Consider the following 55,474-nt stretch of genomic DNA (forward strand, 5'->3'; position numbering starts at 1 on the left):
CAGAAGATCATCCGAAGCCCATGCACGGGGATAAAACAATTTCGGCATTGACTTTCGGCACGCTGTTGAGTTCTCAAGAATCGGACGCACACCGCATCCGTGACCTTTCGGCCAGGATCCCGGGGCAACCTGCAGTACTGTACAGGATCAGTGAGACCGGGTCAAGACCCGATTTTTCTGACCTTCCACCCGCATCCAAGCCACCGCCCCGGATCAGACAATCCGGTTCGACTCAGCTAGCCTTGGGGGGTTCGGAGCGACCGGCCGCTTTCGCGTCCCGCGCCTCGCTCCAACAAGAAGAACATTACGTGGCTTCCAGGTAGCCGGTCAAATCGGTTCCCGGTGGGCTGAATCACACGGCTGTAATTTGCCCCGGGCAACCCTTCTGTGGGAGTGGAGCCGACGCACCCGCCGGCCCCGCACCACAACCGTCAGCCCTGCGCCGGAGCCGCCAGAACCCCTGCAAATGAACGCTTCCCGCGCCGCAACACCAGAACTCCCCCAGGCAGCAGGTCATCCGTGCCGGGCACGTACTCGGGGTCCTTCACCTTCTCGTTGTTGAGGTACCCACCGCCCTCGGCCACCGTGCGCCGAGCGGCCGACTTGCTCGCGACCAACCCAGACTTCACCAGGAGGTCGCCGTACGACGGCATCGGTTCGCCAGCGCCCAGCTCGACATGAGGCGCTTCGCGTAGTGCGGCAACCAGAGTGGAGCCGTCCAGTGATGCGAGCTCCCCCTGGCCGAAGAGCGCCTTCGAAGCCTCCTGCACTCGCGCGGTCTCGTCGGCACCGTGCACCAGCGTTGTCACGTCCTCCGCAAGCACACGCTGGGCCTCCCGTGCCTGTGGACGCTCAGCGGTCGCCTGCTCGAGCGCGGCGATCTCCTCCGCCGTGCGGAACGTGTAGAACCGCACCAGCTGCATCACGTCCCGGTCGTCGCTGTTGAACCAGAACTGGTAGAACGCGTACGGCGAAGTCAGCTCCCGATCCAGCCACACCGATCCGGACTCCGTCTTACCGAACTTGGTCCCGTCAGCCTTGGTCACCAGCGGCGTGGCCAGTGCGTGCGCCTTGCCCGAGTCGGCCCGACGAATCAGCTCGACACCTGCGGTCAGGTTGCCCCACTGGTCGCTGCCACCGGTCTGCAGTGTGCAGTCGTACCGCCGGTAGAGCTCCAGGTAGTCCAGCGACTGCAGCAGCACGTAGCTGAACTCGGTGTAGCTGATCCCCTGCTCCAACCGGGCCTTCACGACCTCACGTCCGAGCATCCGGTTCACCGGGAAGTGTTTGCCGATGTCTCGCAGGAAGTCGAGGGTGTTGAGGTCCTTGGTCCAGTCGTAATTGTTGACCATGCGGGCCGGGTTAGGCAGGGACTGGTCGAAGTCGATGAACCTCTCGACCTGGCCGCGGACCTTCTCGACCCACTGCTGCACGAGGTCCTTCGGGTTCAGCACCCGCTCGGAACTCTCCTTCGGGTCACCGATCAGGCCAGTGGCTCCACCGACCAGACCGATCGGGTTGTGGCCGGCCACTTGCAGCCGTCGCAGCGTCAGCAGCTGCAGCAGGTTGCCCATGTGCAGGCTGGGTGCGGTGGGGTCGAAGCCGACATAGGACGTGATCGGCCCAGCCGCCATAGAAGCCCGCAGGGCATCCGGGTCGGTGGAGTGGGCGATCAGGCCACGGCTCTCCAGGTCGTCCAGCACCTGGGTGCGGCTTGCGGTCCCGCTGTCGGTCACTTGTCTCTCCTCCGCGTACGTCGGTCAGCTACAAGTGTCCTGTATTCACACCCAACAGCCTCACGTGGGCTCGGGGCGGGTCAGGACCGCCCGGAGCTGCGGCCGCAGCGCATGGCCATCGGGACCCTGGACCGTGGCGGCCGTCGGACGCTGCGGGTCATGGGCACCCGGGTCCTGGTTGGGGACCGGGAGACCGTGTGACAACACCTGCTCGGCCGGAGTGAGCTGGCGGATACCGATAGCGCGGACGTGATCCGGGTGGGTCTGCGCGAAATCGCCGTACAACTGTGGGTCGTGCTGACCGTCGTCACCGACCAGCACCCAGCGGACGTTCGGGAACTCGCGTGCGAGCCGGCGCAAGGCGGTCCGCTTGTGCTCCTGGCCACTGCGGAACCAGCCGGTGTTGGTCGGTCCCCAGTCCGTCATCAGGAGCGGGCCGGCTGGGTACCCGTGCCGGGCCAGGAAGCGGGTCAGGGTTGGAGCCGTGTTCCACGCGCCGGTCGACAGGTAGAAGATCGGTGCACCCGGGTGGTCGGCCAGGAGCTCGTCGTACAGCTCGGCCATCCCTGGTACGACGCGACGCGCCTGCTCGTCGCGGACGAACGTGTTCCAGGCCGCGATCAGTGGACGCGGCAGCATCGTCAGGATGACGGTGTCGTCGATGTCGCTGACCAGTCCGAAGGTGGCGTCCGGGTCGGGGACGTAGATGCGCGCCCTGGCCTGCCGCTCGCCGTGCACGCCCAGGCTGATCTCGTGCCAGCCCGGTGGCAGCACCACCGGCACGGTGAGGTCGATGAACCCGCCTCGATCGGTCACCGCGTTGAACGTCTGCCCGTTGACGGTCACCGTCACCAGCACCTTGGTCGCCGGCGCTGTCACGAAGACACGCCAGCCCCGCACGACGTGGTCCTCGTCGTACCGCGGCTGGTTGCGCGGATCCCGGCCCAGTACGACGCGCGCCAGCACGCGCACGAACTCCGTGGTGCCGTAGCCCACCTGCGGGATGATCCGCTCCTGCCAGCCACGCCGCCGGAGGATCGCCGCAACCCCGATGTTGAACCAGTCCTCGAGACGGGACGCGTAGTGCGGACGGGCCATACCGGAAACCTACCCGGAGCGAGGTCCCCTACGCCTGCTCCCCCGCTGCGTCGGAAACACCTTTACCCAGTCCTGGCGCAACTGTCGGTAGCTGCTCATAGGGTCGCCACATGACAGCCCTCGGCATGTGCTTCCCGCGTACCTTCCCCGCTGCCCTCGTCACCGACGTGGCCCGTCGGCTCGACCGGGGTGGTGCGGACGAACTGTGGATCATCGAAGACTGCTTCTTCACGGCCGGTCCGTCGCTGGTTGCGGCCGCTCTGACCTCTACCGAGCGGCTGAAGGTCGGCCTCGGCATCGTGCCCGCGGTGGCGCGGACGGCGGCGGTGACCGCGATGGAGTTCGCCACTCTGGACGCGCTCGGCCCGGGGCGGTTCATCCCCGGCATCGGGCACGGTGTGCAGGAGTGGATGGGGCAGATGGGCGTCAAGCCGAAGTCACCCCTGACCACGCTCGACGAGGTCACCACGACCGTCACCCGGCTGCTCGCCGGCGAGAGCGTGAGCTTCGAGGGCAAGGCGGTCTACCTCAAGGACGTGAAGCTGGACGCGCCGCCGGCGCAGCCGCCGAAGATCCTCCTCGGCGTGATGGGGCCGAAGTCGATGGCCTTGGCCGGTCGGGTCGCGGGTGGCGTCGTACTCGCGGAGCCCGCCACACCGCCCTACGTGCGTCAGTCGGTCGAGCTCGCCGGATCACCCGAGGGGTTCGACGTCGCGGTGTTCGCGGCGATGTGCGTACGCCCGGACCGGAAGACTGCGTACGAGTGGACTGCGCCGTGGCTGGGATGGCGGATCGACGCCAACCACCCAGGGGTGACCGCACTGCCGTTCTTCGACGACATGAAGAAGCTGTTCGAGGAGTCCGGTGCTGAAGGCCTCGTCGGCATGCCGGTCGACTGGTGGACGCAGATCGGTGCGATCGGGACGCTCGACGACGCCGCTGTGCACCTCGATGCGCTGGAGGCAGCCGGGGTTCACCACATCGGCCTGTTCCCGGACCCGGAGGTCGAGCACGGTCTGCCCCAGCTGGACTACGTGTTGGAGCTGGCTAAGCGCGGCGCTTAGGGACGTGGGGTCGGTACGGCGAGACAGTCGGATCACCGGGGATCCAGAAGCGCCAGGGCCAGTCCGCCGCCTCACGAAGACCAACTCGCGGTCCAGTGAGCGGCGTGCCGTCGAAGCCTGGACCCGGGAGCAGCTGGATCGGTGAGCCTTTGGCCAGAAGGTCGATGCCGTTGCCGTCCCGTCCGATGCCAAGGGCAACACACATGCGTGCCGGCCCACGCGCCAGATCGCGGTCCCCAGTGCCTCGGCGGACGCGTGCCAACTCGATCCCCTCGATGACCTCGCCGGCGCGGAGCAGTACGGCCGACGGGCGGTTCGCCGGACCGACGACGACGTTCATGCAGTAGTGCATGCCGTAGGTGAAGTACACGTACAGGAAGCCGGCCGGTCCGAACATCACCGCGTTGCGCGGGGTCTGGCCGCGGTACGAGTGCGAGCCGGGATCGTTCGGACCGTCGTACGCCTCGACCTCGGTGATCCGCGCGGCCACGGTGCCCTCGTCGGTGGTGCTGCGCACGACCATGCCGAGAAGCGTCGGAGCCACGTCCAGGACGGGACCATCGAGCTGCGAACGGCGTACGGGCATGCGCAGCACCCTAAGCGACCGGGGTCAGGCGAAGTGCGCCGCCCGGGACCGCAGTTCGGCCAGCTGCTCGGTCACGCGATCGACCGCCGTACCACCCCGGGTGTTGCGCGACGCCAGCGAACCCTCGACGGTCAGCACCGAGCGGACCTCCGGCGTGAGGTACGGCGAAATTGCCGCCAGGTCGGCGTCCGTGAGATCCCACAGCTCGATCCCGCGCTTCTCACACTCCTGGACGCACGCCCCGGCCAGCTCGTGCGCCACCCGGAACGGGACCTTCTGCCGAACCAGCCACTCCGCGATGTCCGTCGCCAGCGAGAACCCCTGCGGCGCCAGCTCCTCCAACCGCTCGGTGTTGAAGCGCAGCGTCGCGACCATCCCGGTGAACGCGGGCAGCAGCACCTCGAGCGTGTCGATCGAGTCGAAGACCGGCTCCTTGTCCTCCTGCAGATCCCGGTTGTACGCCAGCGGCTGCGCCTTCAGCGTCGCGAGCAGGCCGCTCAGGTTGCCGATCAGGCGACCCGACTTCCCCCGGGCGAGCTCGGCGATATCCGGGTTCTTCTTCTGCGGCATGATGCTCGAACCGGTCGAGTACGCGTCGTCGAGCTCGACGAAACCGAACTCCTTCGTCGCCCAGATGATGACCTCCTCGGCCTGCCGGGACAGGTCGACGCCGATCTGCGCGGTGACGAAGGCGAACTCGGCGACGAAGTCCCGGGACGCGGTCCCGTCGATCGAATTGGCCGACGAGTTGGTGTACCCGAGCTCGGTGGCAACGAACTGCGGGTCCAGGCCCAGCGAGCTACCGGCCAGCGCACCCGATCCGTACGGCGAGTCCACGGCCACGCGAGCGTCCCAGTCGGACAGCCGGTCGAGGTCGCGGACGAGCGGCCAGGCATGTGCGAGCAGGTGATGCGAGAGCAGGACGGGCTGCGCATGCTGCAGGTGCGTCCGCCCTGGCATCGCGACACCGAGGTGCTTCTCGGCCTGGTCCGCGAGGGTGTTCACCTGCTCCAGCAGCAGCCGACTGATGATCCGGCCGTGCTCACGCAGGTAGCTCTTGAACAGCGTCGCGACCTGGTCGTTCCGCGAGCGCCCGGCCCGAAGCCGCCCGCCCAGCTCAGGGCCGAGCAGTTCGAGCAGCCCGTGCTCCAGCGCGGTGTGCACGTCCTCGTCCTGGGGTGCCGGCAGGAAACGTCCGGCCAGGACGTCGTCCAGGAGCTGATCCAGCCCGGCGAGCATCTTGGTCAGATCCTCGTCCGTCAGCAGCCCGGCGCGGTGCAGCACCTTCGCGTGCGCCTTCGACCCGGCGATGTCGTACGGCGCCAACCGCCAGTCGAAGTCGGTCGACTTGCTCAGCGCCGCCAGCGCATCGGCCGGCCCGCCCTTGAACCGGCTACCCCACAGGGAGGCGCTTTCTTCCGTGCTCATTTCTCAGGTCCTCTATTTGGGTTCGGAGCGGGCGGCCAGCGACAGGAAGCGCGCGGCCAGGGCCTCGCCACCGGTGGGATTGCGGGACACGACCATGACGGTGTCGTCGCCGGCGATGGTGCCGAGTACGTCGTCCAGTCCCACGTGGTCGATCGCCGACGCGAAGTACTGGGCCGCACCCGGCGGGGTTCGCAGGATCACCAGATTGGCACTGCCCTCGGCGCTCACCAGCAGCTCGGAGGCGACCCGGCCGAGCCGCGCCTCGAACGCGGCAGCCTCACCGGCCCGCGGTGTGCGGTCGCCGCCTTCCCCGGGCACGGCGTACACCAGCTGGCCGGTCGAATCACGGACCTTCACCGCACCGATCTCGACCAGATCGCGCGACAGCGTGGCCTGTCCGACCACGAGGCCGGAGGCAGCCAGGAGATCGGCGAGCTCGGTCTGCGACCGCACCGGCTGCCGCCCGAGCAGGTCGACGATCCGCTGCTGCCGCGCGGTCTTCGTCGTCGGTACGGCGATGCTCATGCCTGGAAACTCCGTGCCAACAGCCACGACAGGAGCGCCTTCTGTGCGTGCAACCGGTTCTCGGCCTCGTCCCAGACGACGGACTGCGGGCCGTCGATCACGGCCGCCTCGATCTCCTTGCCGCGATACGCGGGCAGGCAGTGCAGCACGATCGCGTCGGAGTTTGCCTTGGTCAACAGTTGCTCGGTCACCGCATACGGGACGAACGGCGCCTCCCGCAACGCGGACTCGGCCTCCTGCCCCATCGACACCCAGGTGTCGGTGGCAACGACATCCGCACCGTCCACCGCCTCCAGCGGATCGGCCGTCCACTGCACCGAACCACCCGTCGACGCTGCGATCTCCACAGCGCGAGCCAGGACGGCAGGATCCGGCTGGTAATCCGACGGCGACGCCACCACCACATGCATCCCGGCCGTGACACCACCGAGCAAGTACGAGTGCGCCATGTTGTTGGCGCCATCGCCCAGGTAGACCAGCTTCAGCCCGGCGGTCGACCCCTTGTGCTGTCGCACGGTGAGCAGGTCGGCGAGGATCTGGCACGGGTGGAATTCGTCGGTCAAGGCGTTCACGACCGGAACCCGCGAGGCTCCCGCCATCTCGTCGATCCGGGTCTGCCCGGCCGTCCGCCACACGATCGCCGCGACCTGCCGGTCCAGCACGCGGGCGGTGTCGGCGATCGGCTCGCCCCGGCCGAGCTGCGAGGTCTGCGCGTCGATGATCAGCGGCGACCCACCCAGCTCGGCGATCCCGACCGCGAACGAGATCCGCGTCCGGGTCGAGGACTTGTCGAAGATCACCGCGACCGTCTTCGGCCCGGCCAGCGGCTTGTGCCCGTACCGGTCGTCGGTCAACTGCTGCGCAAGCGTCAGGACCTCGTCCTGCTCGACCGGACTCAGGTCGTCGTCACGCAGAAAGTGTCTGACGCTCATCGAGCCTCCACCTGGTCCAGCAGCCCGGGAAGGGCCGCGACGAAGCTGTCGGCATCAGCCTTGCTCAGGATGTACGGCGGCGCCAGCCGCAACGCGTCCGGAATCGGATTGTTGATCACGAACCCCGCCTCCAACGCCAGCGCCGTCACCTGATCCGACACCGGCTTCGTCAGCTCGATCCCCAGCAGCAGCCCGCGGCCGCGCACTCCGGCGATCAGTGGATGGTCGAGCGCGATCACCGAGGACGCGAGGTGGTTGCCGACGGCATTCACCTGGGCGAGCAGCCCGTCCCGCTCGATCACGGTCAGCACCGCGAGACCCGCGATCGCCGCGACCGGGTTGCCGCCGAACGTCGTACCGTGGTTCCCCGGCTGCAGCAGCTCCGCGGCGGCGCCGAGTCCGATGCACGCGCCGATCGGAATCCCCGCGCCGAGCCCCTTGGCCACCGTCACCACGTCCGGAGTGATCCCGTCGGTCTCAAACGCGAACCACGTGCCGGTCCGCCCGATCCCGGTCTGGATCTCGTCGATCCACAGCAGCGCGCCGTGCTCCGACGTGATGCTCCGGGCCGACCGCAGATATCCCGGTGGCGGTACGACCACGCCGTTCTCGCCCTGGATCGGCTCGAGGATGACGGCCGCCGTCTGGTCGTCGACGGCTGCGGCCAGCGCCTCGGCATCGCCGTACGGGACGAACTCCACGTCGCCCGGCAGCGGCTCGAACAGCTCCCGGTACGCCGGCTTCCAGGTCACCGCGAGCGCGCCCATCGACCGCCCGTGAAAGGCACCGACGGTGGAGACGATCTTGGTCCGGCCGGTCCGCCGGGTGATCTTGAAGGCGGCCTCGTTCGCCTCGGTGCCGGAGTTCGTGAAGAACACCTTGCCGGGGGCATCGAAAAGGCCGAGCAGCTTCTCGGCCAGTGCGATCTGTGGTGCGGAGGCGAAGAAGTTCGAAACGTGGCCGAGCGTGGCGAGTTGCGAGGTGACCGCAGACACCACGAACGGGTGCGCGTGCCCGAGACAGTTCACCGCGAGCCCGCCGAGCAGGTCGAGGTACTTGTTGCCGTCGGCATCCCAGAGGTAAGCACCCTCACCGCGGACCAGCACTCGCTTGGGTGCACCGAAGGTGTTCATCAGCGCACCGGTGTAGCGCTCGGTCAGCGCCGCCTGCGTGCCATCGACTGTGAGCAGTTCAGTCATGCGGGATCACCTGGGTTCCACTTCCGGCGTCGGTGAAGATTTCCAGCAACAGCGAGTGCGGTACGCGTCCGTCGATCACGGTCGCGCGGGAGACACCCGACTGGACCGCCCGCAGGCAGGCCTCCATCTTCGGCACCATGCCGGCGGCAAGCGACGGCAGCAGCTCGGCCAGCTCGGCCGTGTCGATCTGGGTGATGATCTCGTCGCTGTCCGGCCAGTTCCGGTACAAGCCAGCCACGTCGGTCAGAACGATCAGCTTCTCGGCCCCCAGCGCGACCGCGAGCGCGGCGGCCGCAGTGTCCGCGTTGACGTTGTGCGCCTGCCCGTCCTCGTCCGGCGCGATCGTCGACACCACCGGGATCCGGCCGGCGTCGATCAGGTCGACCACGGCCTCAGGGCGTACGTCGACCACGTCGCCGACCAGCCCGATGTCGACGGCCTCGCCGTCCACCAGCGCCGTACGACGTTCCGCGGTGAAGAGACCGGCGTCCTCACCGGACATACCGACCGCGAACGGCCCGTGGGAGTTGAGCAGACCGACCAGCTCCCGACCGACCTTGCCGACCAGGACCATGCCGACGACATCCATCGCCTCCGGCGTCGTGACCCGCAGCCCGCCGCGGAACTCGCTGTCGATCCCGAGCCGCCCGAGCATCTCGCTGATCTGCGGTCCACCACCGTGCACGACCACGACCCGGACCCCGGCGTAGCGGAGGAAGACGATGTCCTCGGCGAAAGCACGCTTGAGCTTCTCGTCGATCATCGCGTTGCCGCCGTACTTGATCACGACCGTCTTGCCGTGGAACTGCTTCAGCCACGGCAACGCCTCGGTCAGGACCGCGGCCTTCTCGACCGCGGCCGCATGCGTCGTCGTCACGAGGAGTACGCCGAGTTCTCTTCGACGTACGCGTGGGACAGGTCGGTGGTGAGCACCGTTGCCGACCCGGACCCGGCGTGCAGGTCGATCAGTACGTCGATCTCGAGGCCGCTCAGATCCGCCTCCGAGCGGTCGACACCCTTGCCGCCGGCAACACAGATCGGCGCCCCGTTCAACGTGATGTCGAGCAACGACGGGTCGAACGCCGTGGGTGCGTTGCCGACCGCCATCGCGATCCGGCCCCAGTTCGGGTCGGAGGCGAAGAACGCGGTCTTGCACAGGTTGTCCTCGGCAACGAGCTTCGCCGCGGCCAGCGCCTCGGCCTCCGTGGCGGCGCCCTGCACAGTGATGCTGACGTGCTTGGTCACACCCTCTGCGTCCGCCTGCAACTGCTTCACCAGGTCAGCAGCCAAGGCGGTCAGCGCGGCCTCGAAGGCCTCGGCTGCGACCGTCACTCCGGATGCTCCGGACGACAGCAGGAGCACCGTGTCATTGGTCGACGTACCCCCGTCGACGTCGAGCCGGTTGAAGGTCTTGCCGACCGCGTTCCGGAGCGCGTGGTCGAGGTGCGGCTGGTCCAGGACCGCGTCGGTCGTGATGACGCTGAGCATCGTCGCCATGTTCGGCGCACACATCCCGGCGCCCTTGGCGAACCCGCCGATGCTCCAGCCGTCCGGATGCCTCAACACAGCCTGCTTCGGCACGTTGTCGGTCGTCATGACCGCGGTGGCCGCGGCCAGGCCGTGCTCGGGCGAACCGCCGAGTGCATCCACCGCAGCATCGATGCCGGGGATGAGCGCGGACATCGGAAGGCGTTCGCCGATGAGGCCGGTCGAACAGACGCCGATCTCGGCCGCTCCGACGCCGAGGACCTCGGCCAACTTCTCGGCCGTCTGGTGTGTGTCCTGAAAACCCTCCGGGCCGGTGCAGGCGTTCGCGCCGCCGGAGTTCAGCACGACGGCCTTCAACACGCCCGCGGACAGGACCTGCTGGGACCACAGCACCGGCGCGGCCTTCACCTTGTTGGTGGTGAAGACACCCGCGGCGACGTCCGAAGGACCGTCGTTCACGACAACGGTCAGGTCTGGTGTGCCGGCTGGTTTGATCCCCGCGATCACCCCGGCCGCGCGGAAGCCGGCCGGCGCGGTGACCCCGGCGCTCCGATCGACCCAGGATTCCAGCGAGCCATCTGGGGTCACAGCGAGGGTCCCCACATCAGTCACGGTGCCACTCCTACGAGGGGAAGGGCCAGGGTCTCGTCCAGACCGAGGGCCAGGTTCATGCACTGCACGGCGCCGCCGGCGGTGCCCTTGGTGAGGTTGTCCATCGCGGCCACGACGACGGCGCGGCCGGTCCGCTGGTCGAGGGCGACCTGCAATTGCACAGTGTTCGCGCCGAGGGTCGACTGCGTCTGCGGCCACTGCCCCTCGGGCAGCACGTGCACGAACGGTTCGTTGCGGTAGGCATCTTCATAGGCCTGCCGCAGCGTCGCGAGGTCGGTGCCGTCGGCAACCGGTGCACTGCAGGTCGCGAGGATGCCACGGGCCATCGGCACCAGCACCGGTGTGAACGAGACGCTGACCGGCTGATCGACGTACGGCGCGAGGTTCTGCTCGATCTCCGGTGTGTGCCGATGGACGCCGCCGACGCCGTACGCCGACGCCGAGCCCATCACCTCGGATCCGAGCAGGTGTGCCTTGGGCGCCCTGCCTGCGCCCGACGTACCGCTGACCGCGACCACCACCAGTTGGCCGGGATCAACGAGACCTTGCTGTACGGCGGGCAGGAGGGCGAGCGTGGAGACGGTCGGATAACACCCCGGTACGGCGACCCGGTGCGAACCGCGGAGCTTGTCCCGCTGCCCCGGAAGCTCCGGCAGTCCGTACGGCCAGGAGCCGGCGTACATTCCGCCGTAGAACTCGACCCATGCCTCGGCCTCGACCAGCCGGAAGTCCGCGCCGCAGTCGATCACGGTGACGTCCTCGCCGAGCTTCTCGGCGATTCCGGCGGACTGTCCATGCGGCAGAGCCAGGAACACCACCTCGTGACCGGCGAGATTCTCCGCCGTGGTCTCGAGCAGGGTCCGGCCGGCCAGCGGCACGAGGTGCGGATGATGCGCGCCGAGCTGGGTACCGGCGTTCCCGCCGGCGGTCAGCGCACCGATCTCGACCCCGGGGTGGCTACTCAGGAGCCGAAGCAGCTCGCCCCCCGCATACCCACTGGCACCAGCGACCGCCACCGTCACACTCATATGAATGAGTATGTCACAACCCGAATGAATATCCAAGATCCGCGATCGAGTAGAACCACTCAGGCGCCCCGCCGCGCGCGGCGGCAGGCTGAGCGACGTGGACAACCAAGGCATCGAGGATCGGCGGCGGGCGGGCAGCTATCTGGTGTTCGTCGGCTGGCTGGCCGCGCTGATCGCGGCCTTTGGCGTGATCGTCCTGCTGACACCCGGGCGGACGCCGCTCAACTGCCAGAGCACGGGGTTCGGCAGCTGCTGGAGCGACCGGGATCGGCTCGTGCTCCTGGGCTGGATCCTCGGAATTCCCGGCGCCGGGATCGAGTTCGTGGTCGGACTGCTGGTGACGGCTGCCTACAACCGTGCGGGCTGGGCATCGTTCTGGACCGGCACCGCGGCGTTCTTCGCGTCGCTTCCGCTCGCAGCCGTCGCGATGGTCGTCATGGTCGTGGTCTTGTACCGGTGATGTGGGTCACGTCATGTCACGAGCGACCGTACGGCAGGTGCCATCGCGGCGAGGTCTCGAGTCGTAAGCTATCTGCAACTCAGTCGCAGCTGGAGGTGTAGTGAAGTATCTGGTGGTGGAACCGGAAGAAGCTCTGGATCCGGTCGTGCGGGCGGACCTGCTGGACACCTGGGTCGCGGCGACCGATGCCGGCGGTGCGGTCGGGTTCACGCCACCGGCGCCGGTCGAGCTCGTGGCCGAGACGCTGGACGAGGCGCTCGGCCGAGTCGCGGCCGGCGTCGACCTGCTCGGCGTGCTGCACACCGGCGAGCGGTACGCCGGGATGGGCATGCTGGTGAGTCGCGGCAGCGCGCTGCAAGCGCACTGGCGCACGGTGCTCCGGGTGATGGTCCACCCGCAGCACCAGGGCAACGGCGCAGGCCGGATGCTGATGGAGGGTCTGCGCGGCTCGGCGGTCGATCTCGGGCTGGAGCAACTGCAACTCACGATCCGCGACGGCCTCGGCCTGGAGAGCTTCTACGAGCCTCTCGGCTATCAGGTCGTCGGCCGCCAGCCCCGCGCGATCCGCGTCGCCCCGGATGACTATCGCGACGAGTTCATGCTGGTGATGGAGCTCAACGGCGCGTCCGGGACAGCGCCGCGAGGGTCGCACCGAGAGCGGTGAGAAGGGCGCCGAGGACGAGGAGGATTCCGGGTGGGCCGCCGGTGGCGGGGAGTTCGGCGCGGTTGACCGCGCGGAGGTCTTCCTCGGGTTGGGCGCCGACGATGACCTTGACCGGCGCGGTCACAGCCTGGCCGGTCGCGTCCGTGCGTTCGTAGACAACCTTCGCGGAGCCGGTGAAGCCAGCCGCTGGGGTGAGGGTGATGGTCCCGTCCCCGGCGACCGACCAGTTGCCGGAGGCATTGGTCATCCGCTTCGTGCAGGTCGCCGCTCCGGTCCGGAGGCAGACCGTGCCGGCACCGTTGTCGTTGAGGAGTGGGTTGACCGCGACCGCGTTGCCCGGTGTGCCGGTCGCGGTGTCCGGCGCGGCCTTGGCCACCAAAGGACCGGCGACGGTCACGTCCAGGAGCGCGGTGTTCGAGGTTCCGTTGGCATCCGTGACGCGGTAGGCGACGGACCGCGTCGTACCGATGAAGTCCTTGGCCGGCGTGAAGGTGATCGCAGCACCGGCGCCGACCGCGAAGGTCCCCTCGTCCGGAACGGTGACCGTCTTCTTGTCCTTGCCATCGGCCGGATCCCGCAGTACGACGGAAGCCGGCACGAGCGGCGCGGATGCGTCACCGGGTTTGTCGTTGCCGAGCACCTGAACGACAACCGCCGTACCGAAGGCCGTCTCGGCGCTGTCGTCGACGGTGATCGGACGGATCGGCAGCACGGCCACGGTGATCGTCGCGCGGGCCGAGTTGTGGTTGCTGTCCTTGACCTCGTACGCCGCCGGCCGGGCGGTGCCCGTGAACGCCGCCACCGGGGTGAACGTGACCTTGCCATTGGCAACGACATACTCGCCCTGGCCGTCCATCGTGACCTGATCGACCAGAGCTCCGTCCGGACCGACCAGCAGCACGGATGCCGGATCGAGAGTCGCGCCCGGGCCGGACTTGTCGTTGACGAGCGGGTCGATCGTCACCGGCAGATGCTGCTTCGTCCGGGCCGAGTCCGGGGCGGCGATCGGTCGAGCCTGCACGGTGAGAGTCAGAGTGGCGGACCCGACCGTTCCGTTGCTGTCGGCAACCTGATAGCCGACGGGAGTCGTGGTGCCGGCGAAGCCGTCGATCGGGACGAACTGGATCCCGCCGGCCGGCTGGACTGTGTACGTACCCTCGCCCGCGACCGTCAGCGACGGGACCGGATCCCCGGTCGCCGGATCCTCGATGCGCACCGAGGCGGGCACCAGCGAGGCCGACGGATCACCAGGCTTGTCGTTCGCCAGGACCGCGACCGTCGCCGCGGTCTCGAACGGCGTCGTGGCCGTGTCGTCCGCGATCGTCGGTGTGACCGCCGTTGCCGTCACGGTGATCGTCGAGGTCGCCGTGTTCCCGCTCGTGTCGGTGACCCGATACGCGATCGAGGCGACCCCACGGAAGGCCGGCTCGGGATCGAAGGTGATCTTCCCCGTCGTCGCGTTCGCCACGAACACGCCCTGCCCGGTGATCGCCGCCTTCCGTCCCCATCCGGCCGTCTCGCCGTACACCTGCACGGAGGTCTTCACCAGCTCCGCACCCGTCCCGGGCTTGTCGTTCAGCAGCGGGTCAACGACCGCGGTCACGTTCTGCTCGGTGGCAACGACATCAGCGGTTGCCTCAGGCCCCTGACCGACCGTCAGGAACAGCAGTCCCTCTGCCGTCGTCCCGTTGTCGTCGGTGATCCGGTACGTCGCCGGTGTCGTCACCCCCTGATACTTCGGGACCGGTGTGAAGGTGATCGACCCATCCGCACCGGCGACGTAGGTCCCTTCACCTGCCCGCGTGAAGGTCTTCCCATAACCTCCGGCCGGATCCTTCAGCACCAGGCTCGCGGGGACCAGCGGCGCCGAAGGATCACCCGGCTTGTCGTTCGCCAGCACGTTCACCGTGATCGGATGCCCGAACGGCGTGATCGCCGAATCGTCCACCGTGACCGGACTGACCGGCGTCACGGTCAGGCTCAGCGTGGAGGCGGCGTAGTTCCCGTCCGAATCCGCGACCCGGTAGTTGATCGCGAGGCCCTTGCCCCGGAACGTCGGCACCGGATCGAAGACCACTGCGCCGGTCGGCTGCACCGAGTACGTGCCCTGGTTCGCGACCGTCACCTTCTTGACGTAGCCGGTAGTCCGTGCTGCCGGATCGAGCAGCCCGACCGAGGTCCGATCGAGCTTGGCGTCGGTCCCCGGGCTGTCGTTGGACAGCACGTTCACCGACACGCTCACGCCTTGGAGCGTCGAGGCGGTATCGGCGACCGCGACCGGCGGCTGCCCGACCGTGATCGACAGCCGCGCGGTAGCGAGGGTCCCGTTCGCGTCACCGATCTGGTACGTCAACGGCGTCCCTGGTCCGCGGAACGTCGCGCCCGGATCGAAGGTGACCACTCCCCCGGCGGCTGTGTAGACACCCTCGTTCGCGATGCGGACCGTTGCCTTCAGCAACCCGTCGCTCGGATCGGTGAGCAACAGGCTGGCGGGCAGCAGCGGCGCACTCGGATCACCCGGCTTGTCGTTCGCCAGCACCTTGACCACGACGGTCTTGTTGTACGCCGTCCTCGCCGTATCGTCGACCGCCACCGGCGTGACCGGCGTGATCGTGACCGTGAGACTCGACCGCGCGTCCTGATCGAACCAGTCGGTGACCCGATAGCTCAGCGTGGTCGCCGTACCGGTGAAGCCCGGCAGCGGATCGACGGTGACGGTGCCGTCCGGGTTGACCTGATAGTTGCCCTGCCCCGGGATCTTGACCAGCTTCTTCAGCGAACCGTCCGCCGGGTCGAGGATCGCCAGGCTGAGCGGGTCGAGCCCGGTGCCCGCACCCGCAGTGTCGTTGGCCAGCGGATCGATCGTCAGTGGGACGTTCTGCTTGCCCACCGCGGTGTCCGGCTTCGCGGTCGGCACGGTCGGCTTCGCGATCGTGACCGTCAGCGTCGCTGTGGCGAGAGTGCCGTTCACGTCCGAGACCTGGTAGGCGATCGGCGACGCGACCCCGGTGAACGTCGGCATCGGATCGACCGCGACCTTCCCGTCCGCAGTCACCGTGTACGTCGCTTCGCCGTCGATGACGACTGTGGTCTTCGGCAGCTTGGTCCGCGGGTCCAGCAACCGCACGCTGCTCGGCACCAGCGGCACCGCCGGATCGCCGGACTCGTCATTGGCCAGCACCACCACAGTGGCCGTCGTGTCGTACGCCGTACTCGCGGTGTCGTCGGACGCATCCGGCTGGACCTTCGTCACCTGCACACTCAGCGTCGACTTCCCGATCGCACCGTTGCTATCAGCAACCTGATAACCGACCGGGGTCGCGGCCCCGCTGAAGGTCGGCACCGGCTCGAACAGGATCTTGCCGTCCGGCTTCGCCGTGTACGTGCCCTGCCCCTTGACCACCAGCGTCGTCCCCAGCTCGGCGGCCGCGGGCAAGAACAGCCGCACGGTGTCTGGCTGTAGTGCTGCACCGGTCGGCCCGGGCTTGTCGTTGTCGAGGACGGCGATGACGACCGATCCGCCTTGCAGTGTCGTGATCGTGTCCTGGTTCGCGACCGGCGGACCGGGTGCGTCGACCGACACCGTGAGCTGCGCGCGAGCCGGCGTCCCGTTCTTGTCGAGCACTTGATAGGTCAGCGTCGTACCGACGCCGTGGAACCCGTGCACGGGTTGGAAGGTGACTTTGCCGCCGGACACCAAATAGGTGCCTTGTCGCGCGATCGTGAGCGTCTCGACCAGCTTCTGACTGCCGGGGTCAACCAGCCGCAGGCTCGTTGGATCGAGCGGAGCATCCGGTGCTCCCGGCAGGTCGTTGTCCAGCACCGGCACGGCGATGTTCGTATCGAAGGCGGTTGAGACCGAGTCGCCGTTGGCCGTCGGCTTGACCGGGGTGACTGTCACGACCAGCGTGGATTCAGCGGTCTGGCCGGTGCTGTCGGAGACGCGGTAGCCGATCGTGGTACCGACGCCGGTGAACTGCGGGACCGGGACGAAGTCCACACCGCCGTCGGGCTTCACGGCGTACTGCCCCTCGCCTGCGATCACCACCTTCTTCTTGAAGGTCGCATCGGCGGGGTCGCGAAGCACGACCGAGGTGGGGACGAGCTTCACCCCGGTCGCCGCGCGGTCGTTGGCCAAGGGCTTCACGGCGACGCTGACGTTCTGCGGGGTGGTCGAAGTGTCGGGCGTCGCAACCGGCTTGGCCGGGAGTGCGACCGTGAGGGTCAGCTTCGCGGTCGCGGTGATCCCGTTGCTGTCGGCAACCCGGTAGGTGACCGGCTTGCCGGCTCCGACGAAGCCCGGGACCGGCTCGACCCGGATCTTGCCGGCCTTGGCGACGTACTTGGCCTGGCCGACAACATTCACCATCACGACGCAGTCGTTGCCGTCGACCAGGCACAACGTGCTCGGCTTGAGCGGTGAATCCGGATCGCCCGACTTGTCGTTGCCAAGGACATCGATCGTGGCGGTGGTGTCGAACGCGGTCGTCGCGGTGTCGTCCTGGAGGATCGGCGGTGGCGGCGGTGTGATCACCACCGGGTAGTCCTCGACCTCCCCGGCGTCGGCCGGACCGACCGGCTTCTCCACCTGGGTATCGACGTACCCGACCCGGACTCGCGCGTACGTCGGTCCCGCCTTCGGACTGAGGTCCGTCCAGTTCAGGGTGACCGCACTCTGACCGGCGGCGAAGCCGGCGCAAGAACGCTCGATCGGGTCGAAGGTGCCGTCGTGGTCGAGGTCGATCCAGGCACACGCCCGACCGCCCTTGGAGGCCCCGGTCAGCTTCAGCTCGGCGGTGTAGGACGTCGTGTCGGTGCGGAGCGGTGTGAAAGTGACGCCGTCGTCGGCCTGATCAGGCGCGGTCGGACCCGTGGTGCCGTTGGCAACGGTCGAGTTGTCCTCGGTCGCGTCCTTGCCGAGCCGTACGTCGCTGAGCACCGACCAGGCAGCGCCATACGACGCGGGCGCGTCACCGAAGTCCTCGCCCGCCGACGCGACGATCGAGAACGCATCGGCGGACGACGAGGTGTTGAAGGCCGGAAGCTTCTGATGTTTGGTGAAGAACGCAGCGACGGCGAACGTGACGCGAGTGACGACGCCGTTCACGCGGACCGAACCGCAGGCCGCAGTCGCGGCGGCGTCGAGGCCGATACCGGTCTTGGTGTTGACGCAGGTCGGGCCGGCGTCGTCGTCGGCCGCGGTGACGGTGTCGCTGCTGACGGCGAGATTGTTGCCCGGTCCAACCTTGGTGAGGCTGAGGCCGGGCGTCGTCAGCTTGAGGATCGAGTGCAACTCGGACTGCGCGGTCGGCTTGCCGCTGGCGGTCTGGGTGACGGCGCCGCCAAGGCCCGCGAGGTGGAGGACAGGATTCCGAACCGGTTGGCTGAACGCGATCGTCACCGTCCCGCGCTCGCCACAGCTGCCGGTCGATGCGCAGGTGCCGGTGTTCACGACCAGATCCTGCGCCGGCGTCGTCGTCGCGATCGCCGGCAGGTAGGTGGTCGGCCCGGTCCCGTGGAACCCGGCCGTCGTCGCGTCGCCCAGCTCGGTCTGCCCGTTGACCGTGATCGTCTGCTGCAGCCCGGTCCCGGGCATGACGGCAGTGGCCGAATCCCCTGGTGTAAAAGGCGTCACCGGGACTTCATAGGCAGCGGCATGCACAGTTGCTTGGACACAGCCGAGTGCCACCAGACCGAGGATCAGACCAATGACCGCACCCGGTCGCGTCGCCCGCATTCCTTCCGCCCTCCCGAGCCATCACGTCACCGCATGCGACGGCCACACGGGCGGGCGGGCCTACGCAGAGCTAACGCTCCACGCCGACCCGATGTTACGGGACAATCACTCTCCGAGTTCGTAGATCCGAACCATTCCGATGCTGTGTCGCAACACGGCCAGCCGGTCCAACGCGGGTGACACAGGTCCGTTGCGGGCGTCGGCGTACAGCCAGCTCACGCCGTACTCGGTGCGCAGCCTCAGCAGCAGACCCGGAGTCGGTGCGGCGAGGGCCTGGTTCGTGAGTGCGACCCGGTCCGGCCACGGCGACGGCTGCACGGTGTATCGGCGTCCGCCGACGCCCTGCTCGGCCATCGCCTGGTTGGTATACGCCCAGCCCTCGATCAGCGTACGGCGACCGGCCAGACCGCTGACCAGGTATCCACGCGCATCGCACCCGGGCGCCAGTTGCCCGGCCGGTCGGCACCAGGTGTTGGTCGCGACCACGGCGGTCGGCGCGGAGTTCTTCCCCAGCCAGAGCGCGGCGTTGGTCTCGTCCGGGTACACCCGCCACTGTGGCGCCCGATACGTCGGCGCCTTCTCGGTGTCCCCATGGAGCGCGCTCTGCGCGAACGAACTGATCGGTGCGGTCGCCAACAGAATCAGTACGACGAGCAGTCCGCCGCCGGCCTGCCGGAAGAAGAGTCGCCACACCACCAACAGCACGATCGTGAATGCGAGGACCACCAGCAACAGCCGAGTGCTCAACCACAGATGCCGAGTTGGCGGTCCGGCCGGCACACCCTTCGCCCACACGAGCAGACCGGCATACACGACCGACAGACCGAGGGCGACGACGGAGATCGGGATCGGTCTCCCGGCCGCGCGCGCACTGGTCGCCGCGAACCACCCGGCGCCGGCCAGGCTGAAGGGCGCCGCGGTGTAGATGAAGTAGGACTCGCTCACGGACGGGTGGTCGATCAGCAGATACCCCAACCAGCCGGCGATCATCGCGCCGAGCAGGAACCACGCGATCGGGTCCCGCTGACCGGCGACCGCGAAGCCGACCCACGCCATCGACTGCAGGGTGAGCAGCAGACCCAGCAGCAGCGCCAGCGTCCCGAGCACGGCCCCGTGCGCCAGCGCCGGCAGGATCAGACCGCCGGCCCCTGGCGGCGTCGTGTCACCAGTCGCCGCGGTATAGACGGGCAGCGCCTTCAGCATCGCAAGGAACTGCACTCCAGAACCTTGAGTGCTGCCAGCAACCGTCAGCACCGTCGCGACTCCCACCGCCACCAGTGCGGCAGCCGCGATCACAATGCGCCGCGGCACTCGCCGGGTCGTCACCAGCAGGTACACCGCTGCCACCGCGACCGCCGCAACCAGCAGCGGCACGACTGTGGGTTTCGACCCACCGCCGACGATGGCTACCGGGACGACCACCAGCCAGGCACTGCTGCGCGCGTGAGCGAACAACAGGTCGATCAAAACCACGGCTACCGTCACTGCGGCGGCCATCCCGAACGTCTGCGACGGGCTGAGGAAGCTGACCGGTGCCGCCAGATTCACACTCGTGTCGACAAACAAGAACAACTGCGGCGCCGCCAACGCGAGTGCGGCGAGCACGCCCGTCCACCAGGTCCGGCTCACGATCCGCGCCAAGGTCGCGCAGACGAGCAGTACGACGACCAGCCACGGCAGCAACCACAATCGGAACAAGACCACCAACGGTGTCAGCCGAGTGATGTCCACTGCGCCGGCCATGTCTGCATTCGCGAACCAGTGGTACTCCAGCCGCTCCCCCGCGACCTGCGGCAACTCCGGCGGCACCGACCGAGTCAGCTCGTGCACCATCGACAAGTGATAGAGGAGGTCCGGGTAGTACGCCGTACCCGCCGGTGGCATCGGGTGGTAGGCGTACACGCCGACGCAGGCCGCGCCGACCATGGCCGCCGCTGACAGTGCCAGTCCCCAGGTCCACGCGACCGGCAAAGGTTTGGGCTCCGCGATGCGCCAGTACTGGCGCCCGACCACAGCGAAGGTGATCAGCACCAGCGCCGGCCAGATGATCAGCCAGCGTTGCCAACCGAGTGCCGTGAACACGGCCCAGCCGACCAGCTGCCAGGCCGCACCGACGACCGAACCAAGGCCGAGATCCTCCGCCCAATTGCCCGTGCTGCGCCAGGCCGCACGCAGCAGCAAGGTGCCGGGGAGTGCGATCGCGAGGGCGAAGTAGCCGGCGTACTTGACGATCGGGCCGGGCCCGACGTCGACCGAGGCCAGCCCGATGACTGCCGCCGCCAACGGCAGCAGCCAGGGGAGCAACCGCCTCATCTGTGGTCGGCCGGTTCCTTCTCGCTGGGTGCGGTGTCGAGACGGTGGCCGCGGTCGTCGAGGCTGTCGTACCCGACCAGGAACTGCGGCCGGCGCTGGCTGGACTGGAACAGCCGGGCCACGTACTCACCCAGGAGGCCGAGGCAGAACAGCTGGATCGCGCCGATGATGCTGACCGTGAGCACGGTCGACGTCCAACCAGGAATGCTGTGCCCACTCACCTTGATCACCAGGGCGCCGACCACGAACAGCCCGGACATCAGCCCGCCGAGCAGCCCGAGCCAGGTCGCCAGCCGCAGCGGCGCGGCCGAGAACGCGGTCACGCTGTCGAACGCCAGCCGGAGCATCTTGGTGAAGTTGTACTTCGTCGTCCCCGCGGCCCGCTCGGCCCGGACGTACTTCACCTCGACACTCGGGAAGCCGAGCCACGGGATCACCAACCGGAACACGCGTCCATCCTCGGGCAACGCGTTGACCGCGTCGACCACTCGACGCGACACGAGCCGGAAGTCGGCTGCGTCGTACGGGATGCCCTTGCCGATCAAGCGGCACATGAGCCGGTAGTACAGCCGGGCTGTGGTCCGTTTGGCCAGCGAATCACTCGAGCGGTCCGAGCGAACGCCGTACACGACGTCGACGTCCTTCGCGCGCACGGTGTCGAGGAACTGCCTGATCACCTCGGGCGGATCCTGGAGGTCGGCGTCGATCGTCACGACATACCGGCCGCGCGCGCGACGGAACCCGGCCGACTGGGCGGCCTGGTGACCGCTGTTGCGCAGCAGGCGAACGACGCGGAGCTGCGGCCAGTCCTCCGCGGCCGCCAGCAACAGCGCGGCGGTCCTGTCCCGGCTGCCGTCGTCGACGACGAGCAACTCGTAGTCGACACCGAGACCGTCGAGGAGCGGGTGCATCCGGTCGAAGAAGATCGGCAGCACCTCTTCCTCGTCGTACATCGGCACGACGACGGAGAGTTCGGGGGCGGTGTCCCGCATGGCTGCAGACCTTCCAGTTCAGTGGCCGGGGGTGTCTTCCTCTCTAACGACCACACCGAGCGCAGGGCACGCGGTCACAGTGGAGGTGAGACCGCGACGGCTCCGGTACGGCGTGGATCGCCAACCGCGAGCAGGCCTTCGGCCGGGTCCCAGAACGCCGCCGCGACGCCACCGAAGTACATCGAGTGCGGCGGCATCGGCCGCGTCGGCAGTGAGGTCAGGCCGGACACCTCGAGGTCGTCCTCGTAGTCGACGACCACATCCTGCCGAACGCGGACGTGCAGCCGCGGATGCTCGACGGCCTCGCGCAACGACATCCCACCATGCGTGTAGAGCGCGTAGACCTGGGCCAGCGCGGTCGGGATCCGGTCCGAACCGGGTGAACTGATCGCGAGCACAGCGCCGTCGCTCTCGCGGCGGGCAACGCTCGGCGCCATGTTCGACGTGAGCCGGGTGCCGGGCGCCAGGCTGTGCGGGCCGCCGTGCAACAACTCCTGCTCGCCGAGAGCATTGTTGAGCCAGATGCCGGTGCCCGGCGTGAGCACGCCGGACCCGTAGCCGGACGACACCGTGATCGCGCAGGCGTCACCCTCGTCGTCGACGACCGAGACCGTCGCCGTACTGGGAGAGGACAAGGCGCGGAGATCACCGGCGGCCGCGAGATCCAGGAGCTTCTGACCCTCCAGCTGCCGCTTGTCCTCCTCATCGAGCTCAGCGAGTCGCTGCCCGAGTACGGCGTACTGGACCTCGATCAGCCGCTCGATCTCGGACTGTCGCCAACTGCCGTCGGCCGGCACCCCGTCGAGCAACGACAGGATCGCGGCGGCCGCGACGCCGCCGACGGCCGGCGGCGGGTTGGTCGCCAGGCGCCAGCCGTTCTGCCGGACCGTCAGGGCCGGGCGTACGACGGCCTCGTAGGCGGCCAGGTCCTCAGCGGTGAGGATGCCGTCGTTCTCAGCCATGTCGCGAACCAGCAAGCGGGCGAGCTCGCCGGTGTACATGGTCTCGGCGCCCTCGCGGGCGATCAGCTCGAGCGCCTCGGCCAGCTCGGGGATCACGACCGTCGTTCCGGCCTTGATCACCGCGCCGTCCTCCTCGTGCACGACGCTGTGGCTCGGGCGGTGCCAGCCGAAGATGATCTCGTGGGTGAAACCGAGGTAGTAGCCCGAGGTGCGGCTCAGCGGGAACCCATGGCGGGCAACGTCGATCGCCGGCTGGACCACCTCGTGCCACGGTGCCTTGCCGGATCGCTGATGGGCGAGGTCGAGGGCCTTCATCCCGCCTGGGGTCGCCACGGACCCGTGGCCGACGGTTGTCGTCGTACCGCCGCCGTAGTCCGTGGTGATGTCCCAGACGCCTTGACCGAATCGCTCGGGCGGCAGGCCGCGGCCGGGCATCTCCACCCAGCCGTCGATCGTGACCGCGTCGCCACCGGCCACCTGCAGGGTGACAAAGCCGCCGGAGGCCGGTGAGACGACGCCGATCTCGTTCACCATCGTGACGAGGATGGCCGCGATCGCCGCGTCCACCGCGTTGCCGCCCTCGGCCGCGACCCGGACGCCGGCCTCGGCCGCCGCCGCGTTCGGCGCGGCGACCGCTACCCGTGGGTGACCCTTACTCATCGCGAGCCCCGGCCGGTCGCCTGGTCAGGCATGGTCAGCCGACTCGCTGGACGGCGCCGAAGCGATCGACCGCGACCTGGACCGCGGCCTGCCGCGCGTCGGCGACCTCGTTCTCCTTCAGCGTGCGGTCCGGCGCCCGGAACCTGAGCGCGAACGCGAGCGACTTCTTGCCGGCGCCGATCTGCTCACCGGTGTACAGGTCGAAGAGCCGGATCGACTCCAGCAACGCACCCGCACCCTCGGCCAGCGCCGCCTGCACCTCCGCCGCGGGAACCTCGGCCGGGACGATCAACGCCACGTCCTCCTTGGCCACCGGGTACGACGAGAAGGGCTTGGCGGTGATCGACTCCGGCGCGGCCGCCATCAACGCGTCGAGGTCGAGCTCGACTGCACTCGATCGCGCCGGCAGCCCGAACGCCTGGCAGACCTTCGGATGCAGCTCACCGGCATGACCGATCACCCGGCCGCCGACGGAGAACTCCGCACACCGGCCCGGGTGCCACGGCGCGAGCTCGACGTTCTGCACGCTGGCCTCGACGCCGACCGCCGACGCGATCGTCCGGCCGAGCTGAACGGCGTCGGCCCATCCCACCGGTCGGCCCTTGCCCCACCAACCGGTCGGGGTGAGCGAGCCGGTCAGCACCGCACCGACGTGTAGCGGCTGGTCCGGCAGAGCGTCGTACAGGGACTGGATCTCGGCGTCGGTCGGGCGATGCTCGACCGACAGCAGCGGTGCGGACTTCGTCTCCGGCTTCGGCTTGAAGACCAGACCGATCTGGTAGATCGCCAGGTCCGTGGTGCCGCGGCCGACGTTGCGCTCCGCGGTCCGGAGCAGGGTCGCGAGCAGAGTGGTCTGCATCGACGGCTCTTCGTCGGACAACGGGTTGACCAGCTTGACCGTCGTACGCCGTGGATCGTCGGCGGGCAGGCCCATGGCGTCGAAGTCGGCGTCACCCGTGAACGGGTACGACACGACCTCGGTCAGCCCGGCGCCGACCAGCGCGGTCGCGATCCGACGCCGGCGCCGCTGCGACACGGTCAAGCCTTGGCCACCCGGCGCGGGCGGCAGGATCGACGGCACGTTGTCGTACCCGAACAACCGAATCGCCTCTTCGGCGAAATCGTTGGGGTCCCGCAGATCCGGCCGCCAAGACGGCGGCGTCACCGCCAGCAGATCCTCGCCGCCGGCAACCAGTGCCGGAGCATGCACACCCACGGCCAACGGCGCCGGCTTGGCGTCCGCAGCGGCCGCGGCGACCGTGCAGCCGACCGACTCGAGGTGGCGAATCGTCTCCTCGACGGAGATCTTCGCACCGGCGACGCGAGCCGAGTGGTCGGCGCGGATCGTCACCGGCTCGGGCAGCGGGTGCGTGTCGATGACGGTCTCGTCCGGCTGGATCGTGCCGCCGGCCAGCTCGGCCAGCAGGTCGGCGACGCGCTGCGCGGCATACCGTGGCAGCAGCGGGTCGACCTCGCGCTCGAACCGCCGCGATGCCTCCGACGACAACTTGTGCCGCCGCGAGGCCCGCGCGATCACGATCGGATCGAAGTGCGCGGCCTCGATCACCACGTCGGTGGTCGCGGCGGAGATCTCGGTGGACGCGCCACCCATCACGCCCGCGACGCCGATCGGACCGGAGTCGTCGGTGATCAGCAGATCCTCGGTGTCCAGCTCCCGGGTCTGGTCGTCCAGCGTCATCAGCTTCTCGCCCGCGGTCGCCCGCCGTACGACGATCTCGCCGGAGAGCCGGGCCTTGTCGTAGCCGTGGATCGGCTGGCCGAGCTCGAGCATGACGTAGTTCGTGACGTCGACGCCGATCGAGATCGGCCGCATCCCGGTCGCGAGCAGCCGCTTCTGCAGCCACCGCGGCGACAACGCCTCCGGGTCGATTCCGGTCACCGTGCGGGTGACGAACACGCTGCAGGCTTCCGCATCGTCGACCCGCACCGGGTAGCCGCCTTCGCCCGATCCGGTCAGCTTGAGCTCAGCCGGATCCTTCAGCGTCACGCCGTAGGCCGTGGCTGCTTCACGCGCGACGCCACGGATGGACAGGCAGTACCCACGGTCCGGCGTGACTGCGATGTCGAGCACGTCATCGCTGAGGGACAGCAGCTCGATCGCGTCGTCACCGGGCTTGGCCTCACCAGCTTCCAGTACGACGATGCCGTGCGTACCGTCATCGCCCAGACCGAGCTCGGCGCTCGAGCAGATCATCCCGTTGGAGACATGTCCGTACGTCTTCCGCGCGGAGATCGCGAACCCGCCCGGCAGCACCGCGCCCGGCAGCACGACGACCACGAGATCGCCGACCTCGAAGTTGTGCGCACCGCAGACGACCCACTGCGGGTCGTCCTTGCCGATGTCCAACGAGCACCAGCGGATGGTCTTGCCGTTCTTCTGCGGCTCGTCCTCGTACGTGAGCACCTTGCCGACCACGAGCGGACCCTTGAGATCCGACTCCTCGACGGTCTCGACCTCGAGGCCGGCCCGGACCAGCATCTCCCCCACGTCGCGCCCGGTGACTCCGGCCGGGAGGTCGACGTACTCACGAAGCCATGACAGTGGGACCCGCATCAGATCTCCATCCCGAACTGGCGGCTGAACCGCACGTCACCCTCACCCATGTCCCGCATGTCCTCGACCCCGTTCCGGAACATCAGGGTCCGGTCCAGGCCCATGCCGAACGCGAAACCGGAGAACCGGTCGGTGTCGACGCCGCAGGCCCGCAGGACCCGCGGGTTCACCACGCCGCACCCGCCGAGCTCGATCCAGCCCTCGCTGCCACAGGTGCGGCACGGCCGGTCCGGGTTGCCGACGGACTCGCCGCGACAGACGAAGCACTTCATGTCGATCTCGGCCGACGGCTCGGTGAACGGGAAGAAGTTCGGCCGCAGCCGCGACTCCAGACCGGCACCGAACATCGCCTGCACGAAGTGGTCCAGCGTCCCCTTCAGGTGCCCGAGCGTGATCCCTTCGTCCACGACGAGTCCCTCGACCTGGTAGAAGACGGGCGCGTGCGTCGCGTCCAGCTCGTCGGTGCGGAACACGCGACCCGGGCAGATCACGTAGATCGGTGGCTCGCGGGTCAGCATCGAGCGGGCCTGCACCGGAGAGGTGTGGGTCCGCAGGACCTTGCCGGAGCCGACCGGCTCGACGAAGAAGGTGTCCTGCATCTGACGGGCCGGGTGGTCGGGCTGGAAGTTCAGTGCGTCGAAGTTCAGCCACTCGGCCTCGACCTCGGGACCTTCGGCGACGTCCCAGCCGAGCGCGGTGAACACGTCGGCGACCTGCTCGGAGATCAGTGGCAGCGGGTGCCGCGCACCGAGCTGGGGGGTGTGCCACGGCAGCGTCACGTCGACGCGCTCGGTGGCGAGCATCTGCTCCTCGTGCTCGGCCTCGAGAACGGCCAGGCGGCTCGCGAAGGCCTCGTTGATCGCCTTCCGGGCCGCGCCGATCCGCTGGCCGGCCTCCTTGCGCCCCTGCGGCGGCAGCGCCCCGATCTCCCGGTTGGCCAGCGCGATCGGCGACTTCTCCCCGAGATGCGCGACCTTCGCCTCCTGCAGGGCAGCCAGGTCGGCCGCCCCGGTAAACGCCGTCAGCGCCTCGTCACGGGTCCGCTCCAGCTCTTCGGCATGCAGCGGCGTCACTTCGACCGGGTCGTAATCAGTGTTGGGACCGGACATGGCTCGCTCTCGGGGTTTCGGAACATCTGCGACTAGCAGTCTAGAAACCACAACCCCAAGACCGTGAATCGGCGTCCACGCCCGGTCCCAGATCTATCGAGCTCCGGGAGGTTCTTGGGCCCGATCAGGGAAGAGATCTTCCCGGCCCTCACCGGGGCTGCGGAGGAACCGGACAGGCTGGCGCGCAGGGGTGGGGGTGGCCGGGCCAGCCGCGGCGGCGGAGGGTGGTGGCGACCTGGGATGCCGCGAGGCATGGGTTGCCGACCAACTGGTAGCCGAAGCGGAGGGTCACCTTGCCACTCGTCGCGGCAGCGTTGTCGCGGGTCATATCGCGCCAACGGTTGATCAGGTCCGCGTGACCGGCCTGGCCGTCGAGTTCGACGATCACGTCGTACGGCCAGTACTCGGCGTCCCTGTAGACGACCGAGCCCTCGGTCACGGCGCGGACCTGTCGTCGCGCCCGGGGCAGTCCGTGGGCGTGTTCGACGCGTCGACGGTAGACGTGCTCCAGGAACGAGTGAACACCCTCGGCCGCGTCGACCAGGATCCGGCGGAGGAGCCGACGCTTGGGCAACCACGAGAGCGAATTCAGCTCAGCAAGGATCCGCTCGGGCGTCGTGCACCGTTGCCGACACGCGTCGAGCAGTACCGCGGCCTGCCTCGACACATCCTTCTCGGCGCCGGCAGTGAGGAGCAGCGCGACTTCCAACCTCACCATTGGCGGCTGGCGGGACGTATGCAGAAGCGAGGGCAGTTCTAGGTGCCGTGTGACGACAACCCCCGGCTTCGGATCGACCCGTCGCGAGTGCGGCAGCGCGACCCGGATCCTGTCGTCAGCCCAGTCTCCGGTCACGCCGTACGCACGGATCGCGGTACTACCGGTCAACGCCGCGCCCGGCCCACACGCCAACCACGCCGCCCACATCCTGGTCTTCCACGGCAGCGGCCCGGTGAAGTCGACGTACACCCCGGTATGGACTCGCTGCACCCGGCGCGCGCGAACCCAGCGAAGCAAGATCTTGTCCGTTATTCCATGAGCGATCGCCTGCCTTCGGCTGAACGCGCCCGCCTGCCACCGACACAATTCCTCAAACCCATCCACGCCCAAGAAGATGCAGGCGCCATCCCCTCCCCGATCCCACTTCTTCCTCCCTGTGGACAACCGAGGGTCTGGTACGGCGTCCCCCTCGGAGGATCTCGTGCCATTTCGGGCGAGAGATCCTCCCCGGGCCGGGGTCAGGTCGTGGCGTCGGCCGGCTGGTCGTGGGGATGTACGGCGGGCTTGCGGGGTAGAACGAGGAGGGCGACCAGCGCTCCGGCCAAGGCGCCGATGCAGCCGACGGTCATCGAGATCTGCATGGCGTCGATGAAGGCGTGTTTGGCGGCGGGGAAGAAGTCGGGGCCCAGGGCGAGCGTGTCGGCGATGGACTTACGGGCCGCGTCCGGGACCGAGTCCGGCAGGGCCGCGGAGTAGGCCGCGGCCAGCACGCTGCCCAGTACGGCGACCGACAGCGCGCCGCCCGTCTGCTGGACGGTGTCGTTCATCGCGGAGCCCACACCGCGGTGCTCGGCCGGGACCGCCTGCATCAGGAGCGTGTACGCCGCTGGACCGGCCAGGCCGCCGCCGATCCCCATCACCAGCAGGCCGATGATGAGCAGCCCGTACCCCGAGCTGTCCGAGACCTGCGTGAGGATGCCGAAGCTCACCGCGATCACCGCCAGCCCGAGCGCGATGAGCGTCCGGTCGGCGAGCTTCTTGCCCAGCGTCGCGCCCAGTCCGTTGAACACCGCCGCGGCCAGCGCATACGGAATCAGGGCCAGTCCGGCCTTCAGGGGCGAGTACTTGAGCACGAACTGCAAGTACTGCGTCAATGCCAGCAACAACCCACCCGAGGTGAACGACAACAGCACGATCGAGAAGCTCGTCCCGCTGAACCGTCGATCCTTGAACAGCGCGAGTGGGACCATCGGATGCTCGCTCCGCCGTTCCCAGCGCACGAAGGCGACCAGCGCCGCCACGCCGATGGCCAGCAGCCCGAGCACCCGGCCAGAGGCCCATCCGTGCACCGGGATCGAGATGATTGCCCAGACGACCGCTGCCATCCCGACCACCGACAGCACCGCACCGACCGGGTCCACCGGCCGCGCCGGGCCTCTCGACTCCGGGATCAGGATCACGGCGCCGACGATCGCGAGTACCGCGATCGGCACGTTGATCAGGAAGATCGAACCCCACCAGAAGTGATTCAGCAGCGTGCCGCCCACGGTCGGGCCGGCGATCACGCCGACCATCGCGACCATCGCCCAGCCGGCCATCGCCTTGCGTTGCTCCTCCGGCGGGAACACCGAGAACAACAGCGACAGCGTGCTCGGCATCAGCAACGAGCCGCCGACGCCCATCAGGAAACGGCACGCGATCAGCTGCCAGGGCGTATCGGCCAGGGTTGCAATCAGCGACGCCGCACCGAAGACCGCCAGGCCGATCAGCAGCATCCTTCGCCGGCCGAACCGGTCCGACAGGCTGCCTGCGGTCAGCAGCAGGCCCGCGAACGCCAGGATGTAGGCGTCGATCACCCACTGGATGTCCGCGGGGGTTGCGTCCAGATCCCGCATCAGCGACGGGATCGCGAGATTGAGCACGGTGTTGTCGACCACCAGCACCAGCAGGCTCAAGCACAGGATCAGCAGGATCCACCAGCGTCGCGGATGACCCGTCGCGGAGGTGGACTCGAACGGTGTACTGGTCACTCGCACACTGTACGACAAACTCGAACGGTGTGCGAGAGCCTGTACTCTGACCGTGTGAACGAGTCGATCTGGACCCGGCAACGGGCCGCCGCACCAGGGCGGGAGACCCTCAGCCTGGATCAGATCGTGACGACCGCGATGGCCCTGCTGGACGAGGAGGGCGTCTCCGGTCTGAGCATGCGGAAGCTGGCCGCCAAGCTCGGATCCGGTGCGACCAGCCTGTACTGGCATGTGCCGACGAAGAACGACCTGATCGACCTGCTCATCGACGAGACCTGGGGCGAGATCGACGTACCCGATCCTTCGCTGGCCGGGTGGCGCGGTGGGGCGCTGCTGTTCGCGCACAGCCTGCGATCAGCCGTACTGCGGCACCCCTGGATGCCCGAGGTGATGTACACCCGGCCGAGCGTCGGACCGAAGGCGATGAGCCTCGGCGCCCGCGGCATGATGCTGTTCGGCGCGGCCGGCTTCGCCGATCACGAGGTCGACCGCGCCATGAGCTGTGTGATGTCGTACGTCCTCGGCACGGCCAGTTCCGAGGTCGCCACCCGCGAGATGGTCCGGAAGTCGGGCCGGTCCGCGACCGACTGGATGGACCAACTCCGGCAGGAAACCCAGGCCATCGCCGACGAGTACCCGCAGCTGCAGGAGTCCGTCGACCGACGGCTGCGACAGGGTTTCGACGCCAGCCTCACCGAAAACTTCGCCTACGGCCTCGACGTCCTCCTCGACGGCCTCCAAGCCCGCGCGAAGCCGTCAAACCCTTCCGCCTGAGTACAGCAAGCTTCCGTGCCGTCGCCCGCACGCTGACGATGACGAGAACGTCACCTCAGCGAAGGGAGTGCGCCATGGCGAACCGCGGCGGCTGAAGCTGACAGTCAACCGGGGGCCGGGCTCGCGCCGATCCCCCAGCGGCGTGAGGCCGGCCCTCGCTCTTGTCAGCGGGTGAGACCGAACCACGGTTCTTTGGACAATTCTTCCTGCAAGACCTTTCGGTCGCCTTCGCCGGCGACGCGGGCGGTCAGCTCCCGGGCACGATCCAGCTCGGCGCGAGCGGCGGCGGGGTGGCCGGTCGCGGCGAGAGCTCGGGCGAGGGCTTCCCGGGCGAAGGGTTCGTCCCAGTCGCTCATCTGCTCCGGAAACGCGAGTACGAGCTCGAGGCAGCGACGCGCGTGCTGCAGTCCGATCTCGACGCGTCCGATCCGCAGCGCGACCCGCGCGATCAGATGCTCGCCACGGGCGTGGTTCGCCTCGTTGCCCGCTTCGAGCCAGTGCAGGCAGGCGGCGTACGCGCCGTACAGCAGCCGTTCCTGATCCCCGACCGGGCTCGTCTCGTCGATCTCCTCGAGCAGGTCCCAGGTCTCGTTGTTCAGCTCGACCCCGAAGTACCTGTGCAGCTCGCGACCCTCAACCAGCTCGGTGGCCACCTTCTCCATCAGCTCGCCCCAACTGGCCAGCCCGTACTCGCGCGCGATCGTCAGCTGCGCGTCCCGCAGCGTGAAGCCGGCTTCGTCGTACGACGGGTGCTGGACACGCACCCGCTCGATCGCATCCGGCCGCCCTTTGCTCACCGCCTTGCGCAGCTCCTTGGCCCGGGCACGCAACTGACTCAGACTCGCCTTGGCGGGCAGCGGCACAGTCGACATCAAAGATCCTTCCAGGACACCCCGCTCCGCTGACCAGGCCGTCCCGAAGGGTTCACCGACCGAGTAGATCCCACTCTCATCCAGGTGCACTCAGTGCTTGCCGCGAAGAAGAGGCGCCCTGGCACGCGCTACCCCAAACCTGCCACGCCCCAACCCAACCCGTCAACCAACTCATGTCGCATAGATCGGGTTGGTCCAGGCGCGGGCGCCGGTTTGGTCTTCGACGGTGACGCGGAAGTGGGTGTTGTGGAAGTAAGACAGCGGCAGGGTGCACTCGGTGAGGTCGGTGCCTTGGGCAACTTCTGCGCCGGGGTGGCCGCCGGTGACGAGGATTTTTGTGGCGGGTGAGCAGCGGATGAGGATCGTGTCTGCGTCGACGTGTACGTCGTACAGCTCGGGGCCGGTGCTGGAATAGAACTGGCCGGCCTTCAAGGCGGTCAGGAGTGCGTCGGGGTCCAGGGTTCCGGCGCGGACGTGGACCCAGGCGTGGCAGGGTGGCGGATCGTGGGGTTGGAGGTGGGCGTCGTCGGCGGCGTACGTCGTGAGCCGGTGGCCGCGATTGAGGAGGACGTCGGTGAGGTGCCAACTGTCGCCGCGGTTCTCGCGATGGGACAAGGCGTTCTCGACCTCGACCGCGTGGGCGGCGTCGAGGCTCTCCGCGTCAGCCAGGGTCAGCAGGGATGCGGACGGGTGGGCCATGCCGATGAAGGCACCGGCGGCACGAGCGCGGCGAGCCAGCTCAGGGCCGGTTTCGGTCTCGCCCGGTGGTTCGAAATGCAGCGGGAGGCCGACCGCGATGATGTGCCACTGCTCGCCCGCCTCGGTCCGGGGCGCGTGAAGTTCGGCTCCGATCAGCGTGGTGAAGCCGTCCGATCGCAGGTTCCGCGTGTCTGTCACCGGGAAGTCGTACTCGGGCCGGAAGTGATCGGTGATCGCGACGAAGTCGTAGCCGGCGTCTCGGTAGACCGCCGCAGTCTCGGCGGGCGACAGCGCACCGTCGGACACATTCGAGTGCGTGTGCAGATTGCCGCGCCAGAACCGGCCCGGCAGATCGAACGTCACCGTCGTTGCTCGCGGGCCGAGGCGTAGAGGCAGATGGCTGCGGCGGTGGCGAGGTTGAGGGACTCGGCGCGGCCGTAGATGGGGACCTTGACCGAGTGGTCGACGATGGCGTTGATGTCGTCGGGGAGGCCGTGGGCCTCGTTGCCGAAGAGCCAGACGGTTGGTTGGGCGAGCGTGCCGTTGTCGATGCAGGTGTCGAGGTCGGTGGCGCCGTACCCGTCCGCGGCCAGGATCTGCAGACCGTGCTCACGCCAGATCGGGGCGGCTTCGTGGATGTCGACGTCGGTGCTGATCGGGACGTGGAAGATGCTGCCGACGCTGGCCCGGACCGCCTTCGGGTTGTGCGGGTCAACGGATTCCGACGACAGTACGACGGCATCCGCGCCGGCGGCGTCCGCCGTACGGATCAAGGTGCCGACGTTGCCCGGGTCGCGGACCTGGACCCCGGCCGCGATCAACCTCCCGGTCGGCCGGAACGGCACGGTCACCAACGTGCAGACGGCGACGACGCCCTGAGAGGTGACGGTCTCGCTCAGCGCCTCGATCGCGGCGCGGTCGACCTCGAGCCACGGTACGCCGGCGGTCGCGGCCAGGTCGTGGAGATCGCGATGGCGCTCGGCGACCGCTGGTTCGGCGTACACCTCGACCACGAGCTCGCGGTGCTCGAGGGCTTCACGGACGGCCTGCGGTCCCTCGACCAGGAAGCGCCCGGCCTTGCGGCGGAACGCACGAGTGGCGAGCCGCCGGGCCTGCTTGATCCGCACGGACTGTGCGGTCAGCAGACCAGGGCTCGCCACTCGGAGTGCTTACTTGAGGGGTGGTGCTCAGGCCGCGTCGACGGTGTTCGGCGCGTTCACGTCGGCCGGCAGGGCGGCCTTGGCCACCTGCACGAGCGCGGAGAACGCGGCCGGGTCGTTGACGGCCAGGTCGGCGAGGATCTTGCGGTCGACCTCGACCTCGGCCAGGCGCAGACCCTGGATGAACCGGTTGTAGGTCAGGTCCTCGGCCCGGACCGCCGCGTTGATCCGCTGGATCCACAGCTTGCGGAAGTCGCCCTTGCGCGCCTTGCGGTCGCGGTAGGCGTAGACGAGCGAGTGGGTGACCTGCTCCTTGGCCTTGCGGTACAGGCGCGAGCGCTGGCCGCGGTAGCCGCTGGCCTGCTCGAGTACGACCCGGCGCTTCTTGTGGGCGTTGACTGCCCGCTTCACGCGTGCCATGAGGTGTTACTCCTTGTGTTTCTGCGCCGGAGACGGACTACGCCCACTCGGCTGGATGTTCGGGGGAAGGGCGGGGGAGGCTGTACAGCGCCTCAGATGCCGAGAAGCTTCTTGGCCTTCTTCGCAAACGACGGCGCGACCTCGACGGTGCCGGACAGGCGACGCTTGCGCCGGCTCGACTTCGCCTCGGCGAGGTGGCGGATACCGGTCTGCTCGCGGCGGACCTTGCCCGAGCCCGTGATCCGGACGCGCTTCTTCATCCCCGAGTGGGTCTTCATCTTCGGCATGGCTGGTGTGCTCCTGAGTTTCTTTCGTTGACTCGATCGTCGGATGACTTGCTCCGGCAGCCACCCGGCGGCCGGAGCGACTCGTCACTCCGGGTCGAGGTTGTCTGCCGGACCCTTCGGCTTCTTGGTGGCGCCGGCGGCGCGCTCGGCCTCGTGTGCCTGAACCTGCTCGGCGCGCTCGACGCGCTCCGCTTCGACTTCGGCTTCACGCTCGGCCTGCTTCTTCGCCTTCTCGGCTTCCACGTCCACGCGCGCCTCGGACTTCTTCTTGTGCGGTCCGAGCACCATGATCATGTTCCGGCCGTCCTGGCGCGGCGACGACTCGACGAATCCGAGCTCGCTCACGTCCTCGGCCAGCCGCTGCAGCAACCGGAACCCGAGCTCGGGCCGGGACTGCTCGCGTCCACGGAACATGATGGTGATCTTGACCTTGTCACCGGCACGCAGGAACCGAACGACGTGACCCTTCTTGGTCTCGTAGTCGTGCGGGTCGATCTTCGGCCGCAGCTTCATCTCTTTGATGACGGTGTTGGTCTGGTTCCGGCGTGACTCGCGCGCCTTCTGCGCGGTCTCGTACTTGTACTTGCCGAAATCCATCAGCTTGCAGACCGGCGGGCGTGCCGTGGCCGCAACCTCGACCAGGTCGAGATCAGCTTCCTGTGCCAGCCGAAGTGCGTCTTCGATCCGGACGATGCCTACCTGCTCACCGTTCGGTCCGACCAGTCGCACCTCGGGAACGCGGATGCGCTCGTTGACGCGCAGTTCAATGGTGATGGGTCCTCCTGGGTTGTGCTCTAGTTACTGGTGCCACCTCTGACCACCCGAGCGCCCCTGGAAAACACGAAGGCCCTCGTGCGATCACACGAAGGCCCAATTCCCAGATCGACGGCTGCCCGATTCCAGGTACGCCGTACGATCGCTTCGATTCTCCGGATCTCCTCCAGAATCTCTCAGCGTTGACCGGGACCCGCCGACTCTTCATCGACTGGGTGGGAGGTGGCCCTCCGCTTAGACTTGAACCATCGGGTCGTCCTGAGTATTCCGCTCAGGGGTCACCAACGGACCAGGTCGGTCGCCATGTAAGAGTAACAGCATGACCGACCCGGATGCCACTTCGCCCGATCCCCTGTCCACGGTGTCGCGCGACATCGCCGACGTACCCAGCGTGGAGATCATCTCGACGGCGGCCCTGCACCTGATGAGCGCCGCCGCCGTCAACCTGGGCCTGGCCGAAGACCTCCCCGACCACAAGGATCTCGACGAGGCCCGCTCCCTGATCGAAGCCCTGGCCGGCCTCCTCGACGCGGCCGCCCCCAGCCTCGGCCACCACCACGCCGCCCCCCTACGCGACGGCCTCCGCTCCCTGCAGTTGGCCTTCCGCGAATCCTCGGAGATCCCCGACGCCCCCGGCACCGGCCCAGGCGAAAAGTACACCGGCGAAGTCCACCCCACCGCCACCCACCGATAGCAGTCAGTCCATCGAGGCGAAGAAGGCCAAGAGTCCTTCGGGAGCGTTGGGGGCGAAGAAGAGGTCGATGTTGTCTGCGGATTCTTGGGCGGCGGTCTCGGCGCGGGGGAAGAGGGCGGCTTCGTACGTCGTGAGGGCCGTTTCGGTGTCGGGGTGAGCGATGAGGGCGGCGGCCAGTTCGGCGCCGTCTTGCATGGCTAGGTTGGCGCCCTCGCCGGCGAAGGGAGACATGACGTGGGCGGCGTCGCCTAGGAGGGTTACGCCGGGGACTCGCTTCCACTGGTGACCGATGGGGAGTGCGTGGATCGGGCGCGGGACAGGTTCTGTGTCCGCCTCGCGGATGAGCCGGAGGAAGCGGTCGTCCCAGCCCGCGAACTCGGCCTGCAACGACTCCCGGGTGAGTGGCTTCGTGGTCCACTCGAGGTCGGTCAGGAGTGCGGAGTAGATGTGCAGGCGGTCCGGCTGCCGGTGCGCGAGGAACCCGCGCCCGTTGCCCAAGGCAAACATCGAGCCGTTGCCGACCAGCTCGGCGCTCTCCGGGTGCCGGGCCGGATCGATCAGGTCCAGCTCGGCGAACGAGAGGCCTGAGTACACCGGGGTCGCGTCGGAGACGAGCGGACGGACCTTCGACCAGGCACCGTCGGCGCCGATCAGCAGGTCAGCGGTGAAGGTGCTGTCGTCGGCCAGCCGGACCTCCCAGCCGGAGTCCCCACGCTGCTCGGAGATCTCGACGACCTTCGAACCCCAGCGGATCATCCCGTCGGGCAGGCTGTTGAGCAGCAGGTCGCGCAGGTCGCGGCGATGGACCTCGGGGCGGCCGTTGTCCGCGCCGCCCTCGCCCTCGTCCTCCGACCGCAGGAGTACGGCGTCCCGGTCGTAGATCCGCATGCTCTGGCCACCCGGCATGATGAGCGGCAGGAAGTCGTCGTACAGGCCGGCTGCCCGGAGCGCGGCCTGTCCGGACTCCTCGTGGATGTCGAGCATGCCGCCCTGCGCACGAGCGGTCGGCGACGCGTCCAACTCGTACACAGCCGCGTCGATCCCGTTCACATGCAGCACTCGCGCGAGCGTCGACCCACCGAGCCCCGCCCCGATGATCGCCATCGAATGATGCGTACCCATGACCGTTCTCCTTCAGTCTGTGGAGTGCCGAGCACAGCACGGATCCGCCGAATCCCTCCGGACCGCCGCGCTCCTTTGACAAACCGTAACGAACATGTTCGTAACGATCAAGTTCGCCAGCTGCCTCAGGCGCATCCCGGCGTCGAACACACAACCCCCCGATTCGACACGATCCGCGAAATCGGCGGGCGCCGACATTCCGCCGAGATCGAAGGGGTTGCGCGGCACTCGCGGCGACGAGAATGTGACACCGCGCGACCGCCCTGGCCCTGACAACCCGACCCAGAAAGGAACCGTCGCGCCGAGACATCCGCGCCGCCCGTACGCGATGACTGAAAGGTGAATGACACAGTGCGAACCAGAACGCTGAACGCGATCGTGGCGGCGACCGTCATCTTGAGCGGTGGTTCGACCACCCAGGCAATGGCCGCACCGGCCCGCGTCTGGTGGGAGAGCTCCCATTACCCGAACGAAAACAACTGCGTCGCATCCAAGAACCAGATGGAAAAATCCTTCTGGGTCCAGCCGATGGGCAGCCAGTGTGACCGCAATGACGACGGCACCTTCATGTACTACTGGTACGAGTAAAGGAGTATCGCGGGATGCGGAAACGAATCTTGATTCTCGCTGTCGCGGCCTGTGCGGTCATCAGCGCCGGCCAGGCACACCCGACACCAGCAGCAGCGGTCACGCAGCATGTCAGCGCGGACTACCCCACCGAAGACCACTGCGTGGTGGCCAAGCGTCAAATGAGCGAGGCCGGATACCACGTCTCCCCGGCGTGGTACGACGATGAATGCGAGCGGGACGCCAAGGGCTATTTCTTCTACTGGGACGAGTGAGCAGAGTCAGGCGAGCCTCGTTCCATGCAGGTCGAACAGGTTGCAGCAGCGTCACGGCGGCGGGATCGTTTCGGAACTAGGCCGGTCCGATCAGTCGGAGGTGAACAAGCGATGCGAAGAAGAACGGTAGGTGCGATCGTCATGGCGTCCTTGGTCGTATGCGCGGTGGCCGCCGGCCAGGCGTCCGCACGACCAGAGACTGAGCACGAGAGCGCCGCCTATCCGAACGATGTCAACTGCGTGGTGGCCAAGAATCAAATGGAACGTGCCGGCTACTACGTCATTCCAATTAGCCAGTACTGCATCGAGAACGGCCAAGGAAAATTCCAGTTCTTGTGGTACGACTGAGCCAAGCTCTGAGCGCTGGTGTGGCCATTTCTCGTGAGCCGCTCGTGGCTCCCGGCGCGGGTTCCGGGAGCCACGACGGACACGGAGATCTAGCCCTTCACGGCGCCTTCTTCGACGCCTTTGAAGAAGAAGCGTTGCAGCGTCGCGAACACGATCACGATCGGGATGAACGCGATCATCGTGCCCGCGGCGATGAGCCGGGGGTTGTTGCTGAACGTGCCGGACAGGTACTGCAGACCGACGGTCAGGGTGTACTTGTTCGGGTCGGTGAGCACGATCAACGGCCAGAGGAAGTCGTCCCACGCGCCGATGAACGCGAAGATCGCCACCACACTGATCGTCCCGCGCACCGACGGCAGACCGATGTAGACAAAGCGCTGCCACGCGTTCGCACCGTCCACGATCGCGGCATGGTCGACCTCGATCGGCAACGACCGGAACGCGTTGTACATCAGCAGCACGTTCAGCGCGCCGATCATGCCGGGCAGCGCGACACCGAACAGCGTGTTGGCCAGCCCGAACTCCCGGACCGTCACGTACTGCGAGATGATCGTGACCTCGCCCGGCAGCACCAGCGTCGCCAGGAACAGCCCGAGCACGAGCTTGCGTCCCCAGAACTGCAAGCGGGACAAGGCGAATCCGGCCAGCGACGCACCGAGGACGTTGCCCCCGACAACCAGTACGGCGACCACGATCGAGTTCCGGGCATAGTCCCAGACCGGGATCGTGTCGGTGACTTCCTTGTAGTGGTCGAACGTCGGCTGGGACGGCAGCAACCGGGGGATCCGGGTGTAGATGTCCTCCCCGGATCCCTTCAGCGACGTGGACAGCTGCCACAGGAACGGCCCGATCGTGATCAGCAGCACGAACGCCAGCAGCAGGTACCGCACGACCTTCTCGCGCGGCGAGATCGAGTTGAACCCGAACGATCCCCGCCGCCGCGGCGGCCTACCACCGGCGGCGGCGACGACCGGCCGGGCCGGATCGGTCATGACGGTCATGCCTCAGCTCCCCGGCGGTTGAGACGTGCCAGCACCAGCATCGGTACGACGGTCACGAAGAACAACACGATCGACAACGCCGACGCGTACCCGAGGTTGCCCTCGAAGCCCTGGCTGTACTGCTGAATCAGCATCACCACGGAGTTGTCCCGGCCGCCCGGACCACCCTTGCCACCACTCAGGATGAACAGCTCCGAGAAGACCCGCAGCGCCGACACCGAGATCAGGATCGAGATCAGGATCATCGTCCCCCGCACTCCCGGGATCGTCACGTAGAAGAACCTCCGCAACGGTCCGGCCCCGTCGACCGCCGCCGCCTCGTGCAGCTCGCGTCCGACGTTCCCGAGAGCGGCCAGGTAGATGATCATGTAGTACCCGAGCCCCTTCCAGATCGTCAGACTGATTGCGCTGAGCAACAACAGCCACTGGTCGGACAGGAACGGCAACGGCCCCGAGATGAACCCGAGTTTCTCTGCGATCCCGTTCACCAAGCCACGGTCGTCGAGGATCCACTGCCAGATCAGCGCGACGACGACGGCCGACGCGACCACCGGTGTGTAGAACGCGGTCCGGAAGAACGTGATCCCGGGCAGCTTCTTCTCGACCAGTACGGCGAGCAGCAGCGGCAGGACGGTCAGGAACGGCAGGCAGACCACCATGTAGATCACGCTGTTCAGCAGCGCCCACCGCAACTGCTCGTCGTGCAGCAGCGTCTCGAAGTTCTTCAGCCCGACGAAGTGGCCGCCGCCGATCGGTCTGGCGTTCGTGAACGACAGGATGACGGTGTTGATCGACGGCCAGAGGTTGAACACCAGCAACCACGTGAGTGCTGGGATCACCAGCACCCACGGAGTGAACCAACGGTTGTAACGCATTACTGCGTGAGAAGCTGGTTGGCCTTCGCCACCGCCGCGTCGAGGGCCGCCTGGGACGTGATCTTGCCCGAGATCGCGAGCGAGATCTGCTGCCCGATGAAGTCGTTGGTGGCGCCGCTGATGATCGGCGGCGTCAGGTTCTTGGCCTTGGCCAGCGACTGGAACGCGAGCACCTTCGCGTCGCTCTCCGGCGTCCCGTCGCTCTTGGAGAAGTACGGGTCCGAGGCGGACGCCTTCGTGGACGGGAAGATGTTCACGATCTTGGCGAACGCGGCCTGGTTCTCCGCGTTGGTGACGAAGCGGGCCAGCGCGATCGCGGCGGCCTGGTTCTTGGTCTTCGCCGAGACCGACAGGCCCTGCACGTACAGCGGCGGGGTGTCGAGCGCGGGCGACGGGACGACCTTGCCCTTCAGCGACGGGTTGTCCTTCTGGAAGTCCTGGATCGCGTTACCGCCGCCGGTGGTCCAGGCGACCTTGCCCTGGGTGAAGAGCTTGGAGTTGCCCAGGTACTCGTTGGTCAGGATGTCGCGCGGCATGTACCCGGACTTGTAGGCCTCGCGGTATTTGTCCAGCAGCGCGGCGGCCTCAGGGGTGTTGAAGGTGAACTTCTTGCCGTCGTCGGACAGGATCTTGACCCCGGCGTTGGTGAAGTCGCCGATGCCCGGCAGCCGGCTCATCAGGTACTCCTTGCCGCCGGTCTTGTCGTGCATGACCTTGGCGGCCGCGAGCAGCTCGTCGAAGGTCTTCGGCGGGTTCTTCACGTCCAGCCCGGCCGCGGCGAACTTCGTCGCGTTCCAGTAGTCGATGTCGGTGTTCAGGTACCACGGGTAGCCGAGCGTGCCCTCGATGCCCGGGTACTGGTACGCCTGCACGCCGCCCTCGACGTACTCGTCCTTGATCTTCGGATCGGCGGCACCGACGTCGAGCAGCATGTTCTGCTTGGCCAGCGGAAGGGCGAAGTCCGGCGGCAGGTTCACCACGTCGGGCAGCTGGCCGGCCGACGCCTGGCTCAGCACCTTCTTGTCGTAACCGTCGCCCGGCTGGTCCAGCCAGGTCACCTTCGTGCCCGGGTACTTGGTCTCGAAGGCCTTGATCACGTCGTTGACGTACGACGTGAACTTCGGCTTCAGCGCCCATGTCTGGAAGCTGACCTCACCGGTCACCTGAGCGCTCGCGTCGACGGTCGGCTTGGCGCCGCTGTCGCCGGAATCGTCGGATCCGAGGCCGCAACCAGCCAGTGTGAGAGCGGCGGCGGCAAGTGCGGCCACCGGCGCCAGACGGCGTCTACGCATGAAATCTCCTGGGCTTGATAAACCGGTATAGCTCCTGCACTATCCACATCGTAGAATCCGCTGTCAAGGGGAGGTGACGACTATGGCCAGACCGACGATCGCCGACATCGCGCATCGCGCCGGGGTGTCCAAGGGCGCGGTGTCGTTCGCGCTGAACGGGCGGCCCGGGGTCAGCGAGGCGACCCGGGAGCGGATCCTGAAGATCGCCGAGCAGATGAGCTGGCGGCCGCACAGCGCCGCCCGGGCGCTGGGCGAGGGCCGGGTCGACTCGGTGGGCATGGTGATCGCACGGCCGGCGCGGACGCTCGGGGTCGAGCCGTTCTTCGCGCACCTGCTCTCCGGCGTGCAGTCCGGCCTGTCCGCGCAGTCGATCTCGCTGCAGCTCCTGATCGTCGAGGACACCGCGACCGAGCTCGAGGTCTATCGCCGCTGGGCGTCCGAGCATCGGGTCGACGGCGTGATCCTGGTCGACCTGACCGTGAAGGACCCTCGGGTGGAGGAGCTGAAGGCGCTCGAGCTGCCCGCCGTCGTGATCGGCGGTCGCGGCGGGAAGGGCGCGCTCGCGTCCGTCTGGGCGGACGACCGGGACGCGATGCTGTCGATCGTCGAGTACCTGGCCGCCCTCGGCCACCGCCGGATCGCGCACGTCGCCGGCACGCCGGTCTTCCAGCACACCCAACGCCGGATCCGGGCGCTCCGCGACGCCGCACCGCGGCTCGGGTTGATCGATGCACCCTCGCTGACCACCGACTTCAGCGACGCCGAAGGCGCGGCGATCACCCGCAAGCTGCTCTCCCAGGCCGACCGCCCGACCGCGATCGTCTACGACAGCGACGTGATGGCGGTCGCCGGGCTCGGGGTCGCGATGGAGATGGGCGTGACGGTCCCGGGTGAGCTGTCGATCGTCGCCTTCGACGACTCGATCCTGACCCAGCTCATGCACCCGGCGCTGACCGCGCTCTCCCGCGACACCTTCGATTTCGGCCGCCAAGCCGCCGAGGTTCTGCTCGAGGTCATCGCCGACCCCACCCAGGTCATCAACCGCCGCACCGCCGACCCCGTCCTGACCGTCCGCGAGTCGACCGCTCCCCCGGCGTGAGCTCGCGCTCGCCCGGCGTGAGCTTGCCGTACGTTCCTAAACCGTTTTAGCATCGGCCGCATGCTCTCGGATCCTGTCCTGCCGCGCTTCGGTGCGAACCACGTCCCGTCGGCCGGCTGGTTCTACAGCTGGCTCGACTACGACGGCGACGCAGTACGGCGGGACTTCGCGGACCTGGCCGGCCTCGGCCTGGACCACGTCCGGGTGTTCCCGGTGTGGCCCTGGATCCAGCCGAACCGGGCGATCATCCGTGCGCGCGCGATCGAGGATCTGCTGGACACGATCGACGCCGCCGCGGAGCACGGGCTCTCGGTCGCGGTCGACCTGATCCAGGGTCACCTGTCCAGCTTCGACTTCCTGCCGTCCTGGGTGCTCACGTGGCACAAGGCCAGCCTGTTCGAGGATTCCACGATTCGTGACGGGCTCACGTCGTACGTCGATGCCGTGGCGCGGGCGGTCGCGACCCGGCCGAACGTCTTCGCGATCACGCTCGGGAACGAGGTCAACAACCTCTGGCCGGACAGTACGACGACGCCCGCGAGCTCGACCGCGTGGGCGCAGGAGCTGCTGACCACCGTGCAGAAGGCGGCGCCCGACGTACTCGCGCTGCATTCGCTGTTCGATGACGCCTGGTACAAGGCGGACCACCCGTTCCACCCCGTTGATGTCGTGGAGCTGGGTGACCTGAGCACTGTCCACTCGTGGGTTTTCAACGGGGTCTCACGGGTGGACGGTCCCCTCGGACCAGCCACGCTCACTCACGCCGACTACCTGGTCGAGCTCGCCAGGGCCACCTCGCTCGATCCCGAACGACCCGTCTGGTTGCAGGAGATCGGCGTACCGGGTCCGGACATCCCGGTCGACCTGCAGGCCGAGTTCACCCGGCGAACCGTCGAGACGGTCCTCCCGAACCCCGCCCTGTACGGCGTGACGTGGTGGTCCTCGCACGACATCGATCGCCGACTCCTGGACTTCCCGGACCGCGAGTACGACCTCGGCCTGTTCACCGTCGACCACCAGCGCAAGCCGGCCGCCCAGGCGCTGGCGGAGGTGATCGCTGACGTAAAGCAGAACGGCGTCCCCCGGCAACCGGTCGCCACGACGCTGACCGCGCCGTTCAACCTCCGCACCGAGCCGGATCGCCGGCCGGAAGTTGCCCCCGGCAGCGAATTTCATCGGCGCTGGGTCGAGGCCCGATCGGCGGGCCCGGTGCGGATCGTCCTGCCCTGATCAGCTGGTCAGGAGCTGCCGCAACTCCTGGTTGACGTTCGCGCCCGGAGTCGAGTCGTAGTTGCCCAGATGCACTGCGGTCCAGCCGCGGCCCGGGTACCACTCCGCGCTCGTGCTGACACCCGGTGCGCCGCCGAGATGTCCGGTGATCAGCGTGCCGTTGAGGATGGCGCTGTCCGCGCCGTACCCGACGAAGTTGAGGATCTCCGGCAGCCCGGGCTTGGGTGGCAGCGCCGGCATCGCGAACTTCGGGGTGACGAACACGTCGCGGTACGTCGTGCTCACCAGCGTGCCGTCGTTGAGGGACCGGACGAACCGGACCAGGTCCGCGGCAGTCGCGAACGCGTTGCCGGCCGGGGTCCCGATGAATCCGAACATGTTCCCGTCGAGAGCGTCGTACCGCTTGCCGGCCGCATCAGTCGGGTACGGATGGGCGAACCGGCGGTCGGTCCGCCACTGGGTCAGAGTGGTGAAGTCAGCCGACGCCATGCCGGCCGGGCGGAAGACGTGCTTGCGGACGAAGTCGTAGTACGACTCGCCGGAGATCTTCTCCACGATGGAGCCGAGCACGTGGAAGCCGGAGTTGCTGTACTTGCTGTCGGTGCCCGGCGCGAAGGCGAGCGACTCGGTGCGGATGAAGCGCAAGGTGCCGTCCATCATCTGCCGAGGCGTCGTCCACGTGGACGATTCCTCGAAGTACCCGGCGAGCTGCATGTAGTCGCCCAGACCGGACGTGTGGGTGAGCAGATGATGGATCGTGACCTTGTCCGCGACGTCCGCGGCGAATCCGGTGAGGTATTTGCCGATCGGATCGACGAGGTGCAGCGAGCCACGCTGGGCGAGTTGGGCGATTGCCATCGCGGTGAACAGCTTCGTCACCGAGGCGAGGCAGTACCTGGTGTCGGCCCGGTTCCGTACGCCGTTCTTCTGATCCGCGTAGCCGATCGAGCGCGACACGACCGGGCGACCGTCGCGGGTCACCAGGACCGTGCCGGCGAACCGGTCCTCGGCCGCGAGCCGGTCGAGATACTGGTCGAGCTCGCCGCCAGGACGCAGCGCCGCCGGGGTCCCACCGCCGGCCGCCGCGGCGGGAAGGGCCCAACTGCTTCCGACGACGGCCGGCGCGACAGCCAACCCGGTCCGGCCTAGGAACGAACGCCTGCTCTGGTGTGCCAACGGAGTTCTCCTCACGTGATCGATGACCAGTGAGATCCAACCCGCCGGGCTGTTTCCCCAGCGTTACCGCTTGGCGATCAGTACCTCGATGCCGTCGAGGATCCGGGCCAGGCCGAACTCGAGGTCGTCGTCGAGGCCGTCCTCGTACTCCTCGTTCGTGTACATCGCGGTCAGCATCGGATAGTCGCCCTCCATCAGCCGTGGCACGAGGAACCGGCCGACCTGCTCGGCCTGCACGGGCGTGTTGTCGGAGGCGCCGAGCTGCCTGGCCAGGATCGCGTAATTGCGCGCGTACCCGTCCAGCAGCACCAGGCAGCCGAGGTTGTCGTGCTGGCTCAGGCCCGTCTCGTCGAGTGACTGGAGCATGACCTCGGCCCAGCGCATGGCGTTCGGCGTGAACGGCGCGCCGCGGATCGGGACGTCGAGGAGCCACGGGCGTTCGGCGTACATCTCGACCTGCGCGGTGACCCATTTGGTCGCCGCCGGACGCCACCCGGCCGGAAGCTCGGGCGGTTGGCCGATCGCCTTGTCGTGGACCAGCACGATCAGCTCGTCCTTGGACCGGACGTAGCGGTACATCGCGTTCGTGCTGACGCCGAAGCGAGCCGCGATCCGCTGCAGCGAGATCGCCTCGAATCCGTGCCGATCACCGAACTCGATCCCGGTCGCCACGATCAGATCGACCGACAACGCCGGCTTCGGCCCGCGCCGCTGCACCGGCAGCACACCCCACGACAGGGCCAGCCCCGGCGGCAGTTCTCCGCGGTCTTCGGTCATAGGTCCCATCTTGGCGTACGACGGCGCCGACGCAGAGGGGTGTTAGCCCTACCTCGAAACGGGTCCTGGACACACCGCGGAGGAAACTGTTCAACCCATACGCTGTTTCTCGCCAGGGCAATGAACCCCCGAAAGGAACTCCGATGAAAACCACGATTTTCGACCCGCTCCTGCTTCCGGACCAGGTCACGCTGAGCGAGAACGACCGCCGCGCCGCCATCGCCAAGCTCGACCACGCCGTCCGCCAGGGCACCTTGACCCCGCCCGAGGCGAGTCGGCGCCAGGACCTCCTGCTCACCGCCCGAAGCCGCGGCGAACTCCACCAGATCCTGGACGGGATCGAGAACGCGACTCCGCCCCGCGGGCTGACGGCGGCGCTGCGAGGCTTCAGCGCACTGTGGCTGATCACGTGCGTCGTCCAGTTCGTGATCTGGGTGACGCTCGCCGCCTTCGGCCACTTCGACTGGCCGTGGTGGCTCTGGTCGGACATCGGCCTCGGCCTGGTCGTCGCCATCCTTTGGTGGACCAACGAGAGCTACCACCGCAAGTCCGACGTACTGGCCGTGCGATGAACGCGCCCGTCCAGCTCACCGACGTCCGTAAGGTCTACGGCACCGGTCCCAGCGCGGTTACCGCGCTGGCCGGTGTCACCTACGGCTTCGAGGCGGGCTCCTTCACCGCAGTGATGGGCCCGTCCGGATCCGGCAAGAGCACACTGCTCCACTGCGCAGCCGGTCTCGACTCCCCCAGCTCAGGTGACGTGTACCTGAGCGGCCAGCCCCTTCGCGGCCTCAACGAGACCGCACTGACCGAACTGCGCCGTGAGCACGTCTCCTTCGTCTTCCAGTCCTTCAATCTGATGCCCGCGCTGACTGTGCGGCAGAACGTCGTACTGCCGCTCACGCTGGCCGGGAAGGCGCCGGACAACGCGTGGGTGACCGAAGTGATCCAGCGCGTCGGTCTCGGCGAGCGCACCCGGCACCGCCCGAGTGAGCTGTCCGGCGGTCAGCAGCAGCGGGTCGCGATTGCTCGGGCGCTTGCCGGGCGGTCCGCGATCACCTTCGCGGACGAGCCGACCGGCGCCCTGGACACAGTCACTGCGCTGGAGGTGCTCGCGTTGCTCCGCGACCAGGCGCGCGCTCTCGGCCAAACCATCGTGATGGTCACCCACGATCCCGTCGCGGCGTCGTACGCCGATCGGGTCGTCTACCTCGTGGACGGCCAGATCGTTTCCGAATCCACCCATCCGACCGCCGAGGACGTTGCCGCGGAGCTCGCGCACCTCAGTGCAGGTCGTCTTACTCGTTCGGAGAGCTGACTCATGTTCCGCCTTGCCCTCACCACGCTGCGGTACCGGACCGCCGCATTCCTCGCGATCTTCATCGCGGTCCTGCTCGGCAGCGCGCTTCTCAGTGCGGCGGGCGGACTGCTCGAAACCGGACTCCGCCTGAATGCACCGCCCCAGCGCCTCGCTGCCGCACCGATCCTGGTCGCCGGCGACCCCGCCTACCACCCAGCAGACGGCTCCGGCTCGGCTGCGTTCTTCGAACGCCACTCCGTCGACGCCGCCCTCGCCACCAAGCTCGCCGGTACGGCGGGAGTCGCCAAAGTGATCGCTGACCACAGCTTCCCCGCGGTGGTGACGCCCGGCGGTTCGGAAGTGCTGAGCGGCCACGGCTGGTCCTCGGCCCCGCTCACGCCGTACCACCTGACCGCGGGCAGTGCGCCGCGCAGCGGACAGGTCGTGCTCGACCAGCGCCTGGCCGGATCGTCCAAGCCGGGCGACCAGGTCTCCGTGACCGTCCGTGGCGAACCGCAGTCGTTGACCTTGGCCGGAATTGCGGCACCCGAGCACGACGTCGACGTACCGTCGGTCTTCTTCGCCGACGCCGACGCGACCCGCTTGGCGCCCGAAGCTGATGCGATCGGTGTCTTCCCGACCGCAGGAACCTCGGCCAAGAATCTCGCGAAGCGACTCGCGTTGCCGGCCGGCATCAAGGCCTACACCGGCGACGACCGAGGGGTCGCGGAGTACAGCGGCATCGCGACGAGTCTTCCGCTGATCATCATGTCCGGCGTCTTCGGTGGGATGGTGGCCGTGGTGATGGCACTCGTGGTCTCGGCCACGATCGGGCTGTCGGTCCGGCAGCGGCGGCGGGAGCTGGCGTTGCTGCGGGCCAGCGGCGCAACGCCGAAGCAGGTCGGCAAGATGGTGATCGCGGAGACCATGGTGGTCGGCGTGATCGGCCTGATCCTCGGCCTGGTCTGTGGCCGGACCGCGGGCCACTGGATCTTCGGCATGCTCGCCACCGGCGGGATCGTGCCCACGCAACTACGCCTCGACCAAGGTCCACTCCCGTTCGCCGGCGCCGCAGTACTGACGTACGTCGTCCTCCGCGTGACCGTCGGTTTCGCAGCCGGTCGAGCGGCTCGCATCCGCCCGATTCAGGCGTTGGCCGAGGCCGCCGTCCCCGAAGTGAAGCTGGGACGGATCCGGCTGATCATCGGCGCGGTGTTCGCCGGAGCCACGGTTGCGATCGCGCTGTCGACGCCGTTCATGGGCCCGGCCAACGCCGCGGCGATCGGGGGGCCGGCGGGTCTGACCGGATCGATCGCGGTCGCGATTCTGGCGCCGATGGTGATCCAGCGGGCGCTGGTGCCGCGGGTCACGGCGCTGATCGAGAAGCGCGGGACCAGCGGTGTCCTCGCCGCGATCAACCTGCGCGTCCGCGCGGTGCAGTTCGCCGCGATCCTGATCCCGATCACGATCGCCACGAGCATTGCGCTCGGCAACATCTACTCCCAGACCACGCAGGAGAAGGCCGCGATCGACGCGTACACCGGCAACCTGTCCGCGGACGCCGTCGTGACCAGCACCTCCGGTGGGATCCCGGCCTCGCTCGCCAACGCCGTACGGTCGCTGCCCGGCGTCACCGCGACGTCCGAGCTGGTCCGTAGCAAGGGGTGGATCGAGGAGCCGTACGACAAGTCGCACACCACCGACGCGTGGCCGCTGCTGGGGCTGAACGGCCCGATGTACAAGGGAAAGGTGAAGAAGGGGTCGCTGGACGACCTGACCGGGAACACTGTGGCACTTCCGCCGGGTACGGCGAAGAAGCTGAAGGTCGACGTGGGATCGGAGATCGGCCTGCGGCTCGGTGACGACAAGCTCGTGAAGGTCAAAGTGGTCGCGCTGGCCGAGGGTCCGTCCGGATACGAATCCGTGCTGTTGCCGTCGGCTCTGCTCGCCGCGCACACGACCACCGGCCTGCCGAGCCAGCTCCTGCTTCGGACCGAGAAGCACAAGGTCCCCACGGCCGATCTGTCGAAGTGGCCGGGGGCAACGATCGGTGACCGGGCTCAGCTCAGCGCGGGGTACGACGCGGGGCTCGGAGTCGACGCCTGGATCGGGTACCTGCTGGCCGGGATCGCGGTTGCCTACACCGCGATCGCCTCGATCAACACGATCGCCGTGGCGGTCCTGGATCGGCGGCGAGAGTTCGGTCTGCAGCGGCTGACCGGGTCGACGCGGCGTCAGGTACGGCGGATGCTCACACTCGAGGGTCTGGTCATCGCGGCACTCGGTCTCGTGCTCGGGCTGGTCGCGGCCGCGTTCACGGTGCTCCCGATCGCGGTCGCGACGCGTGGCTGGCCGCTCCCGTCCGGACCGGTGTGGATCGGGTTCGCCTGGATCGCCGTGGTCCTCCTGCTCGTCCTGCCCACTACCGCGGTCACGGGCCGGATCGCGATGCGTCCCAAGCCGATGGACGCGCTCAGCTCACCCGTTGGCTGATTCGACCCACGCGTAGCCGCCGTCTTCCAGGCGAATCACCTGGAGGCCGGCGGCCAACCGCCGTAAGTCGTCGGTTTCGATCACGCCGGTCGCGGGACCGGCGATGTCGAGGACGATCGCGGCGGCGCCTTCCTGGATGGCCGCGGTCGCGACCACCGCCGTCTGCGCCGGCATCGGACGCGCCTCGGGACTCCAGCGAGCGAGGCTTTCGGTCCCGGTGAAGGCGAGGAGCGCGTTCCGGCCGTCCTGGCCCTGGAGGAGCGCGACGGCCATGTCCGACGTCTTGTCGTGCGCCAGGCCGTCCTCGCCGTACTCGACCTCGCCGAGCACAGCTACCACCGGCACCAGCAGGCGTGCCTTGGTCAGCGCGGCCAGCATCGCGCCGTCGTCACCCTGCGCGAGCGCCGCGGCCAGCGCGGAGTCAGCCGACCCGTCGTCGTTGTCGAACCCGGTAAACGCCAGTCGCCGCTGTGGTTGCACCCGTCTATTCTCCCCGCCTGCCCCCGAACCAGGTTTCAGGGTGGCTTCAGGGCTCTTCCCCGCTTGGTTCCGGCGGGGACTGTGCGAGCCTGGACATGTGCCTACTTACGACGCTTCGACGCTACTGCCGCTCTGCGCAGGCTTGACGCTGCTCGGACTGATCGGCTCGTGGTTCGCCTGGCGACGCCGCGGGATCGCCGCAGGGACGCGCGGGGTGGCCTGGTCGCTGCTGCCGGTGTCTCTGTACATGACCGGTCTGCTCAAGGTGCTCTGGGAGGTCGTGCGATCGGTCGTGAGCTGGGCCGCCCACCTGATCTTCTCGCCGACGGTGTGGGCCGGGGTCGCGCTCTTCGGCGTCTCGGTCGTGCTGTACGTCGTCTCGGGCGTGGCCCGGGGCCGGCGCGGCGACGCCCCCAAGACTCAGAAGAAGCCAACGGGCGAGCTGACCACGACGGGTCCCGCACCCGCGTCGGCCACCCCCGCCAAGGCTGCCAAACCCGCGAAAGGCGCGGCCAAGCAGCAGGACTCGTCGGAGTTCGACGAGGTCGAAGACATCCTGAAACGCCATGGAATCAACTGATGACCTGAGCGGAGGGGTGGGAAAGGAACCGAACGACATGGCCGCTGACTCCGGCGTGAAAAGTACTCCCCTGACCATCGACTCGCTGCTCGACAACGTCCAGGCCGGCCCGCCGCACCTGGGCCGGACCCGGCTGATCGGCATCGACGGACCGGCAGGATCCGGCAAGTCCACCCTCGCGGCGAGCGTCGCGGCCCGGGCCGAGGCCCGCGGACTGCGCACCGCCGTCATCCACATGGACGACCTGTACGACGGCTGGACCGGCGCAACCCGGGGATTCGGGCTGCTCCGCGACCACGTCCTGCAGCGGATCGCCGACGGACGCGAGGGCCGGTACCGCCGCTACGACTGGAACGTCGGTGCGTACGCCGAGATCCACGTCGTACCGGTCACCGTCGAGCTGCTCATCGTCGAGGGCGTCACCTCCTGCGATCGCGACGCCGCTCACTGGCAGTCCTTGCGGCTCTGGATCGAGACGTCCAACCAGGTCCGCCTCGACCGCGGTATCGAGCGCGACGGCGAGGCTTTGCGCGACCACTGGCTCGAGTGGATGCGCTGGGAGCGTGATCACTTCGCCGACCAGGCGACCCGCTCCCGGGCGCACGTGATCGTCGACGGCGACCCGTCGACGCCGCACGACCCGACGCTGGAGATCATCGCGAAGTCGGTCGCGCTACCGCATCACGACTCCGCCGCGTCCTGAAGCCCGTCCCACGACCACTGCGGTACGTCGAGGCCGTCGGCGATGTCTTCGGACCTGTGCCGGTACATCGTGGTGAACGTCGCCCAGGCGAAGTAGTCGTGCAGGACCTGGCGGAGGCGGGGATCGGCGAGTCCGCTGTCCGTCATCGCCTCGTCGAAGCAGGCGATCCCCCGGTAGTTCATCTCGTCGTGCTCGCCGTTCCCGCTGTGCAGCCGCTCGACCGATGCCTCGCTACCGTACGTCTCCGAGTACGCCGATGGTCCGCCGAGCGCCTCCGCCCAGTACGCCGCCAAGCGCTCGACGTGGTCAGGTTTGGCCCCGCCGTGGAACGCGTGACTGACGATCTCGTCGGCCATCACCCGCACATGCCACGCCTGCGCGAGCCGCTGTAACCCCTCCATGCCGCCTGCTGCTTCGTAGACCGTCTCCATGGTGGTCAGTGTCACACCGATGGCCGACAGTTTTCGAGACGTGAGCGGACATGGGCTCGTTCGGGCTCCGATCCGGCCAGCTCCACCGCTCGTTCGTACGCCGTAGTTGCCTCAGGCAACCGCCCGAGCCGGTGCAGCAGGTCGGCGCGGGCGAGCGCGGCCGGGTAGTAGTCGCGAAGCCGTGGCTCGGCGGCGAGCTCGTCGAGCAATGCCAGGCCGGCCTCAGGCCCGTCGCGCAGCGCTATCGCGGCCGCCCAGTTCAGCGCGATCACCGGTGACGGGTCGATCGCGAGGAGAACGTCGTACAAAGTGACGATCTGCGGCCAATCCGTGCTTGCGAAGTCGGCGGCCTCGTCGTGGAGGGCTGCGATCGCGGCCTGCACCGCGTACGGTCCGGCGCGACCGCCGGTGAGCGCGGCAACCACCAGCCCGCGGCCCTCGGCGATCATCTCCGCATCCCAGCGGCTCCGGTCCTGATCCCCCAGGAGGACGACCGTTGCCGCGGGTCCGCTGCGGGCGTCGCGGCGGGCGTGGATCAGCAGCATCAGCCACCGCCGCGCGAGCCCGGGCACTTGGCCGCCCAGTCCAGCGAACCTCCTGTGAGCGTGTTTACAGCATCACCACGAACGGGTCCGGCCCCGATGGACAGCAGATCCGAAAAGTTTGTCAGGATGTCCGCATGAGCGTGAGGCCCTCCGGGGAGCAGTGGACGATTCAGGCCGGCGGATACGCGGCGACCGTGGTGAGCGTCGGCGGTGGGCTGCGCGGGCTCACGTACGACGGACGCCCGGTCCTGCTCGGGTACGGCGAGGACGAGCCGGCCCATGCGGGTATCGGACAGCACCTGTTCCCCTGGCCGAACCGGATCACCGACGGGAAGTACACGTTCGACGGCGTCGATCAGCAGCTCTACCTGACCGAGCCGGCCCGGCAGAACGCGATCCACGGGCTGACCCGGTGGGAGAACTGGTCGCTGGTCTCCTCCGACGCCGCTCGTCTGACCGTCGGTCTGCGGCTGCACGGACAGCCCGGGTATCCGCATCAGCTCGACCTTTCGCTGACTTATGAGTTGTCCGATCGTGGGCTGACCGTGACGGCTGCCGCGACCAACGTGGGGGCGAGTGCGGCGCCGTACGGGTACGGGACGCATCCGTATCTGAGCGTGGGTCGGCCGATCGACGAGTGTGTGCTCGAGTTCGGTGCGGATCAGTGGCTGGAGGTGTCACCGGAGCGGTTGACGCCGGTCGGGCTGGCGCCGGTGGACGGTTCGCCGTACGACTTCCGGGGCGGGCGGGTGATCGGATCGCTCGATATCGACAACGCCTTCACCGGGCTGGGCGGTGGGACCTGGACGGTTTCACTGCGGGATCCGGAGAGCGGGGCGAAGTCGGTGCTGACCAGTGACACGCCGTGGATGCAGCTCTACACCGGCAGCGCGATCGGGCGTACGGCGTTGGCCGTCGAGCCGATGACGTGTCCGCCGGATGCGTTCGTCACCGGGCAGGATCTCGTCGTACTGCAGCCCGGTGAGTCACACACGACTAGCTTTCAGGTGTCGGTCTAGGACCGGCTCCGTGCGCGCGAGCCACGGCCGCCAGCTCCTTGGCGGCCTTGCTCGCGCGCCTGCCCTCGGCGGCCTGTACCGCGAGGATGCCCAGGCGGTTGCCGTCGGCATCGAACAGCTGCAACCACGCATCGCCGGAGCGGAACCTCAGCGCGGAGACCTCGTCCCAGGTGAGCGTGTAGGACTTGAAGACGTTGCGGATGCGGAGGCGGTCCGCGTACGCCGTCACCTTCAGCGTGGTCATCCGGTAGAGGATCCACAGCACGGCACCGAAGAAAGCGAGCAACGTCAACCGCTGGAACCAGCTGAACGTCGCCCGCGCATCCTCCGGCAACCGGAACCAGATCACGCTGAACACCGCGATCAACGACAACCCCATCACGCCAGCCATCAACGCCACAATCCGCGGATGGAAAGTGAACAACCGATCGCCTGACGACATCTTGGCTTTAAATTCTGCAGGCGTGGATGTCTGTGGTGAGGATGGCACGTGCGCCTACTTCCCAGAGTTGGTCCATCAGTCGCTGCGCATCGGCCCGCTGAACCATCACCCGCACGGCGACCCAGCCCTGCCGGTGCAGCGGTGAGATCGTCGGCGACTCGAGGCCGGGCGCGACCGCGGTCGCCGCGTCGACGTCCTCGGCGCGGATGTCGTAGTCCATCATCACGTAGTTGCGCGCGATCAGGACACCTTCGAGCCGCCGGACCAGCTGGTGCATCCCGTTCGGCGGCGTCTCGACACCGTGCCGCTTGATCAGCACGGCCTCGGACTGGAGGATCGGCTCCCCGAACACCTCGAGCCCGGCCTGACGCAACGTCGTACCGGTCTCGACCACATCGGCGATCACGTCCGCGACGCCCAGCTGGACAGCGGACTCGACCGCGCCGTCGAGGCGGACCACGGCGGCCTCGATCCCGTTCTCGGCCAGGTGATCCTGCAGGACACCGGCGTACGACGTGGCGATGCGCTTGCCACCCAGGTCCTTCACGGAGTCGGCGACGCCCGGGCGTCCGGCGAAGCGGAAGGTGGACGAGCCGAACCCGAGGCCCATGATCACATCCGCGTCCGCGTGCGAGTCGAGCACGAGATCGCGGCCGGAGATGCCCACGTCGAGGGTGCCTTCGCCGACGTACACGGCGATGTCGCGCGGGCGGAGGTAGTAGAACTCGACCTCGTTGGCCGTGTCCGTGAGGGTGAGGTCCTTGGTGGTCCGGCGCTGTTTGTAGCCGGCCTCGGTGAGCATCTCGGTGGCGGCATCGCTCAGCGAGCCCTTGTTCGGTACTGCGACGCGCAGCATGGCAACTGCCCTTTCTGACGGTGAACCGGTGATCTGTGCGGCACTCCTACAGATGTCGGTACACGTCGTCGAGGTCCAGGCCGAGCGCGTGCATCATCACCTGGGCGTGGTAGAAGAGCTGCGACAGCTCCTCCGCGGCCCGGTCCTTGCCCTCGTACTCGGCGGCCATCCAGGACTCGGCGGCCTCCTCGACCAGCTTCTTGCCGATCGCGTGCACGCCGGCATCCAGCGCCGCCACGGTCCCGGATCCCTCCGGCCTTGTCGCCGCCTTCTCACCCAGCTCGGCAAACAGCTCCTCAAAACTCTTCATCGCCCGCCCAGCCTAGAGGGCCGCATCCACTCCCCGACCCTCAGGTCCGGATACTGGCGGCGGACGGATGGTTACGGCGTGAGCACTTTGTCCGCGATCCCGCGCGTCGAGCGGCTCACCACAGCGGCTCCGGCCACGATCCCGAAGGCCAGTACGGCGGCCGCCGTACGGATCACGTGAGCTACCTGCCAGCGGTCGCGGACGTCGGCCCAGTCCGGCGGCGGGCTCTGAACCGACCACGAGGACTGATCGCCGTTGATCGGCAGGTTGATCGCGAGCGTCGTCGCGAACACGATCACGAGGAGCGCGACGGCGACCAGTACCAGCAGCCGATCGTTGCCTCGGGCCCAGAACGCCGACGCCACCGTGAGGATGATTGCCGGGATCAACGTTGCCGAGGCCAACTTGTCCAGCGAGTCCAGTTCCACCAGCCGGACCTGCGTGTAGACCGAGGCTCCGAAGCCGCGCAACGAGTTCTCCAACACCAGTACACACAGGAGAAATCCGGCGAACAGCCCACTGAACAAGAGACTCCCGCCGCGGACGAGTCGCGGCATCAGTACGCCACCCCGACCGGCTGGTTGATCGTCGCCGAGTCGTCAAGGACCGCCAGCATCAGGTGTGCGACGTCGGCTCGACCGATCAGGTACCCGTGCGAGACCGTGCCGCCGACGTCGGTCCGGTACGTTCCGGTCAGCGCCTTGTTGGTGAGTTTCGGCGGGCGGACGATCGTCCAGGATGTGGTGCTGCTCATGATCTCCGCCTCCATGACCCGGAGGTCGTCGTACACCTCGCCCGCGAAGGCGTTGATCATCGGGTACACGATCCGACGGTTGAAGAAGCTCTCGTCGGCCGGCACCGGTCCGAGTGGTGCGGCACTGATCGCGACAAAGCGCCGTACGCCGGTTGCCGACATCGCCGCCACGATCGACCGCGTGCTGTCGGTCGCGACCGGAC

53 protein-coding genes and 1 pseudogene (1 of these 54 cut by a window edge) are annotated in these 55,474 nt (G+C 68.1%); 16 read left to right on the forward strand and 38 right to left on the reverse strand.

Going from position 1 to position 55,474, the window contains the following annotated elements; genetic code table 11:
• Positions 1-431 precede the first annotated feature (431 nt).
• Positions 432-1,736 carry a tyrosine--tRNA ligase gene (tyrS, locus tag ACWF4Z_RS17825; RefSeq protein WP_452244155.1) on the reverse strand — a complete coding sequence of 435 codons (1,305 nt, stop codon included), beginning with the start codon at positions 1,734-1,736 and terminating at the stop codon, positions 432-434.
• A 60-nt stretch (positions 1,737-1,796) separates the two neighbouring features.
• Positions 1,797-2,834 carry an App1 family protein gene (locus ACWF4Z_RS17830; RefSeq protein ID WP_452244156.1) on the reverse strand — a complete coding sequence of 346 codons (1,038 nt, stop codon included), beginning with the start codon at positions 2,832-2,834 and terminating at the stop codon, positions 1,797-1,799.
• A 110-nt stretch (positions 2,835-2,944) separates the two neighbouring features.
• On the opposite strand from ACWF4Z_RS17830, the gene ACWF4Z_RS17835 reads away from it, so the two are divergent.
• Entirely contained in the window at positions 2,945-3,898 is a 954-nt protein-coding gene (locus ACWF4Z_RS17835; protein WP_452244157.1) for an LLM class flavin-dependent oxidoreductase, read from the forward strand.
• Here the strand turns inward: ACWF4Z_RS17835 and ACWF4Z_RS17840 are convergent.
• From ACWF4Z_RS17840 to argC, 8 genes are read right to left on the reverse strand one after another with little or no spacing between them, the layout of a single operon-like run.
• Positions 3,882-4,484 carry a DNA-3-methyladenine glycosylase gene (locus ACWF4Z_RS17840; RefSeq protein WP_452244158.1) on the reverse strand — a complete coding sequence of 201 codons (603 nt, stop codon included), beginning with the start codon at positions 4,482-4,484 and terminating at the stop codon, positions 3,882-3,884. The genes ACWF4Z_RS17835 and ACWF4Z_RS17840 overlap by 17 nt on opposite strands.
• 24 nt (positions 4,485-4,508) lie before the next feature.
• Complete coding sequence (argH, locus tag ACWF4Z_RS17845; RefSeq protein WP_452244159.1) at positions 4,509-5,912, reverse strand: argininosuccinate lyase; 1,404 nt, start codon at positions 5,910-5,912, stop codon at positions 4,509-4,511.
• Between the two features lie 12 nt (positions 5,913-5,924).
• The gene (locus tag ACWF4Z_RS17850) at positions 5,925-6,437 is read right to left on the reverse strand and encodes an arginine repressor (RefSeq protein ID WP_452244160.1); all 513 of its coding nucleotides are present in this window, start codon (positions 6,435-6,437) and stop codon (positions 5,925-5,927) included.
• Positions 6,434-7,369 carry an ornithine carbamoyltransferase gene (gene argF / locus ACWF4Z_RS17855; RefSeq protein ID WP_452244161.1) on the reverse strand — a complete coding sequence of 312 codons (936 nt, stop codon included), beginning with the start codon at positions 7,367-7,369 and terminating at the stop codon, positions 6,434-6,436. The genes ACWF4Z_RS17850 and argF overlap by 4 nt, the downstream gene beginning before the upstream one ends.
• Entirely contained in the window at positions 7,366-8,568 is a 1,203-nt protein-coding gene (locus ACWF4Z_RS17860; protein ID WP_452244162.1) for an acetylornithine transaminase, read from the reverse strand. Before ACWF4Z_RS17860 ends, argF begins: the two co-directional genes overlap by 4 nt.
• Positions 8,561-9,445: an acetylglutamate kinase gene (gene argB, locus ACWF4Z_RS17865; RefSeq protein ID WP_452244163.1), complete on the reverse strand. Its 885-nt coding sequence runs from the start codon at positions 9,443-9,445 to the stop codon at positions 8,561-8,563. Before argB ends, ACWF4Z_RS17860 begins: the two co-directional genes overlap by 8 nt.
• Positions 9,442-10,668 (reverse strand): bifunctional glutamate N-acetyltransferase/amino-acid acetyltransferase ArgJ, encoded by a 1,227-nt coding sequence (gene argJ / locus ACWF4Z_RS17870; RefSeq protein WP_452244164.1) that lies wholly within the window; start codon positions 10,666-10,668, stop codon positions 9,442-9,444. The genes argB and argJ overlap by 4 nt, the downstream gene beginning before the upstream one ends.
• A complete protein-coding gene (argC, locus tag ACWF4Z_RS17875) occupies positions 10,665-11,696 on the reverse strand; it encodes an N-acetyl-gamma-glutamyl-phosphate reductase (protein WP_452244165.1) in 1,032 nt (343 codons plus the stop codon). Before argC ends, argJ begins: the two co-directional genes overlap by 4 nt.
• A gap of 97 nt (positions 11,697-11,793) precedes the next feature.
• Between argC and ACWF4Z_RS17880 the strand changes: the two genes are divergently transcribed.
• Positions 11,794-12,156: a hypothetical protein gene (locus ACWF4Z_RS17880; RefSeq protein ID WP_452244166.1), complete on the forward strand. Its 363-nt coding sequence runs from the start codon at positions 11,794-11,796 to the stop codon at positions 12,154-12,156.
• A gap of 100 nt (positions 12,157-12,256) precedes the next feature.
• Positions 12,257-12,820 carry an N-acetyltransferase family protein gene (locus tag ACWF4Z_RS17885; protein ID WP_452244167.1) on the forward strand — a complete coding sequence of 188 codons (564 nt, stop codon included), beginning with the start codon at positions 12,257-12,259 and terminating at the stop codon, positions 12,818-12,820.
• Here the strand turns inward: ACWF4Z_RS17885 and ACWF4Z_RS17890 are convergent.
• The 8 genes from ACWF4Z_RS17890 to ACWF4Z_RS17925 all read right to left on the reverse strand — a co-directional run bounded on the left by ACWF4Z_RS17890 (position 12,771) and on the right by ACWF4Z_RS17925 (position 29,916).
• On the reverse strand, positions 12,771-18,416 hold the full coding sequence (locus ACWF4Z_RS17890) for an Ig-like domain-containing protein (RefSeq protein ID WP_452244168.1): 5,646 nt from the start codon (positions 18,414-18,416) through the stop codon (positions 12,771-12,773). The two genes, ACWF4Z_RS17885 and ACWF4Z_RS17890, sit on opposite strands and share 50 nt — an antisense overlap.
• A gap of 246 nt (positions 18,417-18,662) precedes the next feature.
• On the reverse strand, positions 18,663-20,870 hold the full coding sequence (locus ACWF4Z_RS17895) for a hypothetical protein (protein WP_452244169.1): 2,208 nt from the start codon (positions 20,868-20,870) through the stop codon (positions 18,663-18,665).
• The gene (locus tag ACWF4Z_RS17900; protein WP_452244170.1) at positions 20,867-21,862 is read right to left on the reverse strand and encodes a glycosyltransferase family 2 protein; all 996 of its coding nucleotides are present in this window, start codon (positions 21,860-21,862) and stop codon (positions 20,867-20,869) included. Before ACWF4Z_RS17900 ends, ACWF4Z_RS17895 begins: the two co-directional genes overlap by 4 nt.
• 74 nt (positions 21,863-21,936) lie before the next feature.
• Positions 21,937-23,484 carry a gamma-glutamyltransferase gene (locus ACWF4Z_RS17905; protein WP_452244171.1) on the reverse strand — a complete coding sequence of 516 codons (1,548 nt, stop codon included), beginning with the start codon at positions 23,482-23,484 and terminating at the stop codon, positions 21,937-21,939.
• Positions 23,485-23,518: 34 nt separating this feature from the next.
• Positions 23,519-26,059 (reverse strand): phenylalanine--tRNA ligase subunit beta, encoded by a 2,541-nt coding sequence (locus tag ACWF4Z_RS17910; RefSeq protein WP_452244172.1) that lies wholly within the window; start codon positions 26,057-26,059, stop codon positions 23,519-23,521.
• On the reverse strand, positions 26,059-27,168 hold the full coding sequence (gene pheS, locus ACWF4Z_RS17915; protein WP_452244173.1) for a phenylalanine--tRNA ligase subunit alpha: 1,110 nt from the start codon (positions 27,166-27,168) through the stop codon (positions 26,059-26,061). Before pheS ends, ACWF4Z_RS17910 begins: the two co-directional genes overlap by 1 nt.
• A 148-nt stretch (positions 27,169-27,316) precedes the next feature.
• Positions 27,317-28,156, reverse strand: a complete 840-nt coding sequence (locus tag ACWF4Z_RS17920) for a hypothetical protein (RefSeq protein ID WP_452244174.1) — start codon at positions 28,154-28,156, stop codon at positions 27,317-27,319.
• Positions 28,157-28,404: 248 nt separating this feature from the next.
• Entirely contained in the window at positions 28,405-29,916 is a 1,512-nt protein-coding gene (locus tag ACWF4Z_RS17925) for an MFS transporter (protein WP_452244175.1), read from the reverse strand.
• Positions 29,917-29,970: 54 nt separating this feature from the next.
• Between ACWF4Z_RS17925 and ACWF4Z_RS17930 the strand changes: the two genes are divergently transcribed.
• A complete protein-coding gene (locus ACWF4Z_RS17930; RefSeq protein WP_452244176.1) occupies positions 29,971-30,690 on the forward strand; it encodes a TetR/AcrR family transcriptional regulator in 720 nt (239 codons plus the stop codon).
• 164 nt (positions 30,691-30,854) lie between these two features.
• Here ACWF4Z_RS17930 and ACWF4Z_RS17935 read toward each other — a convergent pair whose 3' ends face one another.
• From ACWF4Z_RS17935 to infC, 6 genes are all read right to left on the reverse strand, one after another.
• Positions 30,855-31,562 carry a hypothetical protein gene (locus ACWF4Z_RS17935; RefSeq protein ID WP_452244177.1) on the reverse strand — a complete coding sequence of 236 codons (708 nt, stop codon included), beginning with the start codon at positions 31,560-31,562 and terminating at the stop codon, positions 30,855-30,857.
• Positions 31,563-31,733: 171 nt separating this feature from the next.
• On the reverse strand, positions 31,734-32,624 hold the full coding sequence (locus tag ACWF4Z_RS17940; protein ID WP_452244178.1) for a CehA/McbA family metallohydrolase: 891 nt from the start codon (positions 32,622-32,624) through the stop codon (positions 31,734-31,736).
• Positions 32,621-33,421, reverse strand: a complete 801-nt coding sequence (locus ACWF4Z_RS17945; protein ID WP_452244179.1) for a TrmH family RNA methyltransferase — start codon at positions 33,419-33,421, stop codon at positions 32,621-32,623. The genes ACWF4Z_RS17940 and ACWF4Z_RS17945 overlap by 4 nt, the downstream gene beginning before the upstream one ends.
• 27 nt (positions 33,422-33,448) lie before the next feature.
• Positions 33,449-33,841 (reverse strand): 50S ribosomal protein L20, encoded by a 393-nt coding sequence (rplT, locus tag ACWF4Z_RS17950; protein ID WP_452244180.1) that lies wholly within the window; start codon positions 33,839-33,841, stop codon positions 33,449-33,451.
• Positions 33,842-33,933: 92 nt separating this feature from the next.
• Positions 33,934-34,128: a 50S ribosomal protein L35 gene (gene rpmI, locus ACWF4Z_RS17955; RefSeq protein ID WP_452244181.1), complete on the reverse strand. Its 195-nt coding sequence runs from the start codon at positions 34,126-34,128 to the stop codon at positions 33,934-33,936.
• A gap of 84 nt (positions 34,129-34,212) precedes the next feature.
• On the reverse strand, positions 34,213-34,902 hold the full coding sequence (gene infC, locus ACWF4Z_RS17960; protein ID WP_452244406.1) for a translation initiation factor IF-3: 690 nt from the start codon (positions 34,900-34,902) through the stop codon (positions 34,213-34,215).
• Between the two features lie 319 nt (positions 34,903-35,221).
• Between infC and ACWF4Z_RS17965 the strand changes: the two genes are divergently transcribed.
• Entirely contained in the window at positions 35,222-35,596 is a 375-nt protein-coding gene (locus ACWF4Z_RS17965) for a DUF1844 domain-containing protein (RefSeq protein WP_452244182.1), read from the forward strand.
• 3 nt (positions 35,597-35,599) lie between these two features.
• Here ACWF4Z_RS17965 and ACWF4Z_RS17970 read toward each other — a convergent pair whose 3' ends face one another.
• Positions 35,600-36,718 (reverse strand): FAD-dependent oxidoreductase, encoded by a 1,119-nt coding sequence (locus tag ACWF4Z_RS17970; RefSeq protein ID WP_452244183.1) that lies wholly within the window; start codon positions 36,716-36,718, stop codon positions 35,600-35,602.
• 351 nt (positions 36,719-37,069) lie between these two features.
• Between ACWF4Z_RS17970 and ACWF4Z_RS17975 the strand changes: the two genes are divergently transcribed.
• The 3 genes from ACWF4Z_RS17975 to ACWF4Z_RS17985 are packed head-to-tail and all read left to right on the forward strand — an operon-like array spanning position 37,070 to position 37,908.
• Positions 37,070-37,306 (forward strand): hypothetical protein, encoded by a 237-nt coding sequence (locus tag ACWF4Z_RS17975; RefSeq protein ID WP_452244184.1) that lies wholly within the window; start codon positions 37,070-37,072, stop codon positions 37,304-37,306.
• Between the two features lie 14 nt (positions 37,307-37,320).
• A complete protein-coding gene (locus ACWF4Z_RS17980; protein ID WP_452244185.1) occupies positions 37,321-37,560 on the forward strand; it encodes a hypothetical protein in 240 nt (79 codons plus the stop codon).
• A 24-nt stretch (positions 37,561-37,584) separates the two neighbouring features.
• Entirely contained in the window at positions 37,585-37,908 is a 324-nt protein-coding gene (locus ACWF4Z_RS17985; RefSeq protein WP_452244186.1) for a hypothetical protein, read from the forward strand.
• A gap of 89 nt (positions 37,909-37,997) precedes the next feature.
• On the opposite strand, the gene ACWF4Z_RS17990 is transcribed toward ACWF4Z_RS17985, so the two are convergent.
• The 3 genes and pseudogenes from ACWF4Z_RS17990 to ACWF4Z_RS18000 form a co-directional block, all read right to left on the reverse strand.
• Complete coding sequence (locus ACWF4Z_RS17990) at positions 37,998-38,909, reverse strand: carbohydrate ABC transporter permease (protein ID WP_452244187.1); 912 nt, start codon at positions 38,907-38,909, stop codon at positions 37,998-38,000.
• A pseudogene (locus ACWF4Z_RS17995) lies at positions 38,857-39,784 on the reverse strand (carbohydrate ABC transporter permease). Before ACWF4Z_RS17995 ends, ACWF4Z_RS17990 begins: the two are co-directional and overlap by 53 nt.
• Complete coding sequence (locus ACWF4Z_RS18000) at positions 39,784-41,076, reverse strand: ABC transporter substrate-binding protein (RefSeq protein ID WP_452244188.1); 1,293 nt, start codon at positions 41,074-41,076, stop codon at positions 39,784-39,786. The pseudogene ACWF4Z_RS17995 and the gene ACWF4Z_RS18000 overlap by 1 nt, the downstream one beginning before the upstream one ends.
• Before the next feature lie 82 nt (positions 41,077-41,158).
• Between ACWF4Z_RS18000 and ACWF4Z_RS18005 the strand changes: the two genes are divergently transcribed.
• On the forward strand, positions 41,159-42,175 hold the full coding sequence (locus tag ACWF4Z_RS18005; RefSeq protein WP_452244189.1) for a LacI family DNA-binding transcriptional regulator: 1,017 nt from the start codon (positions 41,159-41,161) through the stop codon (positions 42,173-42,175).
• Between the two features lie 60 nt (positions 42,176-42,235).
• Positions 42,236-43,405 carry a glycoside hydrolase 5 family protein gene (locus tag ACWF4Z_RS18010; RefSeq protein WP_452244190.1) on the forward strand — a complete coding sequence of 390 codons (1,170 nt, stop codon included), beginning with the start codon at positions 42,236-42,238 and terminating at the stop codon, positions 43,403-43,405.
• On the opposite strand, the gene ACWF4Z_RS18015 is transcribed toward ACWF4Z_RS18010, so the two are convergent.
• A complete protein-coding gene (locus ACWF4Z_RS18015; RefSeq protein ID WP_452244191.1) occupies positions 43,406-44,581 on the reverse strand; it encodes a serine hydrolase domain-containing protein in 1,176 nt (391 codons plus the stop codon). It lies immediately after the preceding gene.
• A 63-nt stretch (positions 44,582-44,644) separates the two neighbouring features.
• Entirely contained in the window at positions 44,645-45,358 is a 714-nt protein-coding gene (locus tag ACWF4Z_RS18020; protein WP_452244192.1) for a TetR/AcrR family transcriptional regulator, read from the reverse strand.
• A gap of 143 nt (positions 45,359-45,501) precedes the next feature.
• On the opposite strand from ACWF4Z_RS18020, the gene ACWF4Z_RS18025 reads away from it, so the two are divergent.
• From ACWF4Z_RS18025 to ACWF4Z_RS18035, 3 genes are read left to right on the forward strand one after another with little or no spacing between them, the layout of a single operon-like run.
• Entirely contained in the window at positions 45,502-45,930 is a 429-nt protein-coding gene (locus tag ACWF4Z_RS18025) for a DUF1707 SHOCT-like domain-containing protein (RefSeq protein WP_452244193.1), read from the forward strand.
• Positions 45,927-46,676, forward strand: coding sequence for an ABC transporter ATP-binding protein (locus tag ACWF4Z_RS18030; RefSeq protein ID WP_452244194.1), 750 nt, complete (start codon positions 45,927-45,929; stop codon positions 46,674-46,676). Before ACWF4Z_RS18025 ends, ACWF4Z_RS18030 begins: the two co-directional genes overlap by 4 nt.
• Before the next feature lie 3 nt (positions 46,677-46,679).
• Positions 46,680-49,151: an FtsX-like permease family protein gene (locus ACWF4Z_RS18035; RefSeq protein ID WP_452244195.1), complete on the forward strand. Its 2,472-nt coding sequence runs from the start codon at positions 46,680-46,682 to the stop codon at positions 49,149-49,151.
• Here ACWF4Z_RS18035 and ACWF4Z_RS18040 read toward each other — a convergent pair.
• Positions 49,137-49,631 (reverse strand): SseB family protein, encoded by a 495-nt coding sequence (locus tag ACWF4Z_RS18040; protein ID WP_452244196.1) that lies wholly within the window; start codon positions 49,629-49,631, stop codon positions 49,137-49,139. The two genes, ACWF4Z_RS18035 and ACWF4Z_RS18040, sit on opposite strands and share 15 nt — an antisense overlap.
• 97 nt (positions 49,632-49,728) lie before the next feature.
• Here ACWF4Z_RS18040 and ACWF4Z_RS18045 point away from each other — a divergent pair, with 97 nt between their 5' ends.
• Positions 49,729-50,211, forward strand: a complete 483-nt coding sequence (locus ACWF4Z_RS18045; RefSeq protein WP_452244197.1) for a hypothetical protein — start codon at positions 49,729-49,731, stop codon at positions 50,209-50,211.
• A gap of 37 nt (positions 50,212-50,248) precedes the next feature.
• The gene (locus ACWF4Z_RS18050) at positions 50,249-50,914 is read left to right on the forward strand and encodes a uridine kinase family protein (protein ID WP_452244198.1); all 666 of its coding nucleotides are present in this window, start codon (positions 50,249-50,251) and stop codon (positions 50,912-50,914) included.
• Here the strand turns inward: ACWF4Z_RS18050 and ACWF4Z_RS18055 are convergent.
• Together ACWF4Z_RS18055 and ACWF4Z_RS18060 are read right to left on the reverse strand one after the other, a co-directional pair.
• A complete protein-coding gene (locus ACWF4Z_RS18055) occupies positions 50,893-51,345 on the reverse strand; it encodes a globin domain-containing protein (RefSeq protein WP_452244199.1) in 453 nt (150 codons plus the stop codon). The genes ACWF4Z_RS18050 and ACWF4Z_RS18055 overlap by 22 nt on opposite strands.
• An 11-nt stretch (positions 51,346-51,356) precedes the next feature.
• The gene (locus tag ACWF4Z_RS18060) at positions 51,357-51,890 is read right to left on the reverse strand and encodes a DUF6596 domain-containing protein (RefSeq protein WP_452244200.1); all 534 of its coding nucleotides are present in this window, start codon (positions 51,888-51,890) and stop codon (positions 51,357-51,359) included.
• 134 nt (positions 51,891-52,024) lie between these two features.
• Between ACWF4Z_RS18060 and ACWF4Z_RS18065 the strand changes: the two genes are divergently transcribed.
• Complete coding sequence (locus ACWF4Z_RS18065) at positions 52,025-52,909, forward strand: aldose 1-epimerase family protein (RefSeq protein WP_452244201.1); 885 nt, start codon at positions 52,025-52,027, stop codon at positions 52,907-52,909.
• On the opposite strand, the gene ACWF4Z_RS18070 is transcribed toward ACWF4Z_RS18065, so the two are convergent.
• From ACWF4Z_RS18070 to ACWF4Z_RS18090, 5 genes are all read right to left on the reverse strand, one after another.
• On the reverse strand, positions 52,887-53,300 hold the full coding sequence (locus ACWF4Z_RS18070; protein WP_452244202.1) for a PH domain-containing protein: 414 nt from the start codon (positions 53,298-53,300) through the stop codon (positions 52,887-52,889). The two genes, ACWF4Z_RS18065 and ACWF4Z_RS18070, sit on opposite strands and share 23 nt — an antisense overlap.
• A gap of 58 nt (positions 53,301-53,358) precedes the next feature.
• The gene (gene hisG, locus ACWF4Z_RS18075) at positions 53,359-54,207 is read right to left on the reverse strand and encodes an ATP phosphoribosyltransferase (RefSeq protein ID WP_452244203.1); all 849 of its coding nucleotides are present in this window, start codon (positions 54,205-54,207) and stop codon (positions 53,359-53,361) included.
• Positions 54,208-54,253: 46 nt separating this feature from the next.
• Positions 54,254-54,517: a phosphoribosyl-ATP diphosphatase gene (locus tag ACWF4Z_RS18080; protein ID WP_452244204.1), complete on the reverse strand. Its 264-nt coding sequence runs from the start codon at positions 54,515-54,517 to the stop codon at positions 54,254-54,256.
• Positions 54,518-54,588: 71 nt separating this feature from the next.
• On the reverse strand, positions 54,589-55,074 hold the full coding sequence (locus ACWF4Z_RS18085; protein ID WP_452244205.1) for an anthrone oxygenase family protein: 486 nt from the start codon (positions 55,072-55,074) through the stop codon (positions 54,589-54,591).
• Positions 55,074-55,474, reverse strand: the 3' portion of a protein-coding gene (locus ACWF4Z_RS18090) for an NAD(P)-dependent oxidoreductase (RefSeq protein ID WP_452244206.1). It continues 238 nt past the right edge of the window; 401 of the gene's 639 nt are visible here — the last part of the coding sequence; its start codon lies beyond the right edge, outside the window; its stop codon occupies positions 55,074-55,076. Before ACWF4Z_RS18090 ends, ACWF4Z_RS18085 begins: the two co-directional genes overlap by 1 nt.

It is taken from the genome of Kribbella sp. NPDC055071, from assembly GCF_053608045.1.

Excerpts from the sequence above, each read along its gene's own strand:
- ACWF4Z_RS18055 (WP_452244199.1), bottom strand. The coding sequence starts at position 51,345 with ATGGAGACGGTCTACGAAGCAGCAGGCGGCATGGAGGGGTTACAGCGG.
- hisG (WP_452244203.1), bottom strand. The coding sequence starts at position 54,207 with ATGCTGCGCGTCGCAGTACCGAACAAGGGCTCGCTGAGCGATGCCGCC.
- ACWF4Z_RS17835 (WP_452244157.1), top strand. The coding sequence starts at position 2,945 with ATGACAGCCCTCGGCATGTGCTTCCCGCGTACCTTCCCCGCTGCCCTC.
- ACWF4Z_RS17850 (WP_452244160.1), bottom strand. The coding sequence starts at position 6,437 with ATGAGCATCGCCGTACCGACGACGAAGACCGCGCGGCAGCAGCGGATC.
- ACWF4Z_RS17935 (WP_452244177.1), bottom strand. The coding sequence starts at position 31,562 with ATGTCGACTGTGCCGCTGCCCGCCAAGGCGAGTCTGAGTCAGTTGCGT.
- ACWF4Z_RS18035 (WP_452244195.1), top strand. The coding sequence starts at position 46,680 with ATGTTCCGCCTTGCCCTCACCACGCTGCGGTACCGGACCGCCGCATTC.
- ACWF4Z_RS18085 (WP_452244205.1), bottom strand. The coding sequence starts at position 55,074 with ATGCCGCGACTCGTCCGCGGCGGGAGTCTCTTGTTCAGTGGGCTGTTC.
- ACWF4Z_RS18000 (WP_452244188.1), bottom strand. The coding sequence starts at position 41,076 with ATGCGTAGACGCCGTCTGGCGCCGGTGGCCGCACTTGCCGCCGCCGCT.
- argH (WP_452244159.1), bottom strand. The coding sequence starts at position 5,912 with ATGAGCACGGAAGAAAGCGCCTCCCTGTGGGGTAGCCGGTTCAAGGGC.
- ACWF4Z_RS18020 (WP_452244192.1), bottom strand. The coding sequence starts at position 45,358 with ATGACCGAAGACCGCGGAGAACTGCCGCCGGGGCTGGCCCTGTCGTGG.
- ACWF4Z_RS17890 (WP_452244168.1), bottom strand. The coding sequence starts at position 18,416 with ATGCCCGGGACCGGGCTGCAGCAGACGATCACGGTCAACGGGCAGACC.
- ACWF4Z_RS17965 (WP_452244182.1), top strand. The coding sequence starts at position 35,222 with ATGACCGACCCGGATGCCACTTCGCCCGATCCCCTGTCCACGGTGTCG.
- ACWF4Z_RS17990 (WP_452244187.1), bottom strand. The coding sequence starts at position 38,909 with ATGACCGTCATGACCGATCCGGCCCGGCCGGTCGTCGCCGCCGCCGGT.
- ACWF4Z_RS18010 (WP_452244190.1), top strand. The coding sequence starts at position 42,236 with ATGCTCTCGGATCCTGTCCTGCCGCGCTTCGGTGCGAACCACGTCCCG.
- ACWF4Z_RS17900 (WP_452244170.1), bottom strand. The coding sequence starts at position 21,862 with ATGCGGGACACCGCCCCCGAACTCTCCGTCGTCGTGCCGATGTACGAC.
- ACWF4Z_RS17895 (WP_452244169.1), bottom strand. The coding sequence starts at position 20,870 with ATGAGGCGGTTGCTCCCCTGGCTGCTGCCGTTGGCGGCGGCAGTCATC.
- ACWF4Z_RS18050 (WP_452244198.1), top strand. The coding sequence starts at position 50,249 with ATGGCCGCTGACTCCGGCGTGAAAAGTACTCCCCTGACCATCGACTCG.
- rpmI (WP_452244181.1), bottom strand. The coding sequence starts at position 34,128 with ATGCCGAAGATGAAGACCCACTCGGGGATGAAGAAGCGCGTCCGGATC.
- ACWF4Z_RS18080 (WP_452244204.1), bottom strand. The coding sequence starts at position 54,517 with ATGAAGAGTTTTGAGGAGCTGTTTGCCGAGCTGGGTGAGAAGGCGGCG.
- ACWF4Z_RS17860 (WP_452244162.1), bottom strand. The coding sequence starts at position 8,568 with ATGACTGAACTGCTCACAGTCGATGGCACGCAGGCGGCGCTGACCGAG.
- pheS (WP_452244173.1), bottom strand. The coding sequence starts at position 27,168 with ATGTCCGGTCCCAACACTGATTACGACCCGGTCGAAGTGACGCCGCTG.
- ACWF4Z_RS17985 (WP_452244186.1), top strand. The coding sequence starts at position 37,585 with ATGCAGGTCGAACAGGTTGCAGCAGCGTCACGGCGGCGGGATCGTTTC.
- argC (WP_452244165.1), bottom strand. The coding sequence starts at position 11,696 with ATGAGTGTGACGGTGGCGGTCGCTGGTGCCAGTGGGTATGCGGGGGGC.
- argF (WP_452244161.1), bottom strand. The coding sequence starts at position 7,369 with ATGAGCGTCAGACACTTTCTGCGTGACGACGACCTGAGTCCGGTCGAG.
- ACWF4Z_RS17905 (WP_452244171.1), bottom strand. The coding sequence starts at position 23,484 with ATGAGTAAGGGTCACCCACGGGTAGCGGTCGCCGCGCCGAACGCGGCG.
- ACWF4Z_RS17910 (WP_452244172.1), bottom strand. The coding sequence starts at position 26,059 with ATGCGGGTCCCACTGTCATGGCTTCGTGAGTACGTCGACCTCCCGGCC.
- ACWF4Z_RS18065 (WP_452244201.1), top strand. The coding sequence starts at position 52,025 with ATGAGCGTGAGGCCCTCCGGGGAGCAGTGGACGATTCAGGCCGGCGGA.
- rplT (WP_452244180.1), bottom strand. The coding sequence starts at position 33,841 with ATGGCACGCGTGAAGCGGGCAGTCAACGCCCACAAGAAGCGCCGGGTC.
- ACWF4Z_RS18060 (WP_452244200.1), bottom strand. The coding sequence starts at position 51,890 with ATGCTGCTGATCCACGCCCGCCGCGACGCCCGCAGCGGACCCGCGGCA.
- ACWF4Z_RS17840 (WP_452244158.1), bottom strand. The coding sequence starts at position 4,484 with ATGCCCGTACGCCGTTCGCAGCTCGATGGTCCCGTCCTGGACGTGGCT.
- ACWF4Z_RS18025 (WP_452244193.1), top strand. The coding sequence starts at position 45,502 with ATGAAAACCACGATTTTCGACCCGCTCCTGCTTCCGGACCAGGTCACG.
- ACWF4Z_RS18070 (WP_452244202.1), bottom strand. The coding sequence starts at position 53,300 with ATGGCTGGCGTGATGGGGTTGTCGTTGATCGCGGTGTTCAGCGTGATC.
- ACWF4Z_RS17830 (WP_452244156.1), bottom strand. The coding sequence starts at position 2,834 with ATGGCCCGTCCGCACTACGCGTCCCGTCTCGAGGACTGGTTCAACATC.
- ACWF4Z_RS17980 (WP_452244185.1), top strand. The coding sequence starts at position 37,321 with ATGCGGAAACGAATCTTGATTCTCGCTGTCGCGGCCTGTGCGGTCATC.
- ACWF4Z_RS17970 (WP_452244183.1), bottom strand. The coding sequence starts at position 36,718 with ATGGGTACGCATCATTCGATGGCGATCATCGGGGCGGGGCTCGGTGGG.
- ACWF4Z_RS18030 (WP_452244194.1), top strand. The coding sequence starts at position 45,927 with ATGAACGCGCCCGTCCAGCTCACCGACGTCCGTAAGGTCTACGGCACC.
- ACWF4Z_RS18005 (WP_452244189.1), top strand. The coding sequence starts at position 41,159 with ATGGCCAGACCGACGATCGCCGACATCGCGCATCGCGCCGGGGTGTCC.